Raw genomic sequence first — 57671 nt, 5'->3', positions numbered from 1 at the left:
TTTTCACATGCTAATTGTTCTATCTCTTCCGCTGTAAAAAACAATGACGCTTCCCGTTTCACTGCGTTTGTACAATCAGCAGAGTGAAATAGATTAAATATTCCATTCATTGCCCCAAGCGTACATCGTATCGTTCCTTTCTTTGCTTTTTCAGGCTTGAAATTTCCCTTCCACTTTTTTTCAATCAGCTCGGAAACCGATTTATACGGTGGTTGTGGTGTACCTTGAACCAACACACATAAACTTTCTCCTAAATTCAAGAATTCAGATTCTAATTCCCACCACCATTCAGAATACTCCTTATTTTCATCCCAATATAAACGCCTGCATAAATTTGGTGTAATCGTCACATATTTGCAGGCAAGAATTTGAAATCCTCTCTGCTCAAGAAACGACAGTATTTCTCGTTCTAAATTTAAGTATACTGCGTCTGGTTTGCATATTACGAACCCTATGTTGTCCCAATTCAATATCTATATCCCCCTTCCACCCTATGCAATACTATATGGCAGAAAAGGAAAATTGCTTATGCGAACATAATAATGATTATGTTCATACATACAATTCAAACTTTCAACATTATTGAAATGAATGTTAATGTTGGTGCATATAAAATCTTTTTGAATATTGATTTAGATAGCTATCACAAACCAGAAAACGTAAAAATACAAATTACCTTTGAGGAATTAGTAGGATACGAAACAACTGATATTGAGAAAGGGATAAAATATACTTTAAGATTCTTTGATAAGTAATTGTATGTTTAAAAAAGTACCACCTATTAAAGGTGATACTCATTCTTTCATGATAAAGTTATGCGCTATCCAATTAAAGAAGTTGAATGTTGAAACACAATTTCACCGTCCAACATTGTCAGTTCAACCTGTATATCCTTTATCTGTTCGTGAGGAACGTTTAGAATCGGTTTATCCAAAACAACCAAGTCTGCAATTTTCCCTACTTCGATGCTGCCTTTCATCGTTTCCTCAAAACTTGCGTACGCACCATTCCAGGTAAAGAGTTTAATTGCTTCCAAAATGCTAACACGCTGATTGGCTCCGACCTCTTGTCCGGATGAACTCAAGCGATTAACAGCGACATGAATACCAAGAAGTGGATTAGGCATGATAACCGGGCTATCGGAAGCAGCTGCAGCAATGATACCAGCATCAATAAAATCACGAAGAGGATACATATGATTTACTCGCTCACCATAGTCTCTTATATACCCTTCCCCAAAATCATAGAAGAACCCAGGATTAGGAATAGGAACTACTCCAAGCTTTTTCATGCGGATAAGCAAGTCCGGCATCGTCACCCCCGCATGTTCAATCCGATGCCGGTGATTTAACCTCGGATGCTTTTCCAGCGCACGTTCCATGCAAGTAAGCAGCATATCAATTGCTCGATCTCCCTGTGCATGTGCCGTAATTTGAAACCCTTTTTCGTGTGCTTCTCCCAATATTTCATCCAATTGCTCCTGACTATAGTAGAGAATTCCGCAATCATTTGGATTACTTGTGTAGGGTTCCCTCGTTGCAATTGTCGGACCAGTGCTGGCACCGTCCGTAAATACCTTTGCAGGACCAATTCGAAACCACTCGTTACCCATCCCTGACAAAATACCGGCATCTATCATTTTCTTAATGTAATTTTCAGGATGGTTTAGTTCACAGATCATAGCATAAATCCGTGTCTTCACAGCCCCAGAAGCAACCGCTTTTTGCATCGCTCTGAAGACGGGAGCACCGTATGAGCCGGCATCATGAATACTCGTTATTCCTAATTTAACAAACTCATTACTAGCTAGCGTAAGCCCCTTAATCAGTTCCTCTTCGGAAAATTGCGCGAGTGCATACATACTCATATGAGCAGTTTCATATAACTGTCCGTTAAGATCACCGTTTTTATCCCGTCCGATGATTCCGCCCTCCGGATCAGGGGTATTTTTTGACAAACCGGCCAATTTCAGTGCTTTACTGTTTACTACAGAAATGTGACCGCAAGTACGTCCAACGATAATTGGATGCTCTGTGGAAATCTCGTCAAGCTCCCATCTCGTAGGAAAACGCTTTTCTTCAATTATATTTTCATTAAATCCCCATGCCCGAATCCACTTTCCTTTAGGTATCCGTTCCGCCTCTGCTTTCCCCTTTTCCAAAAGATCACCCAAAGATATCAAATGCATCTCTTTGAAATCAATACCGAGCTTATTCGTTCCAATAACCGCCATATGCAAATGAGAATCAATAAAACCAGGTAGTAAACTCTTTCCTTCCAAATTTATGACATGCGTGTTGTCATGAATGTAATTCTTTATTTCCTCGTTTGTACCAACCGCAATAATTCTGTTCCCTTTGACTGCGACCGCTTCTGAAATTCTGTTTTTCTCATCAACTGTAATTACTTCACCGTTTAAAAACACACTATCCGCCATTTTAAATCCTCCTTAAATCGTTGTTTTTGTCTCTTCTTTCTGAACAATCGACCGATGACCGTCTTCAAAATTGATATGACAATAAATTTAATTTTAAATTAAGAAAATTCAGAATAAAAAATGTAAACAAGTGCATTTCTGATAAATGTACTTGTTTACATTGTAGCATTTCGAAGTTTTTATTGTCTTATTAATTTAGGTTAAACCTATTCAAGTTCCGCTACTGCTTTTTTTATTGTTTTGACGATAAATTCAAAGTCTTCTTCTGTAATGTTTAACGGTGGAGCGAGCATGAGTACATTGTTATATCCTGCAACCGTATCACCATTTTTACCAATGATCAATCCTTGCTTTTTGCAAGCTTCAATCACAGTATTAACTTTCTTTATATCTGCAGGCTGTTTCGTTTCTTTATCTTCGACGAGCTCAATCCCTATTAAAAAACCTTTGCCCCGTACATCACCGACATATGGATAGTTTGTTAATTCTGATAATTCTTCAAGGAAACGTTCACCTAAAACTCTTGCATTTTCAATGAGTCCTTCTCGTTCCATTATCTCAAGATTTTTGAACGCAACTGCACAGCTCGCCGGGTGTCCGCCAAATGTATTGACATGACGAAGGTGATCATATTCTTCCGTCCCTTTAAACGCTTCATAAATGTCTTTTCTTACAGCGGTTGCTGATAATGGAAGATAAGAACTTGTTAGTCCTTTTGCCATTGTGACAATGTCTGGTTTCACACCATAATGCATAAATCCAAATTTTTCTCCTGTTCTACCAAAGCCGCAAATTACTTCATCCACAATAAGAAGTACACCATGCTTTTCACAAATTGTTTTTACCTTCTTCATATAGTCTTCAGGTGGCATAAGTACACCGCCGCCGCTAATAATCGGCTCCATAATGACTCCAGCAATTGTTTCTTTTAATTCCCACGTAATGACACGATCGATTTCTTCAGCAAACTTAAGGTTTTCTTCTTTCGTATGACGATAAGAATCAGGTGGCGTGACATGTAAAAAACCTTGTCCTAACGGTTCATATTTATACTTACGCTGTGCTTGTCCCGTTGCAGCAAGAGCTCCCATTGAATTACCGTGGTAAGCGCGATAACGTGAAATAAATTTATAGCGATTGTGTTCACCGGACTGCTGATGATACTGGCGAGCAATTTTAAAAGCTGTTTCATTTGCTTCAGAACCACTATTGGAGAAGAAAATGACGTATTCATCACCAAGCCATTCATTTAACTTCTCTGCTAATTGAATAGCTGGTATGTGACTTTGGGATAACGGAAAATATGGAACATCTAAAAGCTGTTGATAAGCTGCTTCCGCAAGCTCTTTGCGGCCATATCCAACATTCACACTCCACAAACCAGACATGCCATCTAAATAACAATTCCCTTCAATATCAGTTATTTTCGACCCTTTTGCATCTGTAACAATCATTGAAGAAGCAGCTGCATTATAACGACGCATTGCATGCCAAACGTATTGCTCATCTTTTTTTACGAAATCTTGTCGTTGATCAACTTTTTGCATAGTTATTCCCCTTCCTTTCATACTGAGCCGTTAACATTTTTTTTCTTGTGTAAAATTCAACACCATCTTTTCCATTTGCGTGCAGGTCACCATAGAAAGAATTTTTATAGCCTGAAAATGGAAAGAACGCCATTGGTGCAGGAACTCCTAGATTGATACCAAGCATTCCGGAATCAATTTCTTCACGAAATTCACGGATCGCACTCGCACTGTCAGTATACAAACATGCGCCATTTGCAAACTCAGACTTATTTGTAAGTTCAATTGCTTCCTCTAAAGTTTTTACTCGAACAATCGATAACACAGGAGCAAAAATTTCATCTTGCCAAATTTTCATTTCAGGTTGGACATGATCAAAGATCGTCGGGCCAACAAAGTATCCTTTTTCATTCCCTTCATCTTTTCTTCCATCCCGAATAAGAGAAGCACCCTCCTTTTCACCTAATTCAATGTAATGAATTGTACGCTTTTTATGTGACTCACGAATGACTGGCCCAAGGAATACGCCTTCATCCATGCCATTTCCTATTTTAATTTCATCAGCAGCTTTTTTGAGTCGACTGATTAATTCATCTGCAACATCTCCAACGGCAACGACAACTGAAGCTGCCATACAGCGTTCGCCTGCAGATCCAAATGCAGCACCGATAATATTGCTTACAGCGTTTTCTAAATCCGCATCCTGCATGACAATCGAATGATTTTTTGCCCCTGCAAGCGCTTGTACGCGTTTGCCGTTGGCTGCTGCTGTTTTGTATACATACTCAGCGACAGGTTGAGAACCAACAAAAGATACTGCCTTCACATCCTTATTTTCAAGAATGCCATTCACCACATCATGTGCACCATGCACAATATTTAATACACCATCTGGTAGACCTGCTTCTTGAAACAATTCAGCTAAGCGATTAGCCAACAATGGTGTTCTTTCAGATGGTTTTAATATAAACGTATTTCCGCATGCAATCGCAAGTGGAAACATCCAGCATGGAACCATCATCGGAAAGTTAAACGGCGTTATTCCGCCAATTACTCCGATTGGATAACGATACATCCCTGATTCAATACCAGTAGCAATATCAGGAAGTTGTTCTCCCATCATTAAAGTTGGTACACCTGCAGCAAATTCAACACATTCAATCCCCCGTTGTACTTCACCGTAAGCTTCTCTATAACTTTTTCCGTTCTCTAGAGTAATAAGTCGGGCCAATGCCTCCCAGTTTTCAACTAATAACTGTTGGTAGCGAAATAGAATACGAGCACGTCGAGGCACAGCAATTTTTCTCCATGTTTTAAAGGCTTCTTTAGCGGTTGCGACAGCTCTATCTAAATCTTCTCTAGTCGAAAGCGGTACACGAGCAATAACCTCTCCCGTTGCTGGATTTTGTACCTCTTCAACCTGTTTACTTGTAGATTCTATCCATTGTCCGCCAATGTAGTTTTTTAATGTTTGTACGCTGTTAGTTACTACCATAGGGAAAACCTCCTGTTCTGAAATAACGATTCTGTACATTTATTATATCTGAACGGGAAAGCGCTTTCAGTAGACAGTATGTAAACTTATTTATAAAATAATCACTACATTTTGGTGATATCCAATCTATTTATTTACAACTAGTCCAAAGAAAGAAAACATAGCGTAAAGTGCTCAACATACTTTATTACGATTCAGAAGTAGATACATATTCATAGGCAGTGATGGCAAATTCTATCGCTTGTCGTTTATGGAAATCCATAAAATCTTCACCTAAGAGCTCATTTAATTTTTGAAGTCGTTGGTAAAGAGTCTGCCGAACGATATATAAATTTGTTGCTGTTTCTTGCTTAGAGCCATTGCACTTAAGGTAAGTTTTTAATGTTTCCATTAGTTTTCCGTTATTTTGCTGGTCATAAATGAGTACAGGGCCTAAATAATCGGAGATAAAATCATCCAGATCTCCTTGTTCGTTAACTATCGACACTAAACGAAAGATATGTAAATCGTCATAAAAACAGCTCATATGTCCTTTTGGCATGTTCTCCTGAATGATTAATGATTCTTGTGCCGTGTGATAGCTCTTTTTTACATGGCTTAATTTATCTATAAATTTTCCGACACCAAATTGGATTTGACCCACCTTGTATTTTTCCATTAATTCTGTTTTTTGCAAATGGTCGATTCCCGCTTCGATTCTACGTTTCCAATCACTCATTTTCCGCTTGTTCAGCAATATGAAAATCATTTGATTCTTCCTTACAGTAGCTAAAAGAAGGAAACCCTGCTGTTCAAATATAGAACGAAAGAGTATTTTTAAATAAGTGAAACCCGAGCTTTTTGGGTCATAGTCATCGATTTTACAGAGTAACACAATACAACCGTTTACTTTGAGATTAGGCTCAAGCTCAGTAATGTATCTATGAATTCGCTCTTCACTATGCGCCCCATCGAGCCATCTTTGAATCCATTCCGTTTCATCAGCCTTCCTTCGTTCTTCAACATATAACTCACGTAATAGGTTTTGCGCCAATGCTATGGCACTTCGGTCTACTATAAGTGATTCAAATCCATTTATTTCAGATTCTGAAACGACGAAGAGGTCTCCAAATTTTTGATCTAAAGCTTGTATGGATTGACAAAAAATAGTTACATCCTTTTGCACATTATCTTCTCTTAAAAATTTAATGATTTTCTCTTGTTCATCATGCGTTTTTTCGGAAATAATTTGGATTTCACCTTCTTTTGAACGGTACAATACTGTCATTTTTAAATAATCATGTAACAGCTGCAAGATTTTTGATTGTGAGTTAGATGTAAGGAGCAGCCGATTTAACTGATGTGAATAGTCTTCTAAATCTGAAATCATTTGATAGTGTTTTTTCAATAAAAGAGTATGTACATCTTGTGTAATATCAACAAACCGTACTTCATGATAGAAAACGATTAATGGGAAATCGTGACAATCGGCTAATTCTATAATTTCTTGTGGCACGTCAGTCATATACATTCCTAATTCAATACAAAGTCCCGCAGCATTCGCATCAATAAATTCTTTAATTAATGAAAGAAAAACTTCTTTATCTCCGTTCCATCCAACTCCTGTAGAAAGGATAAGTTCATTTCCGTTTAAGAGATTTCCAATTCGAGGTATTTCCATAATATGTAGCCACTTTACCGTTCGGCAAAGGCCGGCTTTCCCTGCTATCACTTTCGCATTTTGAAAATGCCTATGCTTTAAGATTTCCTTTACTGATAAATTAACCCCTGTATTCATTTTATCGTACACCTCTTTAGAGTTTAGAAACATTAATTCTAATAATATTTTATTTGAAAATTCAAAATTACACAAAGTACAAAAAACTAAATACAGGTAATTTTCCCTTGCTCAAGTTTTCTCATAACCCCTGCTTAATATGACATATGTCATATACAACACTTTATAAATATTGTAATTTATAAAGTGTTGTATAGCATAATAAGTATTTTATATAAAACTAGATTGGTATTATACTTGTTATGACATTTTGTAACAAAATGCTATAGGACATCATATAAGTACGTTGACAAGACTTTTTTATAAAAAAGTTTGTATGTGATAACTAGAAAAACGAACTATATTTGGAGGATTAGTATGAAGTACGAGATTATAATATTTGATGCAGATGAGACTCTATTTGATTTTAAAAAATCTGAAAAATATGCTCTTAAAAATACTATGCTTGCGTTTAATATAGAATATGATGAAAATCATCATTTAAAAGTATACAAGGATATAAATACAGCTATATGGAAAGAGCTTGAGGATGGACTTATTACTCAGAAAAAATTAAGTGTTGAAAGATTTAAACGGTTATCAAATACATTAAATGCTGAATTTGATGAAGTTGAATTTGCACAATTATATATGAAACATTTATCTTATGCATCTTTCTTATACGATGAGAGTATAGACCTTGTAGAAAGTCTGCATAAAGATTATAGACTTATTATAATTACCAATGGTCTTAAAGATGTTCAAGATCATAGAATAAGAAAATCTATTATAGCAAAATACTTTGAAGATATCGTAGTTTCTGAGGATGTTGAGGCATCAAAGCCAGACCCTAAAATATTTGAACACGCTTTAAACAATATACAGCATACTAACAAGAGCAAGGTATTGATGGTAGGAGATAGCTTAACTTCTGATATACAAGGCGGGATCAATTTTGGTATAGATACGTGTTGGTTTAACCCTAATAAAATTGTAAATACATTAGAACTCAAACCTACTTATGAGATTTCAAATTTGATGGAGCTTAAAAATATACTAAAAAAATAGATTTATTAAGACAGCGGTTGTCTCAAAATGATTGAAAACTCGTTTTGAGTACAACCTTTTTCATTTTATCAAATTAATCTAGGTTTACTAATTAGCTGAAATGTTATAAATAAAAAAGAGAAAGAAATTGATAAACACTAAATTCCCTTCTCTTTCACATCCTCTACATCTCCTCAGGCGCTTCCATCCCAAGCAAACGTAAACCTTCTTTTAATACAATTTCAACCGCATATACGAGTGCAAGTCGACTTTCTTTCTCTGCATTTTCTTCTAAAATACGAATGTTACCATAATATTTATTAAACGCCTGCGCCACGTCTAGTAAATATTTTGCAATCTGAGATGGCTCGTATTTTACAAAAGCTGTTTCAATGACTTGCGGAAAGCGATTTAACAATTTTATCACTGTCCAGCTTATATCATCTGTTAACTGTAATTCTTGTTTCTCAATATCTATATCGCTTTTTTTCAATAGCGAACAAGTACGGGCATGTGTGTATTGTACGTATGGTCCTGTTTCTCCTTCAAATTTCAACATATTTTCAAGTGAAAATTCGATGTTATGCATGCGTTCGTTTTTCAAATCGTGGAAAATAATTGCCCCAACACCGACTTGCTTTGCTACTTCATCTTTCTTCTTTAAGTTAGGATTTTTCTCTTCAATATTTTGTTTCGCTAGCATAATTGCTTCTTCTAGCACTTCTTCTAATAAAACAACTCTTCCTTTACGAGTAGACATTTTCTTACCATCTTTTAAAATAAGTCCGAATGGAACGTGCGACATACCTTCTACCCACTCAAATCCTAATTTCTTTAATACAGTGAAAAATTGTGAAAAATGCAAGCTTTGTTCTTCTCCAACGACATACAGTGCTTTATCAAATGCATACGTGTTTTGACGATATAATGCAGCTGTTAAATCACGCGTTGCATAAATAGTAGCACCATCTGACTTTTTAATTAAACATGGCGGCATTCCTTCTGCTTCTAAATTGACCACTTGTGCTCCGTCTGATTCTTCTAATAAACGGTGTTCTTCTAGAAGCGAAACGAGATCATCCATCTTATCATTATAAAATGCCTCGCCTTGAAAATTCGAGAATTCTACGCCAAGCAGTTCGTAAATACGAGAGAACTCTTTTAAAGATTCATGACGAAACCAATTCCATAAATATACCGCTTCTTGGTTTTCATCTTCTAATTTTTTAAACCAAGCACGTCCTTCCTCTTCTAACTCTGGATATTCTTTTACTTCTTCATGAAAACGTACGTATAACTTAAATAGCTCACGAATCGGATCTTCTTTGACAAGTTCTTCATCGCCCCATTTTTTATAAGCGGTAATAAGTTTCCCAAACTGCGTTCCCCAGTCACCGACGTAGTTAATGCCAACGACTTCGTAACCACACTTTTCACATATATGTTTTAATGCATTTCCAATCATTGTAGAACGTAAATGCCCCATCGAAAATGGCTTAGCTATATTAGGAGATGAATAATCAATTACAACTGTTTTTTCTTGCCCAAAGTGCAGCTGCCCATATTCTTCTTTTTCGTCTAGTATTGCATTTAACACTTCATTACTTACAGTTTGGCGATCGAAGAACACATTTACATATGGTCCAACCACTTCTACTTTTGTAAAAAATGGGTGAGATAATTTATCTGCTAGTTCCTGCGCAATAACTGCTGGTGCTTTTTTATATTGTTTTGCCAATGTGAAACAAGGAAAGGCTGCATCTCCAAATTCATCTTGCTTTGGTGTTTCAATTAAAGCGGCAATTTGTTGTAATGATAAAATTGGTTCTAATACATCGAATACATGCTGTGCAAACTTCATTTTATATTCCATCAGTATCTTCCTCCTTTTTATCAATAAAAAAACTCGCCTCTTTTCTAAAAAAGAGACGAGTTTACACCCGTGGTACCACCCTTGTTGTTCATAACGAACCACTTTCCCGTTTATAACGAGGTTAGGGAGCCCCGGCTTACTCTACTATACCGTTCAAGCAGCATCTCCGAAGTGCGCTTCATTATTTTCTCTGCACTAGGCTTTCACCATCCCTAGCTCGCTATCGCTTCTGAAAATAATTACTCTCTTCATCCAAGATTTTCTATGCAATTGATTATAGTCCATTATACATATTATCTGACAATTAGCAAGTTTCAATTACACCAAAGTGAAATTTAGAGCTTTTTCGTTTATATACAAAGAAGTTATGTTTTTCAAAACGTGTACTACGAAAATGATCTTTTAACACAACCCGCTTTCGTGCTACACGCTTAGCCTCTTTAATTGTTTCATCCGTAATATCGTTGTACAATGCAAAATGTTTTAAACCACGAATACCGTCTGATTCTAATACTGTTTCTTCAAACATAGGATCTAAATATACTACATCGTAGCTATGATCTGCACATTGTTGCAAAAAAGATAAATGCTCCGTATGCTTTACTGTAATTCGCTGCATTGCTTCGTTAATTTCTGTTACACCTGCATCCCATTGCTCAAGACCTTTTCCTATCAAATATGCCATATAGCGGTTGCCTTCTAATCCAGTGACTTGTCCCGCTTCTCCTACAGCATAACTTGCCACAATGCTATCAGATGCCATACCAAGTGTGCAATCTAATACCATCATCCCTTTTTCTAGCTTCGCGGCTTGTAGAAATGGATCATGTTCACCGCGCATTAATCGCTTCACACGAAACATTGCCGAATTTGGATGAAAAAAGAACGATTCTTCCGTTCCTTGCGGGTAAATCGCTAATCGATTTTTCCCAGTAACAAGTATATCTTGTTTATATTGCTCATGTAATTCATAAATAGGACGGTCATTTCTCATAAAAAAAGAACATTGTAAATCTGCCGCTATTTTTTCAGCATATGCTGTCATCTCTTTACTTGTTCGCCCTGCTGTCGTTACAATCATTCTGTCACCTCATTATAAAGAAAAAGGGAGAAAATCTCTCCCTTTTTAGCAATGCTTTTCAAAAGCTTGTTCTAAGTTATTAATAATCTCTTCCATTGTTGCACCTTCAATTTCATGACGGTGAATAAAATGAACGACTTCTTTCCCTTTTAATAGTGCCATAGATGGTGAAGATGGCGGGATATCATCAAAGTAAGAGCGCATCATTGCTGTTGCTTCTTTATCTTGACCTGCAAATACAGTTACAAGATTGTCAGGTTGCTTTTCAGAACGTACAACCGCTTGACCAGCTGATGGGCGTGCTAAACCTGCCGCACAACCACAAACAGAGTTTACAACAACTAATGTTGTCCCTTCTGTATTTTCCATGTATTCTTGTACTTCTTCTGCTGTTGTTAATTCTTTAAATCCCGCGCGTACTAACTCTTGGCGCATTGGAATTACCATTTGACGCATGTATTCTTCGTATGCATTTGTCATGTTACTTATCTCTCCTTCAACTTTCATTCCAAATTTATCATATCACGCTCTAACAATAGACGCAAAAGAAACATAATGACTTTCTTATTTTTCCTTCGGAAGTTCGCAAACCCCATTTTTACAATGTCCAACGGGGACAATTTTTCTTTTTGTTGCAATATAATCATATAAAAAATGACCAAATCCAAACAGAATCGATAATTTAATAAAAGGGACAATTGCCCAGTATGCAGGAATTGCTTTCGCTAAAACATCTACACTTTTAATGCCTTTATACCAACGACTATCTTTATAAATATATAGCTGTTTCTCCATATTTTGCTGCATCTCTTCTGATAAGCAATATTTCTGAGCAATTTCTTCTTCGCGAAAAGAGACAAATTTGATTTTCCCCTTTTTATCTAGTTCTTTCGTTCGATTTGCAACCTTTGTACACATCGGGCACCAGCTATCATAAAAAACAAGCATGGCTATTATTCCCCTTTTCGATACTCCGTCATTTGCTTCCAAACAGAACCTTTCGCTTCTTCCCCGCCTTCAATACGTTCAAGAGCTAAGCGAGCTTGCATCGCTACCTCAAATTCTGGATCTTCCTGTGCCATACGAAGTGCCGGAACTGCGCTTTCATCACCAATTTCAAATAAAAACATTGCCGCGCGCCAGCGTACAAGTTTACTTGGATCTTTTAATGCTTTGATCATGACGAACATAGCAGCAGGATCACCAATATCCGATAAACAATCACCCGCTGTACGGCGTACACTTACTGACCTATCTAATAATGCTTTATACAGTAAAGGTAATACGGCATCACCTTTTACCATTCCTAAATAGGCAGTTGCTAAGCGGCGAATCGATACTTTTTCATCTTCTAACGCTTTCTTCAGTACTGGAATATCTTCTTCTGTTGGATCCATTTGTTCAAGTGCCGCATAACGTTTTGTCCAATCAGAATCATTCATCATTTCCTCTGTTACTTTATATGGCTGGCGTTTTGTAATCGTTACTTCTTTCGCTCCTGCTTGCTGTAATAATTCTTGTACAATCGCATCTACACGATCAGCTGGATATGCCGCAACAATCTCTTCCACAACTTCTTTCCCGATGTCTTCAAAGTCACCGTAGCGTGTACTTTGTTCAACCCACTTACGTTCTTTCACAACATTTGGCGCAGACATCTGTACTTTCATAATTGCTTCTTTAAAGCGATCTGGCAATCCAACTCGTTCCTCTGTTGTACCATCTGTTAACTTCACTTGCATAGGAATAGTAAAGAACATTTGAATAAATACTTTTACTTCCCCGAAATGCGCATTGGCTTCTTTTTCACTTTCTGTTGCTACTTCTTCCCCAAATACGGCGCGTACTTGCTGTAAAATGTGTTTCCAATCATATTTTGCATTACGCTCTATCGCTAAAAAGTCCGCAACATGATACACACCTTTAATACCTTCAATTTGTAAAATTTGCTGCACTCTTTCCGGAGCTTCTCCCATATTAGTACGTGTATAGTTATTACGTGTTCCTGATGGTAACACTTCATTTAAAATAACTTTCATTGTATTTGGACTTGGTGTCGGTTCAATCCCTTTAATCTTCACGAATATTGTCTCTCCTTTATTACTGTTCTTAGCTGTATTGTAACATGTTCTGAAATAAGACTCCTACTGAGGTGCTTGCTCTTTTTTCTTCTCTAAAAAAGTAATTCTTTCAATAACAACTTCTGTCTTATATATTCTTTTTCCGCTCTCATTATTATATTGACTCGTATGAATATGTCCGGTTATACCAACAAGTGCTCCTTTTTTGCAGTATATCGTTACATTTTCCGCCGATTTCCGCCAAATCATGCAGTTAATGAAATCCGCTTGCTGCTCTCCTAAACTGTTACGAAACCCTCTATTTACTGCCACACAAAGACGCGCATAAGCAATCCCTTGCTTTGTATAATATAATTCTGGATCTTTTGTTAATCTACCGATTAATACAACTCGATTCATCATACGATTCATTTCACCTCTTCTTTTTTTCTTTATTGTAGAAAAAAAGAAGAGTACCGTAAAAAACGTAAAAAGGTATTTTTTTTATAAAAAACTCATTTTTGTCTCTATAAAAAAACAAAAAGAAACCCTGCATGATACAAACATACAGGATTTCACATTTTAATCATTTTTTACAAAGTAAGAAACGAAGCGTAAAATTTCTAGGTATAACCAAACTAATGTCATCATTAATCCTAATGCGCCGTACCACTCCATATACTTCGGGGCACCGCCGCGCGCACCACCTTCAATGAAATCAAAGTCTAACATTAAGTTTAATGCAGCAACGACGATTACAACTGCACTAACAATTATGCCAATTGTTCCACCTTGATGTAAGAATGGCACTGGCACGCCAAATAGTTGTAGAACTAAAACAATTAAATACATAATCGCAATCCCAAACGTTGCTGCCATAACACCTGTACGGAACTTATCTGTCACTTTCACAACACGTGTTGCATATAACACTAACATTGCTAGTAAAATAGAAATGGTTAATAACACTGCGTGTAAAATAATATAATCACCAAAGCGCATTGTATATACAGCAGAAATACTTCCTAATACAATTCCTTCCACCGCTGCATAAATCGGTGCTGTAATTGGTGAAATACGCGGTACAAATGCCGAAGCAAACGCTACAATTGCCGCTATAATTAAAGCACCAATTAATACTGGTAATTGCATCTTATTTTCTATCATCTGCATATATGCGTACACGGACGTTCCTAATAATAATATGAGCATAATAAACGTTTTACCAATTGTGCCACCGATGGTCATCGCTGAAGTACTTACACCCTCTTTTCGAAACGCCTCTTTCTTTAACATTGGATTGGATGTTCGCATGATTTCCCTCCTAAAATAGGTTCTACCAATAGTGTAAATATTTTCCCTTTATATTTCAAGATATGCAGCTTGTTCTTATTTTAAACCTTCTACAATGTCAGATAGTTCACTCCAACGCTCCATTGTTTGTTCTAATTCTTCTTCTGTTTGTTGCTGCTCTTCAGAAAGCTGCTGTGCTTTCGTATAATCAGCACCAACTTTCTCCAATTCTTCTGCAATACTTTCAATTTTCGCTTCTAGTTCTGCAATCTTATCTTCAATCGTTTCCCATTCGCGCTGTTCATTATAGGAAAGTTTACGCTTTCTTTGCTGTTTTGGAGCCTCTTCTACCTTCTTCTCTTTCTGCACTTCTGCTTTTAACAGTGCTTCTTGTTCTTTTTTCTCATCTAAATAATCGCTATAACTGCCAAAGAAGATGCGAACATGACCATTACCTTCAAAAACAAACAGTTCTTCTGCAATTTTATCAAGGAAGTATCGATCATGCGATACAGTAAGCACAACACCTGGGAACTCTTCTAAATAATCTTCTAGCACAGTTAACGTTTGCGTGTCTAAGTCGTTAGTCGGCTCATCTAGAAGTAAAACGTTTGGTTCTCCCATTAAAATGCGTAATAAATACAACCTTCTTCTTTCACCGCCTGATAATTTATTAAGCGGTGTACCATGTGTATGCGGCTCGAATAAGAAACGTTCTAGCATTTGTGAGGCACTAATTGTTTTTCCATCAGTCGTATGAATAACTTCAGCTGCTTCCTTAATATACTCAATCATACGCTGATTTAAGTTCATATCTTCATTTTCTTGCGTATAATATGCAATTTTTACCGTTTGTCCAACTTCGATTTCACCGCTGTCTGGTGTGATTTTACCAGCTAGCATATTTAATAGAGAAGACTTCCCACTACCATTGGCACCAATAATACCAATACGATCTCCGGGTTTCACAATATATTGGAAATTATGAAGGACTGTTTTATCCCCAAATATTTTTGTGACATCTTTCAGTTCAAGCACTTTCTTTCCTAATCGGCTGCCTCCAAGCGCAATATCAACGTTTTGTTTTGCTGTTGGCCCTTCTTGCTTTTGCAATTCATCAAAGCGCTGAATACGTGCCTTTTGCTTCGTAGATCGCGCCTTCGCACCGCGGCGAATCCATGCAAGTTCACGACGATATAAGTTTTGACGCTTTGCTTCCTGTGCCATTTCTTGTTCTTCTCGAAGTGCTTTCGCTTCTAAAAAGGCACCGTAATTTCCTTCATAGCTATACAACTTACCATTATCTAATTCAAAAATACGGTTCGTTACACGATCTAAGAAATAACGATCGTGTGTAACAAGTAAAACAGAACCTGTATATCGTGATAAATATTCTTCTAGCCATTCTACTGTTTCATGATCGAGATGATTCGTCGGCTCATCTAAAATTAATAAATCTGGTGTTTGAATAAAACATTGCGCCATCGCAACACGTTTTTTCTGTCCGCCTGATAAATTTCCTACTGCCGCAGAAAAATCAGTAATACCAAGCTTCGTTAACAACGATTTTGCATTTGCATTTGCTTCCCAAGCATTCATTGCATCCATACGCTGTTGCACTGCAAATAATGCTTCTTGCGCTTTTTCATTTGTTGGATTTTTTTCTAAGTTCAATAATGTTTGCTCATACTCACGAAGAAGACGAATTAACGGTGTATCGCCATGGAACACTTGCTCAAGTACAGTTAAATTTTCCTTGAAATCTGGTTGCTGTGATAAATAACTAATCGTATAACCACGCGTATGTGTCATTTCTCCTGTATCCGGAATTTCTACACCTGCAATAATCTTTAATAATGTTGATTTACCAGTTCCATTTACACCGATAATGCCAGCGCGCTGCCCCTCTGCAATACTAAAAGATAGACCATTAAATAACGGTTTATCTCCATATGATTTCGATACATTTTCAACTGTTAACATTCTCATATTTGCGTATTCCACTCTTTCATAAATTGATTAATAAATTGCTCCATATAGCGATGACGCTCTTCAGCCTCTTCCCTCGCTGCATCTGTATTCATTAAATCTTTTAACTTTAACAATTTTTCATAAAAATGATTTAACGATGGTTCATCACTTTTTCGATATTCTTCCTTCGTCATCGCTTCACGCGGCGGAACTTTTGGATCATACATTAAACGGCCCTTTGCCCCTCCATAAGCAAATGTCCGGGCAATCCCAATTGCTCCAAGTGCATCAAGACGGTCTGCATCTTGAACAATCTTCCCTTCTAACGTTGCCACTGTTCCGCCATGTCCACCTTTATAAGACATGTTGACGATAATATGAACAATATGATCTACATCCTCTTGTATAATCTCTAATTGTTCAAGCCAATTTGTTACTTTTTTCATACCAGCTTCTTCGCTTTCATTTAACTTCTCGTCTGCAACGTCGTGAAGCAAAGCTGCCATTTCAATAACAAAGCGATTTCCACCTTCCTTTTCAAACAATGCAATCGCTAATTTATGTACACGTTCAATATGATACCAGTCGTGTCCACTTGCATCTTTTTCTAATATGTCTTTTACAAATGTAATCGTTTTTTCAATTTGTTCTTGTTTTTTCATAATATCTTCACCCAATTCATTATTGTAACACGCCCTCATTTTTTCATCACATATTTTCTTGTCCGCCCATAGTATATGTTGTACTTAGTATTATGAAGGAGGAAAAAAAATGTTTTATAACTCGCAACAGCCCTATCCACAGCAACTATCCTATCAACCAAACTATGAACAACAGCCACATCAACCGTATTACTACAATCCACGTGCCCCTCAATCCGCCCCTACAATGCCAACAGAACCAACACAACAACCATACTATCCATCAAACTATGAGCAACAACCATACCAACCGTATTACTATGATCCACGTGTCCCTCAATCCGATCCTACAATGCCAACAGAACCAACACAACAACAAATCCAACAATATGCTTTACAATATCACCACTTAAAACAACCTGTATTAACCCTCGTAAAACCTTGGGTAGACTACGGTGTAAAGGAAGCAAAATATACTTCCGTACCACATGCGATGACTGAAGTGGCTGCCATCACATACTTAATCGGTCGCGGTATGAACCCGACAGTTGCTCATCATATTGTAGAATCTTGGGAAAAGAATGAGCAGTTTTAAAATAATTCATTTTGTAAGTCCTAAAAACTATAAAACGCCAAAAACCTTGATAAATAAAAGGATTTGGCGTTTTTATAGTTTTTGGTTTTATTTTATTAAAATATTATTTTTTCACTCACAAGTAACAATTATTTGTACGTTTATTTTTGTTATTGTTTGAGCTTAGAAATTGAGACGAAGATTATATTACCATACGAAAAAGCGTCCATAACTATCTAAGACCTCGATTTAATCGAATGTCTTATTTTGATTACAAGAAACAACAATCTATATAAAAAGAGCCTATATTCTTCATCAAATCATTTTAATACAAACGTAACGCTCTAATTTTTCTGTATCATTTCTAAGCCAAATGCGATCAAAAAGATTAAGGGAAAAATCCCCTATGTTTAGCTTTTCATGGTAGTTACTCCTCAAAAAACAATTTATGTAATAGATACTACTTGAGTTATTTTCCATCTGACAGGTTAAGCGAAAATGATTGTCCTATTCATAGTTCAGGTATTTCTTCTACCTTTAGCAGCCTGAATTTTTATCTAGTATTTAAACCTAACTTTTGTACATTATAAAAAATGTTCTTCACAACAATGTGAATACCAAAGAAGGACTAAAAATGGACAAGCGAACAGAAAAAAAGTTGAAGCTCTAGCACGTAAAGCAGCAGATTCAGAAGTAGCTCAAGAACTAACTAATCTCAGAAATCAAATTCAGCATTTACAACAAGCTTTATCCCAAGGGTCTCATGGGCAACAACAACAAATGCCACAACAAGGATTACAACAAGCTAATCAATTAATGCAACAGCTTCAACAATTTAGCCAACAGTCTCAACAACAAATGCAACAAGCTGATCAACAATTACAACAAACGATTCAAACTTTAAACCAAGATCTTCAATACCTTCAATCCAATCAAACATTAGGTCAAATGAACCAAGCAATTTCTCAAGCTCAACAACAAATCAAACAAATGGGTAACCAGCAAGGACAACAAATGGGCGGTCAACAAGGACAAATGAGTAACCAGCAAGGACAGCAGATGGGCGGTCAACAAGAACAAATGAATAACCAGCAAGGACAGCAAATGGATTATTCAAGTCAACAACAATTTCATTAATAATTCCCCTAATCAAGCAAGAAAAAACGAGCTTTCTATCTCTTATAAAGTACTAGGAAAAATCCATTTCTTTTTCATTAGCAATAGTTAGTATTCTTTAAGGAGCACCTATCCACGGTGCTCTTTTTTGTGCTATTTTATAAACGATGGAACGATCTTAAGTTTATAATTAAATGTGTATGTATTACAAAGGCATAAGCTAAAACGAGCAACGATTGGCAGTAAATTCTCTGAAGACTAAGTCATCCATCGAAGCATCAGTATTTCAACCTTTATTATTGAACCATTAAAACCATCTCATTCACTCATGGGAAAAGAATGCACTATTTTAAGCTTGTTCATTTCGTATCAGATATAGAAAAAACCCGATGCCTTTCTCAGGCACCGGGTTTTTCATTATTTTTTATTCTGATCATCTTTAATCGCTGTTTTGATTGTTCCTGATTTCACTTTTGTCGCCGCATCTGAGAAACGTAACAAGTCACCTTGAATAATATTATCGGACATTTTCAATTCTGACTGTGCTCGATCAATAAGTGATTTCGCCTCTTGTTGTGGCACTTGAACGACTTGACCATTTAGACGATCGTAGAATGTGTTATTGTAATAAATATATTTGTCTGTAATAAAGCTTCCATCACGTTCTACAACGAACGGTTTTCGATCTGGTGAAAATAAATCATGACCAAACTCAATATCATTAGAAGTATCAGTTCCTAATAAGTGAAGAATCGTTGGTTTCACGTCTACTTCACCAGCAGGAGCAGTCATTGTTTTTCCTTCTGTTTGACCTGGAACATGAATAAATAATGGTGTACGTTGTAACTGCATGTGATCATATGAAGTAATTTCCTTTTTACCTAAGAATTGTGCCATTGCACGATCATGGTTGTCTGAAATACCATAGTGATCACCGTAAAAGACGATAATTGAGTTATCATATAAGCCAGTGTCTTTTAAACGTTGAATAAATTCTTTTAAAGCTTCATCTTCATAGCGCGCTGTGACAAAATAATTATCTAATGTTTCGTCACCTGAATTAAATGGTTCAATCATTTTTATACTGTTATCATACGTAAATGGAAAATGGTTCGTTAACGTGATAAAACGAGAATAGAACGGCTGTTTGATTTGTTGTAACTTATCTACAGATTGATCAAAGAAGTCTTTATCTTTCAATCCCCATCCTATTTTATTCTCTGGTGTAATTTTATAATCCAATTCATTATAGAAACGATCATATCCTAAGGACGGATACATCATATTACGATTCCAGAACGTAGCATTATTCGCATGGAATACAGATGTATAGTAGCCTTGCTCATGTAAAATTTCCGGAGTTGCCATATACTCATTTCCAGCATTCGTAAAGAATACAGAACCACGATCTAACGGATATAATGAGTTATCAATCATAAACTCTGCATCCGATGTTTTCCCTTGTCCTGTCTGATGATAAAAGTTTTCGAAATAATAACTTTCTTTTTTAAATTGGTTTAAGAAAGGTGTTACTTCTTGTCCATTTACTTTCGAATCAATTAAAAAGGACTGTGTTGATTCTAAAGAAACAACAATAACGTTCTTTCCTTTTGCCATACCAAACATATTTGGATCAGGTTTTGTCTGCACTGTTTTCATATAATTCTCTGCTTCTTGAATTTTACTTCCATCAGCAAATACTTTTTGTGAACTTGTCTTTGCTTGCAATCCTAAATCATATACCTGATGAACATATAATCCAAGATTTTTCACAAGCATAACGCGGTCAAATGAACGAGTTAATAATTCAGGACGTTCCTTTTCTGCAAAACCAAGGTTTACCATGAAAATAGCTATACTGATTAAAAAGTATAGTGCCTTCATAGAGCCAGAAATACGCTCTGTTTTTGCAAATTTAGGCTTCTTTTTAGCAAGGTAAAATAAAATGATAATATCCACAAACATTAATAAAAACTTAATGTTGAACAAAGCTTTTACACTAGTTCCTAATCCGTCCATATTCGACGTTTGCATTAACACTGGAAGTGTAACAAAATCATTATAAAAACCATAGAACATTACATTACCAATGAGGATAATGGTCATAATAAGGTTAATAATGATAGCTATATAATTTCTTTTTGGTCCCTTCGCAAATAATGCAAGCCCAATTAACACTAAAGAAGATGCTAACGGACTAATAAAAAGAATCCATTCCTGCGTCGTAGATTCTAACTTCAAATCAAAACTAAATCGCGTAACAATATATGTTTTCAACCATATCAAAATAGCGGTTAACAAAATAAAACGCATATTTTGAAACTGATTTTTTAACGCTTCCTTCATCTCTCTCTCCCTTTCTGACTAAAACATTTGTTGAATGAACACATAGAATATTTTTTCATGTATTTATGACTTCTTTCTCACCGAGTCATTGTATCGAATACTTTTGTATTTCGTGTGAACTTTTTCTTTTTTTTTATAAAATTAATATGCATAATAGGAGTTCTTCTATTTGAGCCTTTATTTCACTACAATTCCTTCAATTTTTCTTTCTAACTGTTAGCGTCCTTATGGAAAATCGCAATGAACATATAAAACGAATGATTAATCATTTGGTTTATTCTTTGTTTCTTGCGTCTTCAATGTTTCTACATATCAGTTTTTCTTTTCTTCTATTTTTTCCTTTGCTTTTTCAGCTTTATCTAAAGATTCTCCAATCTCTTTCTGTTTTTCTCTTACTTTGTCAACACTATCTACCACTTTAATTGCTTTATCAATACCATCCTCCTCTATTTTCTTTCTCTTTTCATCTCTCGCTTCTTCTTTTTTCTCTATATCTTTCGCCTTCTGCAATATTTCTTCAGCATTTGACTCTACAGCTTTTTCAAGTGACGCATCTTTTTTCATATCTATTACCTGATTTACCTTTTCAATTGTTTGTTTATAATCGCCATCTTTTAATGCAGAAGCTCCGGATTCCATCCATTTTGCAACCTTCATATAATTTTTCGTTTCATCCGTAGACTTTTCTTGATTCGCTTTTTCAAACCACATAATTGCATCACTATACTTCTCATCTTTTAATGCTTTCATGCCCGCATCAACATGTGCATTATAATTACTGGTGCTGCAACCTGCTAACATAATAAATAAACATCCTATAGTAAAAATAAATTTTCTCAAGCTATTCTCCTCCCGCATCCTTATACTACTATATTATTTTTGAATGCACCTATCAATAAAAACTCTCTTCTGTTATCTATATTTTAAAAGGTAGGTAGCTAACAAAAAAGAGGCCCTTCAATATCGGCCTCTTTTCTCTATACTTCCTTTTCGATCTCCTTTTCTAGCTGTTCTGGTTTCGTCTTGGGTGCAAAACGCTTCATTACCTTGCCATCACGTCCCACTAAAAATTTTGTGAAATTCCACTTTACCGCTTTCATTCCTAATAGTCCTGGCTCCTGCTCCGTTAAATAGTGAAATAACGGGTGCATGTTATCCCCTTTTACATCTATCTTTGCAAACATCGGGAACGTCACACCATAATTTAGTTCACAAAAACTCGTAATTTCTTCTGCTGTTCCTGGCTCTTGGCCTCCAAATTGATTACATGGGAATCCCAGTATTTCAAAACCTTGTTCTTTATATTTTTCATATAAAGCTTGCAATCCTTTATATTGCGGTGTAAAACCGCATTTGCTGGCAACATTCACAATTAATACTACTTTTCCTTCATACTCACGTAACGATTTCTCTTCTCCTGTTATTGTTTTAGTAGAAAAGTCATAAATTGTCATATGTATTACCTCCTTAATCTCATACAACCGCTTATGTCTATCATAAAATGCAATATACATATTGTCTAATGAGAACGCTTTACTTTCGTTCAAAAAGTCGTCACAATTCACTAGACATTTTACTTGGAAAGTTTTACAATAAAAATGTGAACAAAATGTGACGGTTTATCTTCTAAATTGTGATATTTTCAATTCTATTATTAAAAATAGGGATGGTGTTGACAATGAAAACTGCACAACGTGAAAAACTTTCTAATCGCGAATTTTATTTCGTACTATACATGATGATGTTACTTGTCGTAGGATGGTTTATGGATGTTAATGGTATTTTCTTAAGCAAATACTTTAGACTAGCGGGAATGATTACTGTTCCAGCAATTGGTGGTCTTGTTGGCTACTTTATTATGTCTCTTAGCAAACAACAAAATAACTAAACGCATTACATAAAGGCAGAAAACGATGTTTCGTTTTCTGCCTATTCTTTTATAATAAAAGAATAGTAAATTACAAGGAGTGATAAGTTTGAACAAAGTAGAGAAAATATCTTCACAGTTATATATCATCGACGATCACGACTTACAACATGAACAACGTACAGGTACATACGTCTTACTCGGTGAGGAAATCACTGTAATTGAAACGTGCGCTGCACCTTCTCTTCCTTATCTATTAGATGGATTACAACAATTAAATATACAGCTTGTCGATATTAAAAATATTATTGTCACGCACGTTCATCTTGACCATGCTGGTGCTGCTGGCATTATGATGGAAAAATGTCCTAATGCAACGCTATTCGTTCACTCTCGAGGCGCTCGTCACATGGTTAATCCGACAAAACTCATTCAAAGCGCAAAAGCTGTGTACAGAGATTCATTTGAAAAACTCTTTCATCCGATTTTGCCTATCCCAGAAGAACGCGTTCATATCGTACAAGATGGTGAAACACTGCAAATCGCAGAAAATCGAACACTTACCTTCTATGATACACCTGGCCATGCGAAACATCATATTAGTATTCACGATTCCTTAACAAATGGTATATTTACAGGCGATACGATTGGTATTTACTACCGTCAATTAGCTGAGCTAGGTGTTGAAATTTATTTACCAACAACATCTCCTACGCAGTTTCAACCTGAAGCTATGTTAGCTTCAAAAGACCTCATCCAAAATATGAATGTCGATTACATTTATTTCGGTCATTATGGTGCTTCTTCTCATGTCTCTGACGTCTGCACAGAGCTAGAACATTGGCTCCATATATTTGTTGAAACCGGCAGGCAAGTATTTAAAAAAGAACAAAACTTTGAAAAAGCAAGCCATCAACTGTCTACTCTACTGTTAGAAAAAGTGTCATCGCACCTTACGAAAAAAGGTGTTCCAACAACACATTCTATTTATGATTTGTTGAAACTTGATATGGAAATTAGTGCGATGGGAATTATTGATTATTTTACAAAGCTTGAACAAACAAAGATGACTATAAAATGAAACTTCCACCAACGTTTTTTCATCTCCCACTGACCTAATCGTTACAACCGGTTTGATTCTTTTAGATTTTACTACCTTGAAGAAACAATCTTACTGCTCACAAGAAAGTATTTGTCGTTATAGCACAAAAGAGTCCATTTCTTTACATGGACTCTTTTTCTATAGGAAATAATTCGATAGAAATATTCTTATTTTATTTTTGTACTTTTTCATTTACATAATCCATGAAACTTTGTGCTCGTTGAAATTCCGCTTTATATTCCTCTGGAACTTGTTGTATCTTTTCTGAGCCTGACGATTTACTCTTCACTAATATTTTCTCATATGTCATCAGTGCATGTATATATTGTTTATACTCATCAGATGTTAACACTTCTTTACTCGATTTCTCTCCATTTAACTTATCAAAATACGGCTGAATTTCCATTAAAGTCTTCGTCATTTCCTCTTGTTTCTCTTGAGAAAGTTGATCGTAATCAATATTACCGTTCTTGTCTCCATATTCGATTTTTGCATTCGTTATTACTTTTAATAATGTTGTAAACTCTTTATACTCTTTTTCTCCGATTTCACCCTTTGCTTGGGATAACTTAGCATCTAGACGCATATAGCCTTGTAGTGTTGCACTTGCAAAATGTTTCTTTACATTATCAAATGATCCATAAATACCATCTGCCAGAAGAGATTGATATGCAAAAGCGCTCGTTGGAATAAGTAAAGCCGCTGCTAACACACCTGTCATAAGACGCTTTTTCATTGTTTTTCCTCCCCGCTTTACTTTGATTTGACTCATCACTTTCTCTTTCAATTCAAGTGATGGTACAATTCCTTTTGCTTCTTCTTGCAAAGACGCTCTTACTCGGTGATCGAGATTCATTATAGTTCCCCCACTTCTTTTAATGAGATATTTCCCTCTCGCTCTTTTTGCCGTAATTTCTTTAAGGCTGCATGGATTCTAGATTTAACCGTTCCAATTGGTAAATGTAAAATACTTGCTACTTCTTCTTGAGAATAATCATGTAAATACCGAAGTATAATAACTTGTTTCAGTTTATAAGGTAACTTATGTATCAATGTAACAAGTTCTTGATTTGACAGCTTATTGACGATTTCATTAGAAAAATCAAATTCAATTGGTTTTTTCTGCTCTTCCGCTTTTTTCACAATACGTAGACGCATCCATCTCTTTCTCCTATAAGAATGAATTTGTCTTACAGCAAGACCTATTAACCATGGGCGAAAAGGCCGTTCCCGATCAAATTGACTAAGTGATTGATATAATTGCATATATATTTCTTGGACGACATCATCTATATCCGATTTTTCTTCTATTAAAAAATGAGCTGTCTTATACACATCTTCAATCGTCTTATCGTATAGTTCACTGTACGCTTCTTGATTTCCTGATAAAGTCTGCTTTATAAGATAAACATATTCAGCTTCTTTCTCCATTCTCAACGCCTCCTTCCTTATGTCTTACACTATATATTGGCAAGAAAAGAAAATTTCGTTCGATTTTTTTGAAACAAATTTTTAATAGGAAATTTATTAATAGCACCTGTTTCATAATGCATTCTTATAATTCTTGATAATTATTATATAATTTTCCAATTTATAATGGCCGTTTAAAATAAATTATAGAATTTATTTTAGGAGGGTAATTCATGAAAGCCATTGTTGTAACTGCCTTTGGAGGTCCTGAAGTAATGAGGTATACAGACATAGCTATACCGTCTATCAACGCCAATCAAGTTCTAATTCGTGTTGTCGCAACAAGTGTTAACTTTGCTGATATAAAATCTCGATACGGAAAGAAAGGAACAGAAAATTTTCCTTTTATACCTGGCATAGATGCTGCTGGAATCTTAGAACAAGTTGGTTCTAAAGTAACGAATATTAAAGTGGGACAACGTGTTATTGCTTTTCCACTTAACGGATCTTATGCTGAATATGTTGCAGCAGATGAAGAGCTTACTTTTGCATTACCAGATGAAATTGATTTTGAAACTGCTGCAGCCTGTCCGATTGTTTCCTTTACAAGCTATAAGCTTCTAGCAGATGTCGCAAGACTACAACAAGGTGAAACTGTTCTTATCCATGCCGCTGCAGGAGGAGTTGGTACAACTGCCATCCAACTCGCTAAAATTTTGGGTGCTGGAAAAGTCATTGGAATGGTTGGAAATGAAGCAAAAAAGAAAATTGCTTTAGAAGTTGGGGCAGATCATGTAATTTGTTATAAGGAAGAAGATTTTGTACATAAAGTAAACGAACTCACAAATGGAGTAGGTGCAGACGTTATATTGGATTCTATTTCTGGTACTGTATCAGAGAGAAGCTTACAATGTCTTGCGTTCTATGGCCGCCTTGTCCATTTCGGAAACGCAAGCGGTGATATCGGAACATTTCAAACAAAAGATTTACATGCAAGCTGTCGATCTATTCTCGGCTTTAGCTTTGGAACAACTCGAAAAAAACACCCCCATTTACTTCAGCATACTGCCAAGCAAGTATTTCGTCATTTAAGTAACGGTAACTTACAAATAAAAGTAGGAAAACATTTTTTTCTTCAAGATGCAGGAAAAGCACATGAATGGGTTGAAAGTAGACAAAGTACTGGGAAAGTTATATTAAATGTTCAGAGAACACCATAAAATCTTCGTTAGAGTCAAGAATTATGCATGTAATTATCGCGAATTGTATTTCAGAGAAATTGGCTATTCAGGACAAAACTTCCTTCCTACTGGGAGGAGTTGCTGCTGATGCAGTTCATTCTAGAAATGAAAAAGAAATATCGCACTTTTATACAGGTACAGTAAAGAACTACACAAGAAGGATTGATTACGAAGCATTTCTTCATAAATATAAAGCATATAAAGATTCCCCTTTTATATTAGGGTACTATACACATCTCATTGCCGATGATATGTGGCTACAAAGTTTTTATCTTCCATGGCTTAAAAGTCGAATAGATTATGACCCTAACCTCCTTTCTCTCTATCATCATGACTTTAAGCTTTTAAACGGAAAGTTGCTACATTCTTATGATAAAGATAAGAGTTTATTTCATATCTTAAGTATGAACGCGAATTTGGTAGGTATCGAAGAAGTACCCGAAGAAAACATTCATTCTTTTAAAGCATTAGTTTTCGAGGATATGTTGTACCCACAACAAGATTTATATGAACCTCTACAAGTATTTACATTGAATCAAATCATTGGTTACATAGAAACTTCTCTTCATAAAAGTGTTTTCTGTTTAGAACAACTGTGTATGACCTGATAAAGAAAAGCCGTGACTACATAATATTCGTAGTCACGGCTTTTCAATTTATCTAGATTTCTTCTTCCCATTAAATGCAGGTTTCTTTTTCTTTGGAGTTTTCGGTTTCGATTCAACAAACGATCCTTTAAACATTTCTTGCTTATTGAACTGAATACCTAACTTCTTCGCAAATTGAAGTAACTTCTTCTCTTCTTGCGGTGTTACAAGCGAAACGACTGTGCCTTCTTTACCCATACGTCCTGTACGTCCTGAACGATGAATATATTGATCGAGTGTATCTGGTAATTCTAAATGAATTACATGTGTTAAATCATCAATATCTAATCCCCGTGCTGCAATATCTGTGGCTAATAAAATTTCTACTTTTCCTTGACGGAATGCGCGCATCGTTGCTTCACGTTCTTGTTTATTTGCTTCTGCATGAAGAGCTGCTGCTTTCATCTTACGGAATTTCAGTTTTTCCGCAATTTCATCTAAACGGAATGGATCATTTAAAAAGGCAACTGCTTTCACATCGCCAGTATGCATAATTCTTCTAATATACTCATTCTTTTCACGACGTTCACAAACGATATACATATGCTCAACAAGGCTCTTTGTTTCCGTGCGTTTTACGCGAATCATTTGAGGTTCAACGGCAAAATCACGCGCTACTTCTTCTGCATCTTTTGTCATTGTTGCAGAGAAGAATACTACTTGACGATCGCGCATTGTCGATTTAATTACATCAGACACAGCATCTATCATCTTTTGTTTTACGATTTGATCAAACTCATCAAATACAATTGTTTGCACTTCATGCATTTTCAATTTCTTCATGCGGATTAGTTCTAAAATACGTCCAGGTGATCCAACGATTACTCGCGGATGTTTCTTTAACTTCTCTACTTGACGCTTAATATCCACACCACCTATTAAAGAAGCACCCGAAATTTCAGTACCTGCGGTAAACTTTTGCACTTCTTCATGAATTTGCATTACAAGTTCACGCGTCGGTGCTAAAATTACAACTTGAGGTTGTTTCACTTCAGGATTAATTTTATGTAAAAGTGGCAATAAATACGCTAATGTTTTACCTGTCCCAGTTGGAGATTCCGCAATAACATCTTGTCCTTCTAGAATAGTTGGAATAGCTTGCTTTTGGATTTCAGTAAACTCTTTAAAACCAGCCTTCTCCCAAGCTTGTAGCAAAAATGGTTGCATCTCTTTTATCATTTCTTTTTCTCCTTTATCTCTATTTTTGAAGAAATTGTTGTATTGTTCGCATCGTTTCTATCATATGAGAAATAACAGCTATTAAGTCATCAACATGGTCTTCTGTAATCGCTTTTTGAAATAAGATTCCTACCTTGTTATGATATGAAATCGCTTGCTTATTATATTCGTATGAAATTTGCTGCGTAATCATTCGTTCTTTTCCCCATATGGATTGTAGCAACGCTTCGATTTCTTGACAATCTTTTTCTGGGTGCTTTAAAGAAAATGTAAAGAACAGCTTCATTTCACAGCCTGGCACAAAATTTTGCACCTCTAATATCTCACTTGATAAGTTTTCTGCATCGACTGATAATAAAAATGTCGCTTCTACTAATGACCCTATATATTCTCTCAATTGAAACGAAATGGTATATGTACGACTAAGCGATGCGAGATCCATTATATCTTTTCTGTCAGTTACAATGATGTCAGCATGCAAATCAAAATCATATACTGCTCCTTCAACGACAACTTTTAAATTTTCAAAAGCAGTTGGATCAAACATATATTCCTCCAAAAAACAAGCGCCTTTCCATCGAAAGGCGCTGCGTGATGTACGTATAGTTTACCGATAAAAGAGAAGAAATACAACCTTTTAAAATAAACCTACTGCTTTTCCATCTTCATTTACGTCCATTTGAAGAGCTGCTGGTTTCTTCGGAAGACCCGGCATTGTTAACATTGTTCCTGTTAATGCTACAATAAATCCAGCACCAATTGATGGTTTTAACTCACGAATTGTTACAACAAAGTCAGTTGGGCGCCCTAATTTTGTTGCATCATCAGAAAGAGAATACTGTGTTTTCGCCATACAAATTGGCAGGTTGCCCCATCCTTCTCCCGAAAATTGCGTTAATTGCTTGCGAGCTTTTGGTGCAAATTCGATATCTTTTGCACCATATACTTTTTGAGCAATTGTACGAATTTTTTCTTCTAATGAAAGTTCTAAATCATATAAAGGTGCGTATTTATTTTCACCTTTTTCAATTACTTTTAATACTTTCTCTGCTAGGTCAACACCGCCTTGACCACCTTTTTCCCATACTTCTGTTAATGATACTTCGTAACCGCGCTCACCGCACCAAGTTTGTAAGTACTCTACTTCAGCATCTGTATCTGTAATAAATTTGTTAATCGCAATAACAAATGGAACACCAAATGCTTGAATCGTTTCAACGTGTTTTTGTAAATTTTCCATCCCTTTTGCTAACGCATCAACATTTTCTTCTTTTAACCCCTCTTTCGCTACGCCGCCATGCATTTTAAGAGCACGAATTGTCGCAACAATGACAACAGCTTCCGGCTTAATACCTGCTGCTCGCGCCTTAATATCTAAGAATTTTTCAGCACCTAAATCTGCACCAAAACCAGACTCCGTAATCACATAATCACCAAGTTTAGCTGCCATTGTTGTTGCGATTACACTGTTACAACCGTGTGCAATGTTGGCAAATGGTCCACCATGAATAATTGCCGGTGTATTTTCTAACGTTTGTACTAAGTTTGGTTTTAACGCATCTTTTAAGAGAAGTGTTAATGCACCTTCTACTCCTAAATCTTTTACTGTTACAGGCTCATTATCCATATTGTAAGCTACAACAATACGAGCTAGACGTACTTTTAAATCTTGTACATCTGTCGCTAGGCAAAATACAGCCATAATTTCAGATGCAACTGTAATATCAAAACCATCTTCACGCGGTACGCCTTGTACTGGTCCGCCTAGACCGATTACAACATTGCGAAGCGCACGGTCATTTAAATCTACACAACGCTTCCATACAATTTTACGTGTATCGATGCGAAGATCATTTCCTTGTTGAATATGGTTATCGATAAATGCTGCAAGTGCATTATTTGCAGTTGTAATCGCATGTATATCACCTGTAAAGTGAAGATTAATATCTTCCATTGGTACGACTTGCGAATAACCGCCGCCCGCTGCACCACCTTTTAATCCCATAGTTGGTCCAAGAGATGGTTCACGAAGTGCAATAACTGCCTTTTTACCAATTTTATTAAAAGCTTGCCCTAAGCCAACTGTTACAGTTGATTTCCCTTCCCCTGCTGGAGTAGGGTTAATCGCTGTAACTAAAACAATTTTTCCATCTTCTTTTCCTTGTAAGCGCTTAAAAATTTCAAGAGATAACTTCCCTTTATAATGACCGTACGGCTCTAATTCTTCTTCTAAAATGTTTAATTCTGATGCAATCTCTTGGATTCTCTTCATGCTTGCTTCTTGTGCAATTTCAATATCAGATTTTACTGTAGTAGTTGCTGTCATATTCCCTAGTCCCCCTTTAATTGATTCTGGAAATATTGTATCAGTTTTTTGTATTTTCTGCACTTATAATCCTCCTACAAGTTACTTCTTTTGAAGCATAAATACCCACATAAATGTTAAAGCTTGCTGCAATTCAAGCGGAAGTTGTCCGATCATCTTTTCATCTACCCCTCGCTTATATACCCCTATTCCATCTATCATTTGCAATCCTTGCTCCTGTGCAAGCTTTTGAAACTCCCACGGCATCATCGTATTACAAATGACATCTTTTCCATATAGACGTGGATAGCTATTTTCACGCGGCTTTGCTGTTGGTCCTAAAATGGCAATACATGCAAAACCTTCTGGTACTAATACCCGCTTTATTTCTTGCAATGCTTGAAGAGGTGCTTCCGCCCATTCTAATGAATTTACTGCTAAAACTGACACAAACTCCTCATCTTGAAATGGTAATACAGCAAGATCTCCTACTACAAACGATAAATTAGGACCTTCACCGCGTTCTTTTCCTTTTTCAATCATTTGCTCTGATAAATCAATACCACAAGCCTTGTAACCAGCTTTATTTAGTTTGTATGTGCCATATCCATCTCCACACCCTACATCAAGAACAGTTGCCCCGTTTCGTATGTATTTTTGAAAAAATGGAATAATTGTACTACGGCTGCCACTATCCCACATTTCTTGACTATTTTGATTCCAAAAATCAGCATTATTATCCCATTTCTGCTGTGCTGCTTCATGCCAATTAAATTTTGTCATTATTGTCCCACCTTTACATTTTACCTCTACTTAAAAGTCATTCTACATCATTTTACATTATTCCTGTTTATTCTTAAGGAGAGATGGATAACATAGCAACGGACAATTACTTTCTCGATTTTTTTATTTGTTTGGATATAAATAACAAGCATGTTTTTTTCTTTATAAAAAATACTAAACATACCCTAAATCGAAAGAGAGGGCTATTCATTGCAAAAGAAACGAACGCATCATTTAAAAAGCGGAGAAAAACAGGAAGAATATGCGGTAGAAATTACCCCTCAGCGCCTTCCAATTAGACGTCGTCGTAAAGAAATCCATAAAGAAGAAGACAGAACGGACGTTGGTACAATTGTTGGGTACATTGCATTATTTCTCTCTTTATTTTCAATTGCTTTCTATCCTATTACATTTGGATCTCTTTCCATCTTAATTGGACTTCTCGCTGTTCGTTATGAAGCAAAAACACTTGGATATACAGCTATTGGCTTTGGAGGATTTTCTCTGCTTTTCAGTTTATTATATCCTCTCTTCTTATCAGCCTTTTAAAGGGCGCTTTCTTATAAAGTGAAACTTTTATCAGTGGGGGGCTTCATCCCCCACTGATAGAAAGCTCTCACCAATCGGGCACATGCCAGCAGTTATTCCCCACATATCTTCTTTGCTTCTTTCAATCTTGAGGTGGGGGATCTTACTGCCTACAAATAGCGGGATAAAGAACTAAAACAAAAAATATTGGCAAGCTAAAAAAGGAGTGAATCTTCACTTCTTTTTTAGCTTGCCAATCTATCCCCCGCATTATTGCGCTTTATAATTGAGTAAATTATTCACTCTAAACTTAGAGGAGTGTCCATTTCAGATGCCATCCTATTACATATAATTTATTAAAAAAGGAGTTGTTATAACAGTTTGGAAAATAAACAAGTAGATGCCTCTATTGAGTTAGACGGACAGCAAACTATCGTTGAACAGTCTATAACTGAGAAGCTAAAAGTTGTAATTGTTATTAACAACCAATTCACTAATGCACCAAATACTACACAACTAGCAAGTGGCGCAGGTCTAAGCAGTGCTGAAGGAAAAGCAAAAAATGAAGGCACCCAGTACGAATCACATGAAGACTATAAAACATGCTGTACAGAAGAAGAAATCATCATTATTATTAATAACCAGATTAATCTCACGGGAGAGAACGAGTTCAATTCATCAGCTACTCAAGTAGCAAGCGGTTGTGGAACATACAGTACAAGTGGTACAAATTCAGCAATTGAAAGTCCCAATACGAAACAACAACTTTCTTATGGGAATCCTAAACTTTTCATTTCAAAACAACAACTTTCTGATGACGGTCCCAAACTTTTCATCCCTTAAAGAATGATATACCCCTTCCCACCGATAGGAAGGCCCCATCTATCTTCTTTTCTTAAATGAAAGCTTACTACACTTTCCGTACGGGATACAGCAAATACATCCATTCAATAATTGTTGTATTTGTTGTATCCCTTTGCTTATTAACGAAATAACATCACATAACCGCAACCACTGCAATGATAAGCGGTAATTTCTTGAAACACAGGATAGTTCTCCTCATCTCGCTGTTCAATAAATACTTTTTCAAAGCGATACATATTCGGAGCATATGCCCAATCTTGTTTTGTACGGGCATATAAAGTGGACGAAAAAAAATCTTCCCCTCCACAAATCATACAAGTCTTTTGCAAAATAATCTCCTCCCCAAAGCCTGTCTTACCATAACTATATGAAGAAGAGTATAAAAAAAAGACCTTCTAAACATTAGAAAGTCTTTTCAGATGAAAAGAGGAACATCCCCAATATTCCAATGGCACTATACCTCTTCTTTTTTCCTGTTTCTGTTTGAAAGGTTTGTTCTATTTTCATAAAGAATACTCGATTTTGAACATCACTACTAACAAACTCCAGTTTCTCTTCTTTATTATCTTTTTTCTGTGTACAATTAAAACTCACTTCATTACATACAATTGAATATTCATCTTCTAAATGTTTTTGAAAATCTGCTTCTTTCGGACAAGTTAATAATAAAATTGCTACAAATATAATACTACTAATACCTACTATTGTGAAAGTCTTCTCCATTTTGTCTCCTTTCCCAAAAGAAAGAAAACTTGACGTATATCGCCAAGTTCCCTTAATTCATTATCCACTGCCACTCTTGTTCTTTCTTATCAAAGATAAGCCATCCCGTTTTAGAAGCTTCACTTTTCAAATCTTCTAAACCATCTAGAACTTCATTTGTACTTTCATACGAGCCGATGACATAGACAGGAATCTCTAAACCACGTCTTGATTCTATTTTTCCTGCTAAGTCCAAGTATAAACCATCTTCCATAAATGGCAGAAGTTCGAGAATAACCTCTTTTGAAATTGCTGGATAGATTTTCGATTTTTGAAAGAATGCGAATCGTTTTTTTCCGAATGAGCCAATTTTATAGGGAATTACCTTAGTAAGCATTCCAACAAAGTCTTGCATTCTTCGATAATATACTTTATTATACCAGCCATCATCATGAGAAAGATAAACGAACCTATTTTTCAAAAGTGGAAAAAAAGCCTTCCTAAGCGGTTCCTTTTTGTGCGCCAAATATAGCAATTCTGCAATTTCTTTTGGCTCTAATTCATCCAAGTCATTTACATCATCAAAATCAACCCAGCAAAATTCTTCAAACTCTTCAACATCTGCTGCAATTAATTTATGTATGTTCTCTTCTTCTGCATATTCAAATAAGGTGTGATAATTTAAATCAGTCCATTCAAAACTATGCTTTAAAAGCAGGACTTGATGAAGCGGTGAAGGAATATTGCTTGCAAACTCCTCAAAAGTAATTCCAGATGTGATAAAACAATGATTGCGACGATTACCATTAATATAAATCATATTTTTGATTTGGTCAGATCCTCCAGACAAAGCACCTAGCCACCTTCGTTTTATATGTTTCAATACTATAGGATATTTTATCACGAAAATTTTTAGAAACATAGAAAAAACTATAAAAACTATTTACATTTTTATGAGTTTTATTACATCACCATTACAAGAAAAAATGCCTGCTTATAAACAGGCATTTTTTATGCAATTTCATCTGGATTTTGTGGATAATGCGAACTATCCTGTTTTTTATTATTTTGAAAGATCGACTGAATCTTATCAATTGTTTGCGGTGCAAGTTCAATTACTTTCTCTGCCAAGTGCGTTGCATTTTGCAAATGGAGAATATTTACACCATCCTTATTCACAACTAGAAAGGCCACCGGTGTAATAGAAACTCCCCCTGCACTACCACCACCAAATGCAGGATGACTTTGTGCCTTTTGCACGTCATTTGTGGAAAAATCTGACCCACCTGCCCCAAAACCAAATGCTACTTTTGAAACAGTTAAAACAACACCGCCATCTGCTGTTTGAACAGGTTCACCAACAATTGTATTTACATCAACCATTTCTTTTAAATTTTCCATAGCAGCTTTCATTAGCCCTTGAATTGGATGATCCATCATTCTAACCTCCTTTTTCATATCTTTCCTAGTTTTTCCTAAACATTGTGAACTAAACATAAATTTTTCGTTGATTTTTAAAATAATACGTACTAATATTTAGAAAATACAAACAAAAGGAGGTTGTGGCAAACATGATTCGAAAATTAACAAAACAGGAGCACCAACAAGTACTTTCTTTTTTAAAGAAAGAAGCAGCATTCAATTTATTCTTAATTGGTGATATTGAGGCGTTTGGATATGATCAAGATTTTCAAGAATTATGGGGGCAGTTTACGATAGAAAATAAATTACAAGCTGTTCTATTGAGATTCCACGATTCCTTTATTGCCTATGCGGAAACTTCATTTCAGCCAGAAGCTTTCATTGATCAGTTTACTAACCATGACTACATTAAACTATCTGGAAAATCAGAGGTTGTAGAACAGTTTGAAAATCTTGATAATCTAAACCTTGGTAAAAAACTTCATTCATACTTTTGTGAATGTACAACCGATAAACAGTTAGTAACAGATATAAATAAAGAAGACATAAAAATAGCAACTGTTGCAGACGTAGATCGTATTATGCATTTACGAAAACAAATTGCTGAATTTAAGATGGCAAACAATGCAGGTAAACTCCTTCTCCAAGCAATTGAAACAAACACTGGACGGACATATTACATAGAAGAAAACGGAGAAATTATCGCGTGCGCGTCCACATCTGCTGAAAATTCATTATCTGCGATGGTTGTAGGTGTATGTACACACTCAAATCATCGCGGAAAAGGATATGCTTCTCAAATCATAAGTAAAATGATTCAAGACTTTATCGCCGAAGGAAGAACACTTTGTTTATTTTACAGTAACCCTGCCGCTGGACGGATTTATAAACGATTAGGCTTTAAGGATATTGGAACTTGGACAATGTATCGCTAAAGTGAAACTGCCATCAGCGTAAAATATCTTCATTTCCCACTGATGGCAGCTTCACTTTATTACAATTATACTTTCTTCTCTCACGACTCCACATGTTGAAAATGCTCAACAACTGGAAACGGCTTATAAAAATGATGCAATCTCTTTTTCCATTCTTCATATTCACTCGATTTCCGAAACCCTTCCGTATGATCTTCTAACGTCTCCCAGTTCACTAATAAAAGATATTTCCCTGTCGTTTCTATACATTTATGAAGCGTATGACCTCGGTAACCTTTCATAGAAGAAATAATGCTAGACGCCTCTTGAAAAGCATTTTCAAATTCATTTTCCAACCCGCGCTTCACTTGGAGCATCGCTGCTTCTAATATCATCATCTCATCTCCTAACTTTTTATCTTGCTATTCGTGGGCAGTAAAACCCTCACTGATGGAAGTTTCACTTTATTACATCTCGATTCCATTCTTTTCGGAATAAACCCATTATCACAGTATCGTAGTATTCTCCATTTACATACACATCTTCACGAAGAACACCCTCCACTTGAAATCCGCACTTTTCATAGGAACGAATTGCCCTTTTATTCCCGCTCCATGTATCAAGCTGAATTTTTCTCATATTTAAGTTTAAAAATAAATGTTTTACAAGTGTTTGTATGGCGTCTGTTCCAAACCCTTTTCCCCAATATTCTTTATCCCCTATCGTCAAGCCAATTACCGCCTTATGTGTCACCGCATCTACATCTCTATAGTCTGCTATTCCGATATATTTCCCCTCTAACGTGTAAACAGCAAACACACATTCATCTTTTTTATTTAAATTCGATACTTGTTCAAAAAAATGGTCTAAATGTTCCATTGAAACATTTGTAAAAAATGGTGAATTTCCTGTCGCCCAGTAACTCACTTCATCATCATTGCGCCATTTATAAAGAGAGTTCATGTTTTCTTTTGTAATAGCTCGTAATTCTACTAAATTACCCTTCAATACATATATCCTCCTCAAATATAATCCTTTATCCCCATTCAAATGCTTTCTTATCATTATTTTTAGATTTAAAAGTTTGATTTCATGTTTCTATCAAAATTACATCCCCTCACGTTTCAAGCTCATAACAATTTGCCGCTCAACAAATCCCATCTCTTTATACAATTCTTTTGCAAAATTCCCTGCAAACACGTTCAAACGAATTTCTGAGTATCCTAGTTTATAAAGTTCATCAACTGCTGCTCTCATAAGCCGGCGGGAAAGACCTTGTCCACGATAAGAAGGCAACACATACAATTCATAAATGAAACCTATTACTTCTCCAGAAAAATAGTCCTTATTACTTCCAATCAATATCCATCCATTCAAAATATCATCTTGTTTTATAACAAGATAAAATGCTCCGTTTTCTAAAAGCGGTACCGTAATTTCTAGTACTTTCTCTTGGCTACATTTACTCGTCTTCATAGTCCCTTCATATAAAGACTCGGCCGCATGAACTAAAATTTTTTCCGTATCGCTTTCAGTTGCTCTTTGGATCATATGAATCTCTCCCCTGTTAAACATGCAATACCATTCTGAGTGTTTTTAACATATAACCATCAAAGTCTTCCACGAACGCATCTACCACTGCAAACCCCTTTGCATTATAAAATGCTTTCCCTTTTTTATTCTCTGTTTCTACGTTAATATATATCTTCTTAATACCTTCTAATGTTGTAATTCCTTTACGCAACAACGCTGTTCCCATACCACTACCTTGATATTCAGGCAATAAATAAATTGCCCCTAACTCCGTTTCATATTGATGCTTTATCGGTGAAAAATTTGCAAATCCAACAACTTTCCCGTCCACTTCTCCTACAAATAAGTGTGAATGTTGTAAACGGCGGCTCATCATATCATGAGAATAAGCATGCTGTAAAAACTTCTCTTGCACCGGTACCGGAATAATGTCTTTATATGTATCATTCCAAGAAGTCTTGGCCACATGTTGTACAGATGGAATATCTTCTTCTTTCATTTCACGAATGACAAAATTCATAAAGACTCCCCCAATCTATACTCTGCTAATATGTTACACTTCACACACATTCCGTCTTCATATACGACTTGAATTAATTTAATACAATCTACTACCGCTCTCATCGCTTCAAAGTTCTCGCATACATGTTGAAAAGCTTTTCCTAATTGTATTTCCGTTAGTCTACTTGCTACTGTACAATGCGGAACCCATTTATCTGGTACATAATAGGAATCTGTATTATCTTGAAAACAACTAAAATATTCATGATAGTTTGTATGAAACTGTTTCAGGTTTGTTGTCGTCGTCGGTGCATAAAACACCGTTCCATTTGCCGGGAAACTCCCTATATGAGAAAATTCACTTTCAATAGCTTTCATACGCTTTGAAAAGTGATGCAGCTCTTGCTTAAATGTCTGAACATCAAGCTGCTTATAATCTGCTAATGTAATATGCGGTTCCATTCCTTCAATATTGTTTATATAAGGTGACAAATCACTTAATTCACCCCACTTCTTATATATGTGTGTTGTAAATATTTCATCAAACGTTACAATAACTGCGTACAAACTGCTCATCTCCTCGTTGCTTTCATTTCTTCCCATTCCTCACGGATCATCCCCATCCGAATCGAATCGTAATACTCTCCATTATAATAACGGCATTTTCTCATTCTTCCTTCTAATTGCATGCCAAGCTTCTCAGCAACTTTCATCATGCGGCTATTTCCTGACCATGTTGTCAAACCTATTCTTCCAATCGTCATATGTTGGAATAGCAAGTCAATGTACATACGTAAAGCTTCTGTACCATAACCTCCATTCCAATATGTTGGATTGTAAATAGTAATGCCCATTTCTAACCAACGTGAAGGCTCATGCTCCCAGTAATACGTTACGATCCCTATGATTTCACTATCTTTTTCGATGATGAGCTGTGAATACGGGTCTTTCTCAAGCTTAGAATGTATTCTTTCCTGAAATACCGAAAATTCTTGTCTTACAAAAGGAAAATACGGTGCGTCCCACCTTTTCCATTCTGGTTTTTCCTCTTTATATATTTCTTGCCAAAGCGGAAATAAATCCTCTTCTTCTATCATTCTAATAGCTATTTTTTCCCCTTTTACATAAAATTGTTTCATAACTGCCTCCTATGCTTGCTTTCTCATCCTTCAATTACCATGTAGCAATATACTGTGTAATCTGAACTATCAAAGATAGTACGAGACACCCTTGTCTATCATGAAAGGAACTAAAAAGATACTATATTTCTTTACTAGTTCTATCAATTATAATATTTTTTCTGAAAAATCAAAACAAATAGATATATTTTGTATAATATTGTAAAAATATTTTTTGGAGGTTTTCTATGTTAAGGAAAATTGTGAGGGGGAAATTTCATGTTCAAACGAAATAGCCCAAATATATATATTAAAAAGCTCTAGCTGGATGAGAAAAATGTTGAACCGACTGATAGAAAACACCTTTACACTTTAATCTACACAAATATTGATGTCCCTATAGGAAAAGTTAGCTTTGGTAGATATGATTTAAATACAAAAACTGCAGAATTTAATATCAAAATTTAGTACAAACATCGTGGAATTAGGTATGCAAAAGAAGGAATGTGTTTATTTTTAGAATATTACTTTAAAGAGTTTAACGGAGAGATTATGATAGATCTTATTGCAAAAAACAACATTTCTGGCCAACAAGTTTTACAAAATTTTGGATTCCGTCATATAGCAACAACTGGTAATGCTTATGTAGTACAAATGAAAAAAGAAGACTTTAAAGTAAAACATACTCTTTGTATAAAATAAAGCAGAAGATTATCCTCTGCCTTATTTTATTTCCTTATGAAATGCATAACTCACCTTTTCATATCCTTCTCTTTCATAAAAACGGTGCGCATCTATTCTTGGAAATGCTGAAGTTAATACGACACAAGTACAATCATTCTCTTTCCCCCACTCCTCAATATACGATAGTATTTTTTCTCCATGTCCTTTTGAACGATGTGCTTCCGCTGTAACAAGATCATATACAAAGACATGTTTCTTATTATAAAAATTTGTACAAATTGCCGTTCCTGCTAAACTCACTACTTCTCCCTCACTATTATATAAAGCAAATAAACGATAATTTTCTTCTCTCATTCTTCCTAAAAGAGAAAATGCTTCTTCTTGAGAAAGTGTGAGCCTCAACTGCTGTAATACCGTTAACACCTCACAAAATTCTTGTTCTGTTTTTACCTCTTGTACACGTGTATTCATATTCTTTCCCTCCAATTATTTATAAAAAATTCAAAATGTTTTATGATTGTTATTATAAAAAGCTCATGCCCCTTTTGTAAGTGACAGTTTTATTCTTTTTTACAGGGGCAGTTTGAAAGGAAGATGCCAATGGAATTGATCATCCCATTAGATTCAGAAAGTAAAATACCGCTTTACATACAAATTTATAACCATATCAAACAAGAAATCTTACAAGGAAATATTGAGATTGGTAGTCGTCTTCCATCTCACCGTAATTTATCTTTGCAGCTTGGTGTAAGCCGTAATACAGTGGAATATGCATATCAGCAATTAATAGCTGAAGGGTATGTAGAAAGCAAACAAAAACGAGGTTTATTTGTTGCTGACGCAGATTACGATATGATCCAAACAACAAACAATAAAAATATTACATATGAAGAGCACCCTGTTCAAGAGAATTTACGTTATGATTTCAGTCATGGAAGCATTGATATACCCTCTTTTCCATCGTCAACTTGGAAAAAGATAACTAGTAATTGCCTCCTAGAATATGAGAATGATTTATTTACAAAAGAAAATCCTCAAGGTGAATGGCAGCTTCGCTCTGAAATCTCTCGTTATCTCTATCAAGCCCGTGGTGTGCATTCTACTCCAGAACAAATTATCATTGGAGCAGGTACACAATCTCTTCTTTGGTTACTTTTGCAATTGCTTGGGAGCGAGTACACATATGCAATGGAAAATCCAGGTTTTCACAGAGTAAGAGCTGTCATGCAAAGCTGCGGATTACATATACAGCCCATTTCTTTAGATGAAAAAGGCATTCATATTTCCTCTTTATCTAAAAGTGGTGCTGATGTTGTATATGTAACACCTTCTCATCAATTTCCATACGGAATGATTATGCCACTTTCCCGTCGAATGGAGCTGCTAAAATGGGCTAGTGAAACTGATAGCTATATTATAGAAGATGATTATGACGGTGAATTTCGTTACACAGGAAAACCTATCCCTTCCTTACAAGGATTAGATACAAATGGACGTGTCATTTACATGGGAACATTTTCAAAGTCATTTTTGCCTTCACTCCGAATGAGTTATATGGTTCTTCCACAATCTTTGCTAAAAGCTTATCAACACAATGGCACCATCTTCAAACAAACTGTCTCAAAAATACAACAACTCACGTTTGCAACATTTATGAGAGAAGGTTATTGGAATCGACACTTGAACCGAATTCGCACTGTATATAAAAAAAAACATCAATTATTAGTACATACAATTCAACAAGAAATGAGCCCTCTCGTCGATATCATAGGTTCCCAGTCGGGACTTCATATTGTATTACATGTTCATAACGGAATGAATGAACATGAGCTTATTGATATGGCAGCTGAAAAAGGCGTCAAAGTATATCCTCTTTCTCTATATGATGCAGTAAATGATTTACAGAAGGAATCTTACGTATTGATGGGATTTGGTGGATTATCAACAAACGATATTACCTTTGCCATCCAATTATTGAAGAAAGCTTGGTTTTAGGTAACATATACAAAAAGTGCTGTAAACAATATATTTTCCTGTTTACAGCACTTTTTTATTTCTTATTATCTTAAAATAAATGTTTACTTTTCAATAATCTAACGCACTGACTGGCTGAGATTGATGAGAAAGTTGAGCACATTCATGAAAAGCAAAATGTTTACAACCTATACATTTTTTTGTATCCAACTGTTCTAAAGCATAAGTAATAGCTTCCCCTGTATGTTCAAAAAAGTTTTTTTCTCCAATTTCAGCATACAATCCGTTTTTATCTAAAGTTGCTTTTAACTCAGATTTAATTCCCGAAACAAGAAGTACTCCACCTTGTTTTTTAAAATGATGAACAATATTCCTAAAATAGGATTCTCCTGTTGTATCAATAAAAGGAACCTTTCCCATACGTAAAATTAATACTTTTGGTTTATAATGAATAGTTGCTAAAATGTTTTGTTCAAACGTTTGAGCAGCTCCAAAGAATAACGGACCTTCTATTGTATAAATACTAATTTGCGGGCAGTCATGCGTTTTATTCACCACATGTGGCAGCAACTTTTCGTTCTTTCTTGTATGATCAGGAAGCACTTTAGATATAACAAGCATGTTACTCATACGTTTTGTAAATAAAATAATAGCTAAAATAAGACCGATTTCTACAGCTGTTGTCAAACTTGTAAACACAGTAAACAAAAATGTTACAAGTAGTACAAGAGAATCTCCTGTTTTCATTTTAAGGATGTGAGCAAAATGTTTTTGTTCACTCATATTCCAAGCTACTACCATTAAAATGGGCCCCATACTAGCCAGTGGAATATGTGAAGCAGATGGAGCTAACAGTAAAAGCGTTAGTAAAACAAGTACCCCATGAATAATACCTGACATAGGAGAAGTAGCCCCACTTCTAATGTTAGTTGCTGTTCGGGCAATCGCTCCAGTTGCCGGAATTCCTCCAAATAACGGTGTAACAATATTAGCAATTCCTTGACCGATAAGCTCTTTGTTGCTGTTATGCTTACTATTTGTCATACCATCTGCCACGACAGCGGATAAAAGAGATTCAATACTACCCAACATTGCAATAACAAATGCAGGACCAATTAACTGTTTTATACGATCCAATGTGATTTCTGGAATATGGAACTGAGGAAGTGTATTCGGAATCGCACCATATGCTGTACCGATCGTAGGTACATGACCCGAGAAAAATACCGTTGCAATTACAGTTGAAATAACAATACCTACTAATGAGCCAGGAACTTTGGGCAAAATTTTTGGTGTTATCAATATCACAAAAAGGCAAATCAAAGCAGTTATAATACTATAAAAATTGATGGTATCAATATGGATAAAGATTTCCTTCAAATTTGCTATAAATGCCTCATGCTTTTTTATACCTGTCAGCCCCAAAAAGCCAGCAATTTGTCCCGTAAAAATAGTAACAGCAATACCTGATGTAAAACCAACTGTTACAGGACGTGGAATAAACTTAATTAAAGATCCTAGTTTAAAAATCCCCATAAGGCATAAGAGTATTCCAGCTAATAAACCCGCCAGTAGTAAATTTTCATATCCATAAGTAATTACAATGCCTAATAGAATCGGAACAAAAGCACCTGTCGGTCCTCCAATTTGATGCTTCGAACCACCAAATAGCGAAGTGAGAATCCCAGCAATACATGTTGTATAAATCCCATACTCTGGTTTCACCCCAGAAGCGATAGCAAAAGACATAGCAAGTGGAATCGCAACAACCCCGACAATCGTTCCTGAAAGAAGATCCTTTTGGAAATGTCCCAATGAGTATCCTTCAAATCTTCCCGTAAATAACCCTTTCATACAAACCCTTCTTTTCTATTTTTAATAAATTTGAATTGCAAACTTTATCTTTTTTTAGAGAACATCAACTTAATATTTACTATAAGTTCTGTTCAAATGACGTTCTAACTTACCTATATCTCCGCCTTCTTGCACGTAGATTTTCAACCTTTCTGCTAGAAGTTCTCCATCTCGGCTATCTAGCTTCTGTGTATTTATAAGTGCTGTAACCGATACCTTCTCTGGCGTCATATCTCTACGAAACATCTGCCCTGGAATTTCGCTCCAAAAACGATTCCATTCATCCAGTAATCCTATTTGATCAAATAAAAAACTTTGAAATCCGCATAACCAAGCTGTACAGGCTGTATTCCTTTTTTGACATCCAACCCCATCTTGTAAATGTTGGCACGAAAAACAACAAGAATTCCCACTTTTAATACAAACATCACAAACGTGATGAGCTCCTATTGAACGAAATATTTCAATTCCGTGTTGGATAACAACTTCTTTCTTAACCTCAATACTCAACCTGTGTCTCCTTGTCTATAGTTTCACCGTCAGTTTCATCCAGTTCTTCTAACATTGAAATCGTATCAATCAAATGGTTATTAAAAATTTTCCTTGCAACTTCTAATAAATTCATAATCATTGGATCACGAAGAGAATATAAAACTCGTTTTCCATCTTTGGTACCAACAACAATATTTTTTGCACGTAATACACTTAACTGCTGAGAAACCGCGGAACCTTCCTTGTTAAGAATACTTTGAATTTCATTTACACTTTTTTCCCCCTCTGACAGCAATTCGAGAATACGAATTCGCAAGGGATGTGATAAGGCTTTAAAAAAATCAGCCTTAAATTGTTGCATTTCCCCACCCATTCAAACACCTCCATTACTTATTATTAATTTTACATACCCTAGAAGTATCATATACATCTTCAAATGTTTGAATATGTATATGATACTTCTAGGGTTTACAATTTTCAATACAAATCTTGAAACGTTAATAAAAAATCAAAAAAAGTGCTGTAAACGATATATTCCATCTGTTTACAACACCTTTTTGATTCTGACCCATCACTCATTCACCTAAAATATCCCTATTTTCCCTAAAAATATTATATAATAAATTTGAATGAATTTTTCGAAAAAGGAGTCTATATACGATATGATGCTACAAACGATGTTTTCTTCCCCTATTTTATATATAGAAGAATTACATCCTGGCTACGAAGACCATGCAAGCGATGTATGGCTTGTAAAAACAAAAGATGAAGAAGTCATCGTTCGTTCTTCTAAATTAGAAAAAGAACCAAATAATGATTTTTGGTGGGGATGTAAACAATTATTCGGAATTGACCCACGATCTGTTCATAATCTAGAAATTGTCAATCATACACTCGGGCAATATACAGCTCTTCCTATTCCTAAAGTGTTACGCAAGTATGTACTAGATCGTGAGTACATTGTCGTTGAAAAACTAGAAGGACAAATGCTGCAATCCTTCTTCAATCAGCCTGACTCTTTACTATATAACTTTGGAAAAGAATTAGCTGAAATTCATCAATACAAAACAAACTATGTCGGTAATCCATCTAGAACACATCAAATTCCATTACGTAGCTTTCATCAATATATGATACAAACTGGCACAGAACTTATAGAGCGATTTCACTCACATAATCAAAAAATTCGTAACAGGTTAAAAAAATTCATTTCTCAAACTGCGTCTCTTCCTACCCCAGAAGAAGCATCATTCATTCTTATCGATATGGATCCAACACAATTTTTAACAGATGGGCAAAAAGTTACCGGACTTGTAGATACAGAAGCTTACGCTATTGGACCGCGAGAATTTGATTGGATTGGATTAGAATATTTATTTACAAAAACAGAAGCCGCAGCATTTCGAAAAGGCTATGAGACTATCTCCTCTCTTCCAAGCCTGACACAATGCAGAGAACCATATCGATATTTATATCGTTTACTTTCTGTTCAAGGAAATGTGGACTTAGACGAGTGGATGGAACACCCATCTTTCTTTTAATTATTAAATAACACAATATAAGGAGGAGAATACAATATGCAAATTCAAAACAAATGGAGTCAAGAAGACAGCGATTATATTAGAAAACAATTAATCGCATTCAATCATTCACAAGTTTCAGGTAGTGAGAAATCACTTGTTAAAGATGTCTGTTTAACACTAAAAAATGATAATGAAGAAATAGTAGCTGGCTTAACAGGGGGCATATTTTGGGAATGCTTACACGTCAATATTTTATGGGTCAGTGATAGTCTGCGCCATAAAGGCTATGGCAGTAAACTCCTATTAGAAGCCGAACAAATAGCGAAAGAAAACCATTGTAATCTTATTAAACTTGATACATTTAGCTTTCAAGCACCGGCATTTTACAAAAAACATGGCTATGAAGTATATGGTGTTATAGAAGATTTCCCGAAAGGGCATACACACTATTACTTACAGAAAAGATTAATAGTATGAAATGGAGAGTGATTCTTTGACGATTAAAAAAAAGAGTATATTAACCTCAGAAGACATACAACAAATCATCGATTTAGCAACATACTGTGAACGTAACGATGGGCTGGAGTATAAGCCCTCTTTATATGTAGATGTACTCCAAACAAGAAATAAAGATCAGGTGAATGATTTTCTTTATTACCAAGACGACAAATTAGTTGGTTTTATAAGTATGTATGAATTTGAAAGACCTACTAAACTTGAATTAATAGGAATGGTCCATCCTTCATTTCGAAGGCAAAAAGTATGTAGTAACCTTCTAAATGCAGCTTTTGACGAAATAAAAAATCGCAACATCAATGACCTATTATTCATAGTAAATGCCGTTTCTACAAGTGGAAACGCCTTTGCTAAATCTTTTGGATTACAAATTTTGTTTAGTGAATACTCTATGCAATTCAAAAGAAATTCAACTTCTTTTATAAATAAAAAAAATACAATTCACCTTGTACCAGCTACTACTGAGGAATTGCCGAATATTGCTAAAATTGCAAGTAAAGCTTTTAACGATTCCTTGCAAGATAATATAACATGGTTACATAAGACAATATCAGCACCTAACCGTCAACTTTATATGGCTCTTTTCAATCAGGAGGTAGTAGGAACGATAACCATTTCTCATGAAGAAGAGGTCACATCTATCTCCGGCTTTGCTGTAGATCCTTCTTATCAAGGTAGAGGAATTGGAACAAACATGTTACAAACTACTGTACAGCGATTATTAGAAGAAGGAAAAAGAAACATTACACTAGAGGTAGAAACAAAAAATGAGAATGCTTTGCAACTCTATAAGCACTGTGGTTTTGAAATTACTGCAAGCTATCATTACTATGATTTGATTAACAAATAGTTCAGAAGTAACCATTTTCAGTTACATAAAAAAGAAGAATGCATAACTTTTATTTAGATTCAAAAAATTTGAATCTATCTTTGTTTCACCATAAATATATAATAATGTTACACATTATATAAAGAAAAAAGAGGATAGATACAAGAAGGAAAATTCTGTATATTCTATCCTTTTTTTGTACCACAAATATTTTCATTTCCTACAACATTTTTATTGATGTTCGCGAATAATAAAGTTGTGAAAAATATAATACAATGAAACTCTTTAAAAATGCAGAGCATATAGGCTGTGTTATAGATTGAAAATACTTGAAATAGTCAGGTTTAGTGCCTTTTCGGACAGGGAATTGTGCTGTATCATGGAAGATATGTACCTTTCCGTTTTTAATTGGGAGTTTGTTTCCTTCCCCCCTGCTAAAAAGAAAGGTGTTATGTGTCAATAAGGGAAATGTCCCAACAGAGAATATGGCACCGACACAGACAAGGGCTAAAAATAATTTTCAAGGTACGAAAGTTGAGTAACTTAGTTTAGATAACCTTTTCAGCAAATTTCTAATTTAAGGAGTACCGGGAATGAGAGAACGCATTATAAAAGCTTTTATTGAAGAAATTCATGATAAAGGCATGAAGTTCACAATGGATGATTTAGCGAAACGCATTGGTGTAAACAAACGATACCTTTATCAACATTTTTCTTCGAAAGTTGAAATTTTAGAATTAATCATTGATCAATCGTTATCGGAATTCGATGAAAAAACAGAACAAATTATGAATAATACATCTTTAAGCCTCATTGAAAAAATCAGACAAATTTGTACTGTGTTGCCCAATTTTGAGTTTTACGACTTCAAAGTGTTGGAACAAATGAAGCGCTATTACCCGGAGCAATGGACAAAAGTGAATGACGCTTTGAGCGAGTGGGAAGCCCTGCGCTTGTTACTCGAAGAAGGTATACAGCAGGGTGAACTCATTGACATCAATCCAACACTCGCTGTGAAGCTGATCATAGATGCTACAAATTCTGTCTTTGATCGAAATTTTTATATGGAAAATAATATTACCTTACCAGAAGCCCTCTCATCTATCGTAGACGTATTATTGTTCGGCTTAGTCAAAAATAAATCATAATAGTGGACTAATTAAAAAACGAAAAAAGAACGTTTGTTCTTTTTTCGTTTTTTCTTTATAAAGTGGCCTTCTTGTGTCTCGCTTACCATTCTTTTTCTTGTAATAGCGATATAAGCTGGGATGAGCTTATATGCAATGCCTGTAAAAAACAGCATTACTCGGGATAACAATGTCGGCTTTTGATTTATATTCATTAGAAAACACCTTATAATTTTTATAATATTCTGAATTTTATCCGCGTAAAGTAAGCTACAATCGCATATGATGCAAGATTAGATACGGCGCTGTTTATCATAAACCAGGCAAAGTATACGGCTGTGATAATCAGATGCACTCCTAATTTCACATTATTTCAAATTGATCTCATGGTTCATTTTATAATTCTTTTTCAAAAATTCTGGGCAATCCCATTCACAAACAAGATCTTTAGCCAAAGAAACAACCCAGCCCTTTGTAATATGATACTTCTCACCATCAACAGTAATAAACACCTCACCGTCTGTCACATAAAAAACTTCCTGCTCTTCTACGTGCCAAGTTCCTTTATTAGGTTCGCCTATCCATGGCTCCCAAGTGTTCACACTTAACCTTTGTGCTTCTTCAGCTGTAAGTTTTTTTGCAAAAAACATTATCTTCGTCCCTCTTTCTTGTAAATAATTTTGAAAGATTAATTGATATCAGTATGCTTACGTTACTTTTGTTTTCTTTAAACGTTTCAACTCTTTTTGAAGGAAATAAATCGCAATCAAAACACCTGGAATTTCGGCAGCTGGAGCGGAATACCAAATACCATCAACTCCCCAGTATTTTGGGAAAATAAACATAAACGGGAATGAAAAAAACAACATTTTGCTCACATTAATAAACGTTGCGGACCAGTTTTTCTCTTGTGATTCAAAATAACCGGCGATAAGCAAGCTAATGGCATTTAATGTAAACATGCAATTAAATACAATCGTCGTCCAGATTCCTAACTTCTGTAAATCCGGATTACCTCCAGAGAAAAATGACATAATTGGATCTGCAAAAGCGATTAATAAAGCTGTCACAAGCAAAAAGAGGGCGACCGTAAAAATGAGCGCAATTTTAATTGCTTGTTTAACACGGTCAAGATTGCCCGCACCGTAATTATAACTAATAATCGGTTGAAGTCCTGTCATCCCACCGAGCGCTACTAAGGCGAGCAGATTTGTAATGTAACCGTTTTGAACAGTAAAAGCGGCAACGTGCAGCCCACCACCATAGTTTTGCAGTAAGTTATTAAAGAAAATAATAGAAAAAAACATCATGAGCTGACTCGAAAAAGATGCAAAGCCCGTCCAAACCACCTCACCAATTGTCTTGAGATTAATCATCATATCTTTCACTTTTGGCTTAAGTTTTGTTTTACCGAACCAAAAATAAAAGATGAGTAAAACAGGGACCGATTGTGCAATTGTATTCGCCCACGAAGAGCCCATCATCCCCATGTCATATTTCACTACCATAATCCATTCTGTAATTCCGGCAACAACCGCCGCAACTAACCAACTGTTCATTGATAATACAGGTTTTTCATCGATATTGGTTAAAATACTTAATACAACCGCCAATATCGTTATTGGCAATGAAATCCACAATAGTCGGCTATATTTCACCGCATTTGGAAGTGAATCCTGACTTGCTCCGAATAAGATCATGATTTGATTTTCAAAGACCAATCCAAGTACCGCTAGCAAAATGGAGAAGAAAAAAGTAAACCATAAAGTTTGTCCCATAATACTCCTAGCTTCTTCGATTTTCCCTTTTCCAAGTCGAAGTGAAATGACCGCTCCAGCTCCAATGCCAAAAAGAACGCCTAGCATACGGGTAATAACCGTGACCGTAAATCCAATTCCGATCCCTTCGATTTCCAGCTCCTGAAAGCCGCTGACGAAATAGCCATCGACAACCGCTACCACTCCAAGAATTGCATTCGCCATAATTCCTGCCAAAGCAAACCGTAAATATAGCAATGGAATACTTTTGGTTCCCAGTGCTGAATCAGTTACTGACTTATTCATAATTTCTGCTGTTTCTTTCTTCGGTGAGGGACGGTTTCCTGCTATTTCCATACTCATGCCCTCCTAAAAATAGTTTATACAGCAAGTTAATCCAAATTAATTTGCATACCAACCTACAGGATTAGCATGCTGGTGAATATTGATTTGCTTCATTTCCATAAAGTGCTCCAGCCCAGCAGTACCTAAAGCTCTGCCGATTCCACTTTGCTTATATCCCCCCCAAGGCCCTTCAACATAAGCGAGGTGATAACTATTAATCCAAGTAATTCCTGCGCGCAATTTACTAATAACACGTTTTGCTCGATCCATGTCTTCAGTAAATACAGCACCAGCTAATCCATAAATGGAATCATTCGCTTTTTGAATTGCATCTTCCTCATCTTTAAATTTCTGTACAACAAGGACTGGACCAAAAATCTCTTCTTTAACAATACGCATATTCGTATTTACATCAGCAAAGATCGTTGGTGCAATAAAAAAACCTCGATCAAGCCCATTTTCTGTTAAGCGCTTACCACCACAGACTAATTTTGCACCTTCTTCGATTCCACTCTTGATGTAATCTAAAACGTCATTCATATGAGCCTCGTTTGTGAGGGCTCCCATTTCAATGCTCTCGCTTTCTCCGTTGCCAACGACAATTTTGCTGGCACGCTCGGCCAGTCTTTCAACAAACTTATCGTAAATTGTCTCTTGTACAAGCAGACGGGATGCAGCTGAACAAACTTGCCCAGCATTGTGGAAAATACCGAACATCGCATTCTCGACTGCAGTTTCAAAATCCACATCGTCGAACACAATAAGTGGAGATTTCCCCCCTAGTTCAAGTGTAATTTTTTTCATATTTCCCGCAGCTGCGCGCATAATGCTTTGGCCCGTTTTTGTTCCGCCAGTAAAGGCAATCTTATCAACATCATGGCTCTCGGCAAGCTCATTTCCAACTTTTGATCCAGGTCCCAATACCAAGTTTGCCACTCCGGCCGGAAGCCCGACTTCCTCAATAATTTCAAATAATTTGAATACGCTTACAGGAGTGACCTCCGCAGGCTTAATTACAATTGTATTTCCAGCAGCGAGTGCAGGAGCAATTTGCCAAACAGCTAACATAAGCGGGAAGTTCCAAGGTACAATAAGCCCACAAACACCAATCGGTTCATGAATAATAATTGTTTCCGAAGAATCAGCACGCGTGTAAGATTCTTTTTTCATACCTTTGATCAAGTCAGCATAATAGCGGAAGCATTCAATCGACACCGGAATATCCACATAAGTTGTTGCACGAATCACCTTACCGTTATTTGCAGTTTCCAAACGTGCAATTTCAGCCGCCTTCTCTTCAAGACGGTCTGCAATCTTATAGAGATATTCAGCTCTTTCATCAGCCGATAAATTTGGCCAATCCTCACTGTCAAATGCTTTACGAGCCGCCTTGATTGCCAACTTTGCATCATCTTCTGATCCATCAGCAGACGATGCGATCACCTCTCCAGTCGCAGGATTCATAACATTTCTTCTAGCACCGGATAACGCCTCTACCCATTTCCCATCAATGAACATATTAATTTTCACAATTACCTCTCCTTTACGCGAAAATATCCAGCATTTTGAAACCAATATGCGCTATATTTACAAGCATAGTTTTCTGATTATGGAACGGGAATGATTTCAGGCGTTCCTTTTCGAATCGATATCCACCTGCACTCCCAGTAACGATCCATTGTGCCAATAACTTACCGAATAATGTGGAGAGAGAAGCGCCGTGGCCCGTATAACCTGTTGCGAAATATGCGCCTTCTTTAGATCTGCCAATAACCGGGAATGTATCAATTGTAACCCCGATAAATCCACCCCAACGGTATTCAATTTTGCTTCCTGCCAGTTTCGGCATCAAGTTTACCATGGCATCGTAAACTTTTTGATACACGCCATCATCTAAGTTTGGACGAATATCGCCACCGCCAAATACGATTCGATTATCTGGTGTACGACGGAAATAGTAAAGAAAACTACTTGTATCAAAAACCATGCGATCTTTAGGAATGACAATATTCAACAATGACTCCGGAAGCGGTTCAGTTGCAATAATACGTGCCGAAATTGGCAGTACCCCTTTGTTCAATTCATTTATGATTTTTCCAGAGTAACCATCTGTCGCCACAATAATGTCTTTCGCAATAACAGAACCTTTTTCTGTTTCAACTTTCACACTATGTTGACCGTACTCGATGGATAATACTTTAGAATGCTCAAAGATTCTTGCACCGATCGATTTAGCTGCTTCTCCCAAACCAATTGCATAATTTAGTGGCTGGAACGAGTAACTCGCGTCGTCAACTAAGCAACCATGATAAACTGGGGAATCGATCTCTTGATGCAATTGACTTCGATCAAGCACTCTTGATTCGTACCCGAAATTTTTGTTTAAGTATGCGCTTTCAAGTTTCAATTCTTCAAAATGCTTGGCTTTGTAAGCCGCTACAATGTGACCCGTCTTTCTAAAGTCACAGTTGATTTGATGTTCGTCAATAATTTTTTTTACCAGTTCAATGCCAAACAAGGAGAGATCGTTTAGCTGTCTAGCCTCGTCGGGACCATATTTTTTGGCAAGCTGCTGCATCGTTGGCTTATAGCCTGGCAATACCATCCCACCGTTACGACCGCTGGCGCCGTATCCAATCGTTTCTTGCTCTAAGACAATGACATTCTTTCCTAACTTTTGCAAATGATAAGCAGAGGAAAGACCTGTGAAACCAGCTCCAATAATGACAACATCAGCCTCTTCATTTCCCTCTAGAGTTGTTCCTTTCTCATAGCTATTTGCAGTCGCTTTCCATAGAGAGAGTGTATTCATTTGATTCATTTTATCACTTCCTTCTTCCTGTTTATTTGAAAGAAACATTTTAGTGAGGGATACCGAATGCAAAGGTATACAAAAATTTTTCTACTACTTGATTTATGGGGAATCTTCTATTAGAAATTAAGCGCCATAACTCTTGTAACTAAAAATGTTATTATAGTTACTTGTTAATTATACTGAAAATAAATAATTATTCAACAACTTTTTTAAGTATGGTTCAAGTAATCTATACTTTTCCATACTGATACTATGACTCTAAAAAAAAGACATGGTCAGTATGGAAAAGATTGTTTTTTGCAATATATTTCTCTGCTAAGAGTAATCGCAGTACAAGCTCTTTCTTTGACAGTTTCATATAGTTTAGCTTTGAAATACAATTTGATCAAAAATACCTCACAATCCCAAGTTTTACGATAAATAAAAAGAATCCATTTTGAAAAAGATTGATCAAAATGGATTCTTCTCCAACAGATTTAAGTTTGGTTTTTATAAAAAAGTTTAATTATTTCTACCTATGTTGTTCCACAATCGCGCCCGTTTGTAAAATAACGAAACATAAAATTTTAATATGCCTCTTTCATTAACTCATAAATTTTATTGCTTAATTTTTCTTTTAATTCACTGTGCTTTTCACTAGAGTAATGGTATGCAGCATTGCGCCATTTTTCAGCAAAGTATTGCCAAACAGGATAAGGAATTCGTTCTTTAGGTTCCCAATTATATCGAGGAAATACATGAGCATGTAAATAAGCATCTGTATTCCCGTAAATTGAATAATTTACACTCCTAGGACTACAAACCTTTAAAATGGCTTCCCCAATCAAACTCATATCTAACAGATATTCCCTTCGTTGTTTAAAATCAAGTTCTTCTAGTGAAGCAAATGGTTTAGATGGTAAAAGCACACAATAACTAGGTAAAAACTGAGTATCTCCCATAGCAGCAAAACCACTTCTCATTTCTGCTATAACCATTGGGTTTTCTCCACACTGTGTAGATGAAATTCTATCTCTTTTCCACTCTTCATTTAAGTTTATTTTCATTATTTAACTCTCCCTAAAATTAGTTAAATAACTATTTCTATACTTATTTTTTCTTTATCTTCAACAATCTGGCCCTTTAGTGGAGTAACTTTATTGCTACTCAACAGTTCCTTAACCCGCCTTTCAGTTCAGATCTTCTTTTCACTCTTCACTATAAAAACACCCCTTTAGATAAACAGATCCAAAGGGGCAAAACATCGCAACTTTTTTATAAACGTCGTGACTTTATTCAAAACATCGCGTCTTTTTTATAAACACCGTGACTTTATTTAAAAGCAACACATTGAGAAATTGTTTTTTTCATTACTTCATTATTGCTGAAGTTGTTTAGGCTAAATCTATTTCGCCTTTAATTCAATTTTATTTTCTTGGTGAAAACAAGCAATAATCCAAACAAATAATAAATTATACTTACCACTATAACACCATAAATAAACACTGGAATCGGCGTTGGGGCCCATACTCTGATAAATGCCCAAGACAATCCCAAAATTTTCGGAAATATGATCGTAAGTGTCAAGAGCGTAGCTACAATCAACGTATGAATGAATAATAGCAAAATCCTTTTTATGTTTAATGCTGTCCTAATTCGCTGTTTTCTAACAAGTTGCTTCATTATTCTTAGCGATAGTAGGATTAAAAATAAACAAAAACAGCCAACTACAATACACAGAGTCGTCATGACTCTATCCAACTTTTGATAGTTATCGGAATGATTATTAGTAACGTTGCTTCCTTCCCATAGATCCATCACACCTTGACCTATGGCAGTCGTAAAGCTTGAGTTCATATTGGACAGAATTGCTACACCTATTTGTTCATCGGGCTGCATAATGAAATATGAAGTAAATGTTGGGTTCTCTCCGGCATGTAAAATATATTGTTTTTCGTTTTTTTCATAACTACCCATCCGCTGGCATAGTAAGTGTCCTTATCTAAAGGCTGCACTGATTGATCAGGGATATGTGATTCTTGAATAAGTTGCTTGTCGATTACATTGTTCGGATCATTTCCTAATTGTAGTTTCATCCATTTCGCTATGTCATTCGTATTGCTGATAAGATATCCAGCTGGTATGTTCCCCCGATAAATGGGCGGCTTGTAAGGCTGCTCTTGCATAAATCCTATTTTATAACCAGAAGCCATCTCAGTGGACTGAACTTGATGCATCCCAACGAACGATTCTCTCATACCGATCGGCTCTAATATCTACTTCTTCATATATACATCATAGGGCTGCTTCGTTACGCTCTCGATAACGAGTCCCAATACATCATAATTGATTGTCGCATATTCCCAAGAGCTACCTGGCTTTCGATTTAATTGCTGATTCAGTAATTTTCTTACGGTCAACTCAAGGGCATTATCTGCATTACTTTCAAGAATTTGTGTTATCGAATTAGAAGCTATCCCACTAGTATGATGAAGCAACTGATTCAAAGTAATCGTCTGCGACTCTCCATTATATTTTAACTCTAACCATGGGATATACTTCCGGACATCATCTGATCGTTTTAACAGCCCTTCCTTTTCCAATTGCAAAATGGCTAGACTTGTAAATGCTTTCGTTGTAGATCCGATTTCAAATAATGTATTAGAAATCACGGGTGTTTTCGCCTTAATATTAGCGTACCCGAAGCCTTTTTGATAAACCATTTTCCCCTTTTCTACAATAACTACCGATATCCCTGGAATTTTACTAATGCTTCTTTGCTCTTCAACAAACTTTTCGATCTTTTGAATTTTTTCACTTGATTCGGCGTTAGCTATTTTAAGTGTGAAGCCACTAACTGCCAGAATCATAGCAATCATTAACATATAAAGCCTTACTGATGGTTTCATTACCACTTCCCCTTGACTAAGTTTATGCTTTTTATGTAAGCTTTTCGTTTACGGTTGCTACTTCTCCAATCTTTGGAATAGGCTGTGCGTATACATTGTCAATAGTCTAAGGTACTATTGACAGCATTACGGTTATAGCAGTTGTAACACGTAATAATATCTTCATGCACTTTAATTCCTCCTTATACATTATTTAATTGAACTGTAGTGTTTGTGTACTAGTTCATATGTTATTTTAGAAGAATATGGTTGAAGGGGACATGTATTTGTCTTACAAATTAAGCTTGTATTCTTACAAAATTGTCACCTTCTATAAGGGGGCACTATATCACTCTGGGAAAATTGTACGCTAAGAACTACAAAACCTTATCATTACTGTATTTTTAAAAGATGGCTTGTCTGAGAGATTTTTTGTCTTTTGGTGTAACTGTTTTCTTAAGTTCATGGGCATGGGGTCACCATATCATTTCGGGAAAAAGCATTAGCGGACATTATCTGCACGTAGAAAAAGGAAGACTCTTCAATTTAGAAGATCTTCCTTTTTTAATTCCTTAAATTGATGGGCATGTACACAAACCCCTAATATTCCCATTTAAATAAATATTGTCACACTGATCACATTCTTTTTTATAGTGCTAGTATTAGTATGCACAAGTTTAGAAGATTACTTGCAGGAGGCTTTGTTTTTTCACACCAGAGCCAAAGAACCAACAATAGATTTTTAGAGAAAAAAAGCCCATCAAGTTAAACTTATATAAGCTTAACTTGATAGGCATGGGGCGGTATCGCCTATTATTATAAACGGGCTTTATTTCTATATTCTAACCTTTTCTATTGCTTTTATTCGACGATACTCAGGCTTCCACATTACTTCTTTCACTGCAATCTTGATATCGTTATCACTTAAGTTCTCTCTAGCAACACCTTCTGCAACTGCAACTTTCGCTACTTCAATTGCAACCATTTCCGAGATATTACGTAACTCTTCAACTTCTGGCAAAATAGGTGCTCCTGGCTTACTTGTATCCACCATACTTGCAACTGCTTCAGCTGCTGCTGCAAACATTCCGTCCGTCATGACGCTTGCACGTACAACAATTGTTCCAAGACCTAGTCCCGGGAAAATAAGTGCGTTATTTGACTGTCCAATCACATATGTTACACCGTTATATGTAACCGGTTCAAACGGACTTCCTGTTGCAACTAACGCTCTTCCTTCTGTCCACTCGATTAAATCTGCTGGTTTCGCTTCCGCAAGCGGCGTTGGATTCGACATCGGTAAAATGATTGGTCTTTCTACGTGAGAAGCCATTTCTTTAATAATTTCCTCTTTAAATGCGCCCGCAACAGTAGATGTACCAATTAAAATTGTCGGTTTTACATGTTTCACAACTTCAGCAAGTCCGATCACATCATTTTGTTTCCACTCACTTACTTCAACTTCTTTTCTTGCATATGGAATTTGGAAATCAAGAAGATCTTCCATATTATCTGTAACTAATCCGTTACGGTCGATACACCAAAAACGATTATGA

Annotated in this window: 60 protein-coding genes, 1 pseudogene and 1 other annotated feature (2 of these 62 only partly in view); of the genes and pseudogenes, 16 read left to right on the top strand and 45 right to left on the bottom strand. The window is 35.9% G+C overall.

Annotated elements, in window-relative coordinates; translation table 11 throughout:
* From AB1284_RS08450 to AB1284_RS08430, 5 genes are all read right to left on the bottom strand, one after another.
* Positions 1-470, bottom strand: partial view of a nucleoside-diphosphate kinase gene (locus AB1284_RS08450; RefSeq protein ID WP_429750188.1) — the 5' portion only. The gene continues 388 nt to the left of window position 1, outside the view; only the first 470 of its 858 coding nucleotides appear in the window; it begins with the start codon at positions 468-470; its stop codon lies off the left edge, out of view.
* Positions 471-820: 350 nt separating this feature from the next.
* On the bottom strand, positions 821-2437 hold the full coding sequence (locus AB1284_RS08445; protein ID WP_429750189.1) for an amidohydrolase: 1617 nt from the start codon (positions 2435-2437) through the stop codon (positions 821-823).
* A gap of 206 nt (positions 2438-2643) precedes the next feature.
* Complete coding sequence (locus tag AB1284_RS08440; protein ID WP_429750190.1) at positions 2644-3984, bottom strand: aspartate aminotransferase family protein; 1341 nt, start codon at positions 3982-3984, stop codon at positions 2644-2646.
* Positions 3971-5458: a CoA-acylating methylmalonate-semialdehyde dehydrogenase gene (locus tag AB1284_RS08435; protein WP_429750191.1), complete on the bottom strand. Its 1488-nt coding sequence runs from the start codon at positions 5456-5458 to the stop codon at positions 3971-3973. The genes AB1284_RS08440 and AB1284_RS08435 overlap by 14 nt, the downstream gene beginning before the upstream one ends.
* A gap of 187 nt (positions 5459-5645) precedes the next feature.
* On the bottom strand, positions 5646-7235 hold the full coding sequence (locus AB1284_RS08430; protein WP_429750192.1) for a PucR family transcriptional regulator: 1590 nt from the start codon (positions 7233-7235) through the stop codon (positions 5646-5648).
* 357 nt (positions 7236-7592) lie between these two features.
* Here AB1284_RS08430 and AB1284_RS08425 point away from each other — a divergent pair, with 357 nt between their 5' ends.
* Complete coding sequence (locus tag AB1284_RS08425; RefSeq protein WP_429750193.1) at positions 7593-8282, top strand: YjjG family noncanonical pyrimidine nucleotidase; 690 nt, start codon at positions 7593-7595, stop codon at positions 8280-8282.
* Between the two features lie 163 nt (positions 8283-8445).
* Here AB1284_RS08425 and argS read toward each other — a convergent pair whose 3' ends face one another.
* From argS to AB1284_RS08380, 9 genes are all read right to left on the bottom strand, one after another.
* The gene (gene argS, locus AB1284_RS08420; RefSeq protein ID WP_429750194.1) at positions 8446-10134 is read right to left on the bottom strand and encodes an arginine--tRNA ligase; all 1689 of its coding nucleotides are present in this window, start codon (positions 10132-10134) and stop codon (positions 8446-8448) included.
* A gap of 48 nt (positions 10135-10182) precedes the next feature.
* Positions 10183-10398: a binding site (T-box leader), on the bottom strand.
* A 40-nt stretch (positions 10399-10438) separates the two neighbouring features.
* Positions 10439-11215, bottom strand: coding sequence for a class I SAM-dependent methyltransferase (locus AB1284_RS08415; RefSeq protein WP_429750195.1), 777 nt, complete (start codon positions 11213-11215; stop codon positions 10439-10441).
* 45 nt (positions 11216-11260) lie between these two features.
* A complete protein-coding gene (locus AB1284_RS08410) occupies positions 11261-11695 on the bottom strand; it encodes a BrxA/BrxB family bacilliredoxin (RefSeq protein ID WP_429750196.1) in 435 nt (144 codons plus the stop codon).
* An 84-nt stretch (positions 11696-11779) separates the two neighbouring features.
* Entirely contained in the window at positions 11780-12163 is a 384-nt protein-coding gene (locus AB1284_RS08405; RefSeq protein ID WP_429750197.1) for a thiol-disulfide oxidoreductase DCC family protein, read from the bottom strand.
* 5 nt (positions 12164-12168) lie between these two features.
* A complete protein-coding gene (locus AB1284_RS08400; RefSeq protein WP_429750198.1) occupies positions 12169-13296 on the bottom strand; it encodes a conserved virulence factor C family protein in 1128 nt (375 codons plus the stop codon).
* A 63-nt stretch (positions 13297-13359) separates the two neighbouring features.
* Positions 13360-13698 carry a single-stranded DNA-binding protein gene (locus AB1284_RS08395; RefSeq protein WP_336481321.1) on the bottom strand — a complete coding sequence of 113 codons (339 nt, stop codon included), beginning with the start codon at positions 13696-13698 and terminating at the stop codon, positions 13360-13362.
* A gap of 159 nt (positions 13699-13857) precedes the next feature.
* Positions 13858-14589: a Bax inhibitor-1/YccA family protein gene (locus AB1284_RS08390; RefSeq protein ID WP_429750199.1), complete on the bottom strand. Its 732-nt coding sequence runs from the start codon at positions 14587-14589 to the stop codon at positions 13858-13860.
* 75 nt (positions 14590-14664) lie between these two features.
* Positions 14665-16557 carry an ABC-F family ATP-binding cassette domain-containing protein gene (locus tag AB1284_RS08385; RefSeq protein ID WP_429750200.1) on the bottom strand — a complete coding sequence of 631 codons (1893 nt, stop codon included), beginning with the start codon at positions 16555-16557 and terminating at the stop codon, positions 14665-14667.
* Complete coding sequence (locus AB1284_RS08380; RefSeq protein ID WP_429750201.1) at positions 16554-17201, bottom strand: HD domain-containing protein; 648 nt, start codon at positions 17199-17201, stop codon at positions 16554-16556. The genes AB1284_RS08385 and AB1284_RS08380 overlap by 4 nt, the downstream gene beginning before the upstream one ends.
* A gap of 109 nt (positions 17202-17310) precedes the next feature.
* Between AB1284_RS08380 and AB1284_RS08375 the strand changes: the two genes are divergently transcribed.
* Together AB1284_RS08375 and AB1284_RS08370 are read left to right on the top strand one after the other, a co-directional pair.
* The gene (locus AB1284_RS08375) at positions 17311-17775 is read left to right on the top strand and encodes a hypothetical protein (RefSeq protein ID WP_429750203.1); all 465 of its coding nucleotides are present in this window, start codon (positions 17311-17313) and stop codon (positions 17773-17775) included.
* A gap of 795 nt (positions 17776-18570) precedes the next feature.
* On the top strand, positions 18571-18891 hold the full coding sequence (locus AB1284_RS08370; RefSeq protein ID WP_429750205.1) for a hypothetical protein: 321 nt from the start codon (positions 18571-18573) through the stop codon (positions 18889-18891).
* Between the two features lie 396 nt (positions 18892-19287).
* Here the strand turns inward: AB1284_RS08370 and AB1284_RS08365 are convergent, their stop codons facing one another.
* From AB1284_RS08365 to AB1284_RS08355, 3 genes are all read right to left on the bottom strand, one after another.
* Positions 19288-21216, bottom strand: a complete 1929-nt coding sequence (locus tag AB1284_RS08365) for an LTA synthase family protein (RefSeq protein ID WP_429750207.1) — start codon at positions 21214-21216, stop codon at positions 19288-19290.
* A 312-nt stretch (positions 21217-21528) separates the two neighbouring features.
* Positions 21529-22074 carry a hypothetical protein gene (locus tag AB1284_RS08360; RefSeq protein ID WP_429750209.1) on the bottom strand — a complete coding sequence of 182 codons (546 nt, stop codon included), beginning with the start codon at positions 22072-22074 and terminating at the stop codon, positions 21529-21531.
* Between the two features lie 119 nt (positions 22075-22193).
* Positions 22194-22670: a glutathione peroxidase gene (locus AB1284_RS08355; RefSeq protein ID WP_429750211.1), complete on the bottom strand. Its 477-nt coding sequence runs from the start codon at positions 22668-22670 to the stop codon at positions 22194-22196.
* Between the two features lie 224 nt (positions 22671-22894).
* Between AB1284_RS08355 and AB1284_RS08350 the strand changes: the two genes are divergently transcribed.
* Together AB1284_RS08350 and AB1284_RS08345 are read left to right on the top strand one after the other, a co-directional pair.
* On the top strand, positions 22895-23104 hold the full coding sequence (locus AB1284_RS08350) for a DUF3925 family protein (protein ID WP_336480375.1): 210 nt from the start codon (positions 22895-22897) through the stop codon (positions 23102-23104).
* An 88-nt stretch (positions 23105-23192) separates the two neighbouring features.
* Positions 23193-24164 carry an MBL fold metallo-hydrolase gene (locus AB1284_RS08345; RefSeq protein ID WP_429750213.1) on the top strand — a complete coding sequence of 324 codons (972 nt, stop codon included), beginning with the start codon at positions 23193-23195 and terminating at the stop codon, positions 24162-24164.
* Positions 24165-24357: 193 nt separating this feature from the next.
* Here AB1284_RS08345 and AB1284_RS08340 read toward each other — a convergent pair whose 3' ends face one another.
* Entirely contained in the window at positions 24358-25041 is a 684-nt protein-coding gene (locus AB1284_RS08340) for a DUF3600 domain-containing protein (protein ID WP_429750215.1), read from the bottom strand.
* Positions 25041-25616, bottom strand: coding sequence for a sigma-70 family RNA polymerase sigma factor (locus AB1284_RS08335; RefSeq protein ID WP_429750217.1), 576 nt, complete (start codon positions 25614-25616; stop codon positions 25041-25043). Before AB1284_RS08335 ends, AB1284_RS08340 begins: the two co-directional genes overlap by 1 nt.
* Before the next feature lie 212 nt (positions 25617-25828).
* On the opposite strand from AB1284_RS08335, the gene AB1284_RS08330 reads away from it, so the two are divergent.
* Both AB1284_RS08330 and AB1284_RS08325 read left to right on the top strand, forming a co-directional pair.
* Positions 25829-26815, top strand: a complete 987-nt coding sequence (locus AB1284_RS08330) for a quinone oxidoreductase family protein (RefSeq protein WP_429750219.1) — start codon at positions 25829-25831, stop codon at positions 26813-26815.
* 23 nt (positions 26816-26838) lie between these two features.
* The gene (locus tag AB1284_RS08325; RefSeq protein ID WP_429750220.1) at positions 26839-27444 is read left to right on the top strand and encodes a hydrolase; all 606 of its coding nucleotides are present in this window, start codon (positions 26839-26841) and stop codon (positions 27442-27444) included.
* A gap of 48 nt (positions 27445-27492) precedes the next feature.
* Here the strand turns inward: AB1284_RS08325 and AB1284_RS08320 are convergent, their stop codons facing one another.
* The 4 genes from AB1284_RS08320 to AB1284_RS08305 all read right to left on the bottom strand — a co-directional run bounded on the left by AB1284_RS08320 (position 27493) and on the right by AB1284_RS08305 (position 31750).
* A complete protein-coding gene (locus AB1284_RS08320; protein WP_429750222.1) occupies positions 27493-28662 on the bottom strand; it encodes a DEAD/DEAH box helicase in 1170 nt (389 codons plus the stop codon).
* A 19-nt stretch (positions 28663-28681) separates the two neighbouring features.
* Positions 28682-29209 (bottom strand): hypothetical protein, encoded by a 528-nt coding sequence (locus AB1284_RS08315; protein ID WP_429750224.1) that lies wholly within the window; start codon positions 29207-29209, stop codon positions 28682-28684.
* Between the two features lie 90 nt (positions 29210-29299).
* Entirely contained in the window at positions 29300-30988 is a 1689-nt protein-coding gene (locus AB1284_RS08310; protein ID WP_429754317.1) for a formate--tetrahydrofolate ligase, read from the bottom strand.
* 81 nt (positions 30989-31069) lie between these two features.
* On the bottom strand, positions 31070-31750 hold the full coding sequence (locus tag AB1284_RS08305; RefSeq protein WP_429750226.1) for a class I SAM-dependent methyltransferase: 681 nt from the start codon (positions 31748-31750) through the stop codon (positions 31070-31072).
* Between the two features lie 210 nt (positions 31751-31960).
* Here AB1284_RS08305 and AB1284_RS08300 point away from each other — a divergent pair, with 210 nt between their 5' ends.
* Together AB1284_RS08300 and AB1284_RS08295 are read left to right on the top strand one after the other, a co-directional pair.
* The gene (locus tag AB1284_RS08300; protein ID WP_336480366.1) at positions 31961-32299 is read left to right on the top strand and encodes a permease; all 339 of its coding nucleotides are present in this window, start codon (positions 31961-31963) and stop codon (positions 32297-32299) included.
* Positions 32300-32659: 360 nt separating this feature from the next.
* Positions 32660-33121 (top strand): hypothetical protein, encoded by a 462-nt coding sequence (locus AB1284_RS08295; protein ID WP_429750228.1) that lies wholly within the window; start codon positions 32660-32662, stop codon positions 33119-33121.
* Positions 33122-33261: 140 nt separating this feature from the next.
* Here AB1284_RS08295 and AB1284_RS08290 read toward each other — a convergent pair whose 3' ends face one another.
* From AB1284_RS08290 to ytfJ, 4 genes are all read right to left on the bottom strand, one after another.
* Positions 33262-33456, bottom strand: a complete 195-nt coding sequence (locus AB1284_RS08290) for a hypothetical protein (protein WP_429754318.1) — start codon at positions 33454-33456, stop codon at positions 33262-33264.
* Between the two features lie 88 nt (positions 33457-33544).
* Positions 33545-33865: a hypothetical protein gene (locus AB1284_RS08285; protein ID WP_429750230.1), complete on the bottom strand. Its 321-nt coding sequence runs from the start codon at positions 33863-33865 to the stop codon at positions 33545-33547.
* A gap of 52 nt (positions 33866-33917) precedes the next feature.
* Positions 33918-34694: an oxalate:formate antiporter gene (locus AB1284_RS08280; RefSeq protein WP_429750232.1), complete on the bottom strand. Its 777-nt coding sequence runs from the start codon at positions 34692-34694 to the stop codon at positions 33918-33920.
* A gap of 161 nt (positions 34695-34855) precedes the next feature.
* Complete coding sequence (ytfJ, locus tag AB1284_RS08275) at positions 34856-35281, bottom strand: GerW family sporulation protein (protein ID WP_429750234.1); 426 nt, start codon at positions 35279-35281, stop codon at positions 34856-34858.
* 134 nt (positions 35282-35415) lie between these two features.
* On the opposite strand from ytfJ, the gene AB1284_RS08270 reads away from it, so the two are divergent.
* Positions 35416-36201, top strand: coding sequence for a GNAT family N-acetyltransferase (locus AB1284_RS08270; protein WP_429750236.1), 786 nt, complete (start codon positions 35416-35418; stop codon positions 36199-36201).
* An 80-nt stretch (positions 36202-36281) separates the two neighbouring features.
* Here the strand turns inward: AB1284_RS08270 and AB1284_RS08265 are convergent, their stop codons facing one another.
* From AB1284_RS08265 to AB1284_RS08240, 6 genes are all read right to left on the bottom strand, one after another.
* A complete protein-coding gene (locus AB1284_RS08265; protein WP_429754319.1) occupies positions 36282-36575 on the bottom strand; it encodes an antibiotic biosynthesis monooxygenase family protein in 294 nt (97 codons plus the stop codon).
* A 64-nt stretch (positions 36576-36639) separates the two neighbouring features.
* Positions 36640-37188, bottom strand: coding sequence for a GNAT family N-acetyltransferase (locus AB1284_RS08260; RefSeq protein ID WP_429750238.1), 549 nt, complete (start codon positions 37186-37188; stop codon positions 36640-36642).
* A gap of 99 nt (positions 37189-37287) precedes the next feature.
* Positions 37288-37731: a GNAT family N-acetyltransferase gene (locus tag AB1284_RS08255; RefSeq protein WP_429750240.1), complete on the bottom strand. Its 444-nt coding sequence runs from the start codon at positions 37729-37731 to the stop codon at positions 37288-37290.
* A 16-nt stretch (positions 37732-37747) separates the two neighbouring features.
* The gene (locus tag AB1284_RS08250; RefSeq protein WP_429750242.1) at positions 37748-38233 is read right to left on the bottom strand and encodes an N-acetyltransferase family protein; all 486 of its coding nucleotides are present in this window, start codon (positions 38231-38233) and stop codon (positions 37748-37750) included.
* Positions 38230-38781: a 2'-5' RNA ligase family protein gene (locus AB1284_RS08245; protein ID WP_429750243.1), complete on the bottom strand. Its 552-nt coding sequence runs from the start codon at positions 38779-38781 to the stop codon at positions 38230-38232. The genes AB1284_RS08250 and AB1284_RS08245 overlap by 4 nt, the downstream gene beginning before the upstream one ends.
* Positions 38782-38786: 5 nt before the next feature.
* On the bottom strand, positions 38787-39353 hold the full coding sequence (locus AB1284_RS08240; protein ID WP_429750245.1) for a GNAT family N-acetyltransferase: 567 nt from the start codon (positions 39351-39353) through the stop codon (positions 38787-38789).
* A 531-nt stretch (positions 39354-39884) separates the two neighbouring features.
* On the opposite strand from AB1284_RS08240, the gene AB1284_RS08235 reads away from it, so the two are divergent.
* A complete protein-coding gene (locus tag AB1284_RS08235) occupies positions 39885-40034 on the top strand; it encodes a hypothetical protein (protein WP_429750246.1) in 150 nt (49 codons plus the stop codon).
* 21 nt (positions 40035-40055) lie between these two features.
* Here the strand turns inward: AB1284_RS08235 and AB1284_RS08230 are convergent, their stop codons facing one another.
* On the bottom strand, positions 40056-40487 hold the full coding sequence (locus tag AB1284_RS08230; protein ID WP_429750248.1) for a GNAT family N-acetyltransferase: 432 nt from the start codon (positions 40485-40487) through the stop codon (positions 40056-40058).
* A gap of 129 nt (positions 40488-40616) precedes the next feature.
* On the opposite strand from AB1284_RS08230, the gene AB1284_RS08225 reads away from it, so the two are divergent.
* On the top strand, positions 40617-42011 hold the full coding sequence (locus AB1284_RS08225) for a PLP-dependent aminotransferase family protein (protein WP_429750249.1): 1395 nt from the start codon (positions 40617-40619) through the stop codon (positions 42009-42011).
* A gap of 90 nt (positions 42012-42101) precedes the next feature.
* Here the strand turns inward: AB1284_RS08225 and AB1284_RS08220 are convergent, their stop codons facing one another.
* The 3 genes from AB1284_RS08220 to AB1284_RS08210 all read right to left on the bottom strand — a co-directional run bounded on the left by AB1284_RS08220 (position 42102) and on the right by AB1284_RS08210 (position 44709).
* Positions 42102-43844 (bottom strand): SulP family inorganic anion transporter, encoded by a 1743-nt coding sequence (locus tag AB1284_RS08220; protein WP_429750250.1) that lies wholly within the window; start codon positions 43842-43844, stop codon positions 42102-42104.
* A 69-nt stretch (positions 43845-43913) separates the two neighbouring features.
* Positions 43914-44354 (bottom strand): DNA mismatch repair protein, encoded by a 441-nt coding sequence (locus tag AB1284_RS08215; RefSeq protein ID WP_429750252.1) that lies wholly within the window; start codon positions 44352-44354, stop codon positions 43914-43916.
* On the bottom strand, positions 44344-44709 hold the full coding sequence (locus AB1284_RS08210) for an ArsR/SmtB family transcription factor (RefSeq protein WP_429750254.1): 366 nt from the start codon (positions 44707-44709) through the stop codon (positions 44344-44346). The genes AB1284_RS08215 and AB1284_RS08210 overlap by 11 nt, the downstream gene beginning before the upstream one ends.
* Before the next feature lie 292 nt (positions 44710-45001).
* On the opposite strand from AB1284_RS08210, the gene AB1284_RS08205 reads away from it, so the two are divergent.
* From AB1284_RS08205 to AB1284_RS08190, 4 genes are all read left to right on the top strand, one after another.
* Positions 45002-45877 (top strand): phosphotransferase, encoded by an 876-nt coding sequence (locus AB1284_RS08205; protein ID WP_429754320.1) that lies wholly within the window; start codon positions 45002-45004, stop codon positions 45875-45877.
* A 36-nt stretch (positions 45878-45913) separates the two neighbouring features.
* Positions 45914-46336 carry a GNAT family N-acetyltransferase gene (locus tag AB1284_RS08200; RefSeq protein ID WP_429750256.1) on the top strand — a complete coding sequence of 141 codons (423 nt, stop codon included), beginning with the start codon at positions 45914-45916 and terminating at the stop codon, positions 46334-46336.
* A 16-nt stretch (positions 46337-46352) separates the two neighbouring features.
* Positions 46353-47225, top strand: a complete 873-nt coding sequence (locus tag AB1284_RS08195; RefSeq protein WP_429750258.1) for a GNAT family N-acetyltransferase — start codon at positions 46353-46355, stop codon at positions 47223-47225.
* Between the two features lie 572 nt (positions 47226-47797).
* Positions 47798-48352, top strand: coding sequence for a TetR/AcrR family transcriptional regulator (locus tag AB1284_RS08190; RefSeq protein ID WP_429750260.1), 555 nt, complete (start codon positions 47798-47800; stop codon positions 48350-48352).
* Positions 48353-48363: 11 nt separating this feature from the next.
* On the opposite strand, the gene AB1284_RS08185 is transcribed toward AB1284_RS08190, so the two are convergent.
* From AB1284_RS08185 to malS, 8 genes and pseudogenes are all read right to left on the bottom strand, one after another.
* Entirely contained in the window at positions 48364-48546 is a 183-nt protein-coding gene (locus tag AB1284_RS08185; protein ID WP_429750262.1) for a hypothetical protein, read from the bottom strand.
* Between the two features lie 153 nt (positions 48547-48699).
* Positions 48700-48981, bottom strand: a complete 282-nt coding sequence (locus AB1284_RS08180) for a cupin domain-containing protein (protein ID WP_429750264.1) — start codon at positions 48979-48981, stop codon at positions 48700-48702.
* A gap of 57 nt (positions 48982-49038) precedes the next feature.
* Entirely contained in the window at positions 49039-50445 is a 1407-nt protein-coding gene (locus tag AB1284_RS08175; RefSeq protein ID WP_429750266.1) for an MATE family efflux transporter, read from the bottom strand.
* 45 nt (positions 50446-50490) lie between these two features.
* Positions 50491-51963, bottom strand: a complete 1473-nt coding sequence (locus tag AB1284_RS08170; RefSeq protein ID WP_429750268.1) for an aldehyde dehydrogenase family protein — start codon at positions 51961-51963, stop codon at positions 50491-50493.
* Between the two features lie 13 nt (positions 51964-51976).
* Positions 51977-53293 carry an NAD(P)/FAD-dependent oxidoreductase gene (locus AB1284_RS08165; RefSeq protein WP_429750269.1) on the bottom strand — a complete coding sequence of 439 codons (1317 nt, stop codon included), beginning with the start codon at positions 53291-53293 and terminating at the stop codon, positions 51977-51979.
* A gap of 521 nt (positions 53294-53814) precedes the next feature.
* The gene (locus AB1284_RS08160; protein ID WP_429750271.1) at positions 53815-54294 is read right to left on the bottom strand and encodes an HIT family protein; all 480 of its coding nucleotides are present in this window, start codon (positions 54292-54294) and stop codon (positions 53815-53817) included.
* Between the two features lie 810 nt (positions 54295-55104).
* Positions 55105-56097, bottom strand: a pseudogene (locus AB1284_RS08155) (serine hydrolase domain-containing protein).
* An 853-nt stretch (positions 56098-56950) separates the two neighbouring features.
* Positions 56951-57671 carry the 3' end of an oxaloacetate-decarboxylating malate dehydrogenase gene (gene malS / locus AB1284_RS08150; RefSeq protein WP_429750273.1) on the bottom strand. 992 nt of this gene lie beyond the right edge of the window, so only the last 721 of its 1713 coding nucleotides appear in the window; its start codon lies off the right edge, out of view — the gene reads right to left on this strand; it ends in the stop codon at positions 56951-56953.

This window comes from Bacillus sp. S2(2024) (assembly GCF_050474045.1).
Taxonomy (GTDB): domain Bacteria; phylum Bacillota; class Bacilli; order Bacillales; family Bacillaceae_G; genus Bacillus_A; species Bacillus_A yunxiaonensis.
The sequence above is the reverse complement of the archived record's forward strand: the minus strand, read 5'-3'. Positions and strand labels throughout refer to the sequence as shown.

Excerpts from the sequence above, each read along its gene's own strand:
- AB1284_RS08340 (WP_429750215.1), bottom strand. The coding sequence starts at position 25,041 with ATGAATCTCGATCACCGAGTAAGAGCGTCTTTGCAAGAAGAAGCAAAA.
- AB1284_RS08350 (WP_336480375.1), top strand. The coding sequence starts at position 22,895 with ATGAAAACTGCACAACGTGAAAAACTTTCTAATCGCGAATTTTATTTC.
- AB1284_RS08365 (WP_429750207.1), bottom strand. The coding sequence starts at position 21,216 with ATGAAGGAAGCGTTAAAAAATCAGTTTCAAAATATGCGTTTTATTTTG.
- AB1284_RS08315 (WP_429750224.1), bottom strand. The coding sequence starts at position 29,209 with ATGTTTGATCCAACTGCTTTTGAAAATTTAAAAGTTGTCGTTGAAGGA.
- AB1284_RS08425 (WP_429750193.1), top strand. The coding sequence starts at position 7,593 with ATGAAGTACGAGATTATAATATTTGATGCAGATGAGACTCTATTTGAT.
- AB1284_RS08430 (WP_429750192.1), bottom strand. The coding sequence starts at position 7,235 with ATGAATACAGGGGTTAATTTATCAGTAAAGGAAATCTTAAAGCATAGG.
- AB1284_RS08255 (WP_429750240.1), bottom strand. The coding sequence starts at position 37,731 with ATGATCCAAAGAGCAACTGAAAGCGATACGGAAAAAATTTTAGTTCAT.
- AB1284_RS08210 (WP_429750254.1), bottom strand. The coding sequence starts at position 44,709 with ATGGGTGGGGAAATGCAACAATTTAAGGCTGATTTTTTTAAAGCCTTA.
- AB1284_RS08335 (WP_429750217.1), bottom strand. The coding sequence starts at position 25,616 with ATGGAGAAAGAAGCTGAATATGTTTATCTTATAAAGCAGACTTTATCA.
- AB1284_RS08240 (WP_429750245.1), bottom strand. The coding sequence starts at position 39,353 with ATGAAACAATTTTATGTAAAAGGGGAAAAAATAGCTATTAGAATGATA.
- AB1284_RS08230 (WP_429750248.1), bottom strand. The coding sequence starts at position 40,487 with ATGAATACACGTGTACAAGAGGTAAAAACAGAACAAGAATTTTGTGAG.
- AB1284_RS08395 (WP_336481321.1), bottom strand. The coding sequence starts at position 13,698 with ATGATGAATCGAGTTGTATTAATCGGTAGATTAACAAAAGATCCAGAA.
- AB1284_RS08235 (WP_429750246.1), top strand. The coding sequence starts at position 39,885 with ATGATAGATCTTATTGCAAAAAACAACATTTCTGGCCAACAAGTTTTA.
- AB1284_RS08205 (WP_429754320.1), top strand. The coding sequence starts at position 45,002 with ATGCTACAAACGATGTTTTCTTCCCCTATTTTATATATAGAAGAATTA.
- AB1284_RS08385 (WP_429750200.1), bottom strand. The coding sequence starts at position 16,557 with ATGAGAATGTTAACAGTTGAAAATGTATCGAAATCATATGGAGATAAA.
- AB1284_RS08220 (WP_429750250.1), bottom strand. The coding sequence starts at position 43,844 with ATGAAAGGGTTATTTACGGGAAGATTTGAAGGATACTCATTGGGACAT.
- AB1284_RS08415 (WP_429750195.1), bottom strand. The coding sequence starts at position 11,215 with ATGATTGTAACGACAGCAGGGCGAACAAGTAAAGAGATGACAGCATAT.
- AB1284_RS08360 (WP_429750209.1), bottom strand. The coding sequence starts at position 22,074 with ATGCGGGAGGAGAATAGCTTGAGAAAATTTATTTTTACTATAGGATGT.
- AB1284_RS08290 (WP_429754318.1), bottom strand. The coding sequence starts at position 33,456 with ATGATTTGTGGAGGGGAAGATTTTTTTTCGTCCACTTTATATGCCCGT.
- AB1284_RS08270 (WP_429750236.1), top strand. The coding sequence starts at position 35,416 with ATGATTCGAAAATTAACAAAACAGGAGCACCAACAAGTACTTTCTTTT.
- AB1284_RS08330 (WP_429750219.1), top strand. The coding sequence starts at position 25,829 with ATGAAAGCCATTGTTGTAACTGCCTTTGGAGGTCCTGAAGTAATGAGG.
- AB1284_RS08320 (WP_429750222.1), bottom strand. The coding sequence starts at position 28,662 with ATGATAAAAGAGATGCAACCATTTTTGCTACAAGCTTGGGAGAAGGCT.
- AB1284_RS08200 (WP_429750256.1), top strand. The coding sequence starts at position 45,914 with ATGCAAATTCAAAACAAATGGAGTCAAGAAGACAGCGATTATATTAGA.
- AB1284_RS08190 (WP_429750260.1), top strand. The coding sequence starts at position 47,798 with ATGAGAGAACGCATTATAAAAGCTTTTATTGAAGAAATTCATGATAAA.
- AB1284_RS08435 (WP_429750191.1), bottom strand. The coding sequence starts at position 5,458 with ATGGTAGTAACTAACAGCGTACAAACATTAAAAAACTACATTGGCGGA.
- AB1284_RS08160 (WP_429750271.1), bottom strand. The coding sequence starts at position 54,294 with ATGAAAATAAACTTAAATGAAGAGTGGAAAAGAGATAGAATTTCATCT.
- AB1284_RS08375 (WP_429750203.1), top strand. The coding sequence starts at position 17,311 with ATGTTTTATAACTCGCAACAGCCCTATCCACAGCAACTATCCTATCAA.
- AB1284_RS08325 (WP_429750220.1), top strand. The coding sequence starts at position 26,839 with ATGCATGTAATTATCGCGAATTGTATTTCAGAGAAATTGGCTATTCAG.
- AB1284_RS08285 (WP_429750230.1), bottom strand. The coding sequence starts at position 33,865 with ATGGAGAAGACTTTCACAATAGTAGGTATTAGTAGTATTATATTTGTA.
- AB1284_RS08440 (WP_429750190.1), bottom strand. The coding sequence starts at position 3,984 with ATGCAAAAAGTTGATCAACGACAAGATTTCGTAAAAAAAGATGAGCAA.
- AB1284_RS08445 (WP_429750189.1), bottom strand. The coding sequence starts at position 2,437 with ATGGCGGATAGTGTGTTTTTAAACGGTGAAGTAATTACAGTTGATGAG.
- AB1284_RS08180 (WP_429750264.1), bottom strand. The coding sequence starts at position 48,981 with ATGTTTTTTGCAAAAAAACTTACAGCTGAAGAAGCACAAAGGTTAAGT.
- AB1284_RS08410 (WP_429750196.1), bottom strand. The coding sequence starts at position 11,695 with ATGACAAATGCATACGAAGAATACATGCGTCAAATGGTAATTCCAATG.
- AB1284_RS08225 (WP_429750249.1), top strand. The coding sequence starts at position 40,617 with ATGGAATTGATCATCCCATTAGATTCAGAAAGTAAAATACCGCTTTAC.
- AB1284_RS08355 (WP_429750211.1), bottom strand. The coding sequence starts at position 22,670 with ATGACAATTTATGACTTTTCTACTAAAACAATAACAGGAGAAGAGAAA.
- ytfJ (WP_429750234.1), bottom strand. The coding sequence starts at position 35,281 with ATGGATCATCCAATTCAAGGGCTAATGAAAGCTGCTATGGAAAATTTA.
- AB1284_RS08405 (WP_429750197.1), bottom strand. The coding sequence starts at position 12,163 with ATGCTTGTTTTTTATGATAGCTGGTGCCCGATGTGTACAAAGGTTGCA.
- AB1284_RS08380 (WP_429750201.1), bottom strand. The coding sequence starts at position 17,201 with ATGAAAAAACAAGAACAAATTGAAAAAACGATTACATTTGTAAAAGAC.
- AB1284_RS08310 (WP_429754317.1), bottom strand. The coding sequence starts at position 30,988 with ATGACAGCAACTACTACAGTAAAATCTGATATTGAAATTGCACAAGAA.
- AB1284_RS08165 (WP_429750269.1), bottom strand. The coding sequence starts at position 53,293 with ATGTTTCTTTCAAATAAACAGGAAGAAGGAAGTGATAAAATGAATCAA.
- AB1284_RS08265 (WP_429754319.1), bottom strand. The coding sequence starts at position 36,575 with ATGATATTAGAAGCAGCGATGCTCCAAGTGAAGCGCGGGTTGGAAAAT.
- AB1284_RS08175 (WP_429750266.1), bottom strand. The coding sequence starts at position 50,445 with ATGGAAATAGCAGGAAACCGTCCCTCACCGAAGAAAGAAACAGCAGAA.
- AB1284_RS08185 (WP_429750262.1), bottom strand. The coding sequence starts at position 48,546 with ATGAATATAAATCAAAAGCCGACATTGTTATCCCGAGTAATGCTGTTT.
- AB1284_RS08370 (WP_429750205.1), top strand. The coding sequence starts at position 18,571 with ATGCAACAGCTTCAACAATTTAGCCAACAGTCTCAACAACAAATGCAA.
- argS (WP_429750194.1), bottom strand. The coding sequence starts at position 10,134 with ATGGAATATAAAATGAAGTTTGCACAGCATGTATTCGATGTATTAGAA.
- AB1284_RS08250 (WP_429750242.1), bottom strand. The coding sequence starts at position 38,233 with ATGAATTTTGTCATTCGTGAAATGAAAGAAGAAGATATTCCATCTGTA.
- AB1284_RS08305 (WP_429750226.1), bottom strand. The coding sequence starts at position 31,750 with ATGACAAAATTTAATTGGCATGAAGCAGCACAGCAGAAATGGGATAAT.
- AB1284_RS08390 (WP_429750199.1), bottom strand. The coding sequence starts at position 14,589 with ATGCGAACATCCAATCCAATGTTAAAGAAAGAGGCGTTTCGAAAAGAG.